This window comes from Pseudomonas sp. SMN5, from assembly GCF_052041925.1.
GTDB lineage: Bacteria > Pseudomonadota > Gammaproteobacteria > Pseudomonadales > Pseudomonadaceae > Aquipseudomonas.
In genome coordinates this window covers 57672-113116 of record NZ_JBKGGX010000017.1, presented here as the reverse complement: position 1 = coordinate 113116, position 55445 = coordinate 57672, and the positions used below count along the sequence as shown (strand labels likewise).

Genomic DNA, 55445 nt, shown 5'->3' with positions numbered 1-55445 from the left:
CATTACCAGATGGTGCAGTGCAGTCCGGGGATCATCTATCAGGCGAAGTGATTTGCCGGTGTGTCAAAAAACGGGAGCCCTCTAAGGCTCCCGTTTTTTTGCCTGTCAACTTCCATCAAATCCCCCCAATCTTCTGTGGGAGCGGGCTTGCTCGCGAAGGCGATCCAATAGAGACATTGATGCCGCCTGATACACCGCTTTCGCGGGCAAGCCCGCTCCCACAATTTCGCCGTTGACGCTGAGAGCGGCAGAAAAGCGGCAGTCAAGCGGAAGCCCATTGCCGCTTTTCTGGCATTGCCGCCTTGCCGCTGCCCGCAAAGCCCCGGTTTATGGGCTTTTGGAAAGTGGCACGACGCTTGCTATAGCCATCGTACGTACATTGGTCACTCAAAGGTTTGTGCCATGAGCATCAGCTTCGATAAAGCGCTCGGTATCCATGAAAAGGCCCTGAGCTTCCGCGCCCAGCGTGCCGAAGTCCTGGCCAACAACATTGCCAACGCCGATACCCCGAACTACAAGGCTCGGGACCTGGACTTCTCCAAAGTGCTCGCCGAGCAGAACGAGAGGACCAAGAACGGTAGCTTTGCCCTGAACATGACCAACAGCCGTCATATCGAGGCCGAGGGCCTGGGCAATGGCGATGAGTCGCTGATGTATCGCACGCCGATGCAACCTTCGATTGACCAGAACACCGTGGACGCTCAGCTGGAACAGTCCAACTATGCGGAAAACTCCGTGAACTTCCAGGCCAGCTTCACCCTGCTCAACAGCAAATTCAAAGGGCTGGTATCGGCCCTGCGCGGAGAGTAATCCATGTCGATCGCGAGCGTATTCAATATCGCCGGCAGTGCCATGAGTGCCCAGACCACTCGCCTGAACACCGTCGCCAGTAACATTGCCAACGCCGAAACCGTTTCGTCGAGCATCGACCAGACTTACCGTGCGCGCCACCCGGTCTTCGCCACTATGTTCCAGGGCGGTCAGTCCGGCGGCAGCGACTCGCTGTTCCAGGAGCAGGACGCAGCCGGGCAGGGTGTGCAGGTGCTGGGCGTGGTCGAGGACCAGAGCAATCTGGAAGCGCGTTATGAGCCAAACCATCCGGCTGCCGACGCCAAGGGTTATGTCTACTACCCGAATGTCAACGTGGTCGAAGAAATGGCCGACATGATTTCTGCCAGTCGTTCGTTCCAGACCAACGCTGAAATGATGAACACCGCCAAAACCATGATGCAGAAGGTCCTGACCCTGGGTCAGTGATAAGGGGCGAGTCACATGAGCGTTACTAACACCACCGGCGGTTTGAGCCTCAACGAAATCCTGGCCAACTCTTCGGTCAAGACCAACAAGCCCTCCGATGCCTTGGGCTCGTTGACGGGTGCGGCGACCGGCAAGAAGGAACTGGGCAAGGATGCGTTCCTGCAATTGCTGGTCACCCAGCTCAAGAACCAGAACCCGCTGGAACCCCAGGACAACGGCGAGTTCGTGGCTCAGCTGGCGCAGTTCAGCAGCCTGGAGGGCATCACCACCCTCAACCAGACCGTGAGCGGCATCGCCGGCAACTACAACTCCTCGCAAGCCTTGCAGGCCTCGTCGCTGGTGGGGCGTTCGGTCATCGCTCCGGGTGACAAGGCGGTGGTCGATACCTCCAAGAGCCTCAACGGCACCGTGGTGGTACCGGCCTCGGGCTCTGTCGCGGTCAAGATCATGGACAAGGACGGCAAGACCATCCGCACCATCGACCTTGGCGCGCAGAAAGCCGGCAACTCGGCCTTCATCTGGGATGGCAAGAACGACGCGGGCACCACCGTCGAATCCGGTACTTACACCTTCGCGGCCTCGACCACCATCGATGGCAAGCCGACGTCGCTGATCACCAACCTGCCGGCCACGGTCAGCAGCGTGACGATCAGCCAGACGGGCGGTGAATTGATGCTCAACCTGGCCGGGCTGGGCAGCATCGCCCTGTCCAAAGTACAAACTATTGGTATGTAGAGCCGACTAACCCGGCAATAGGAGTGGAAAATGTCTTTCAACATCGGCCTTAGCGGTCTCTATGCTGCCAACAAACAGCTGGACGTCACCGGCAACAACATCGCCAACGTGGCGACCACGGGTTTCAAATCGTCCCGCGCGGAATTCGAGGATGTCTACTCGGCCACCAAGCTGGGTTCGGGCAGCAAGACTGTCGGCAACGGCGTGCGCCTGGCCAACGTTTCCCAGCAATTCGGCCAGGGTGACGTCAACAACACCGGCAACGTGCTGGACATGGGGATCCAGGGCCAGGGCTTCTTTGTCCTGAGCAACGACGGTTCCCTGAGCTACACCCGTGCCGGTACCTTCAAGACCGACAAGGAAGGCTACATCACCAACAGCGATGGCACTGCCAAGTTGCAGGGCTATGGCGTGGATGCCAACGGCAAGATCCAGAACGGGATCCTGACCGACCTGCGTATCGACACGTCCAACCTGCCGCCAACCGCCACCAGCCTGGTGTCGTCGACGATCAACCTGAACTCGACCGCGTTGCCGATTACCGCCGCGTTCAATCCTAACGATACGTCCACATTCACCAAGCAGTTCACCACGCCGATCTACGACACTCAGGGCAACCAGCATTCCATGGACCAATACATGGTCAAGACTGCCGGCAATACCTGGAACGTCTATACCTTGATCGATGGTCGTAACCTGAACGGCAGCCTGCCGACCACTACCGGTGCTACCGCGCCTGTTCCGTCGACCATGAGCTTTGACTCCAGTGGCAAACTGGTTCAGGTCAGCACGCCTCCGGCGACTATCAACAACGATCTGGTCTTGACTGGCTGGGTGCCCGGTACCGTAACCAATGGTGTCTGGGCCGCCAATGGCGCTGCGAGCGCACCAACCATTACTATCTCCATGGCCAACACCACCCAGTTCAACGCAGACACCGCCCGGTCGATTCCGACTCAGAACGGCTACGCCACTGGCCAGATCACCAACCTGACCATCGACGGCAGCGGTGTATTGCTGGCCAACTTCAGCAACAACCAGACCAAGCCGATCGGCCAGCTCGCGCTCGCCAGCTTCACCAACGAGCAAGGCTTGCAGCCGGTAGGCGGTACCAGCTGGAAAGAAACCTTCGCGTCGGGTATTCCGGGCTACGACGCCCCGCAAACCGGCACCTTGGGTTCGATCGTGTCCAACTCGCTGGAAGAGTCCAACGTCAACCTGACCAACGAGCTGGTCGAGTTGATCAAGGCACAGAGCAACTACCAGGCGAACGCCAAGACCATCTCCACCCAGAGCACCATCATGCAGACCATCATTCAGATGGCGTGATGTTGATGGTTGCTTGAAGGTTGCACAAAGAGCCCCTCACAAGAGGGGCTTTTTTCTGCTCCGCTTGTTTTGGCCGTATCGCGAATAGACCCGTGTTCATCCAGATCCCTGTAGGAGCGGGCTTGCTCGCCAAAGCGGTGGTTCAGTCAATGACAGTTGTTGGATGGACCGACGCCTTCGCGAGCAAGCCTGCCCCCACATTGGAATGCGTTCCCTTGTGGGAGCGAGCCTGCTCGCGATGAGGTCAGCCCAGGCGCCACTTTCCTCCAGACAAAAGAAAACCCCCGATAAACCAGCGGTCTATCGGGGGCTTCTTTCAGCAGGCGCCTCTCAGCGCCCGCCCGCTCAGCTTATTGGCAAGCTTCGCAATCCGGCTCGTCGATCGCGCAGGCCTTTGGCACTGGCGCAGGTCCTGCCGGGGCGGCCAGGACCGAGTCGTCACCGTGGTTGCCGCCGCTGGAAACAGCGTTCAGCTTGCCGGTGTTGATGGTCGACTTCTCGGTGCTGGTGGCGGCCAGGGCACGGAGGTAGTAGGTGGTTTTCAGGCCACGGTACCAGGCCATGCGGTAGGTCACGTCCAGCTTCTTGCCCGAGGCGCCGGCGATGTACAGGTTCAGCGATTGAGCCTGGTCGATCCACTTCTGGCGACGGCTGGCGGCGTCGACGATCCACTTGGTGTCCACTTCGAACGCCGTGGCGTAGAGCGCCTTGAGTTCCTGCGGGATGCGCTCGATCTGCTGCACCGAACCGTCGTAGTACTTCAGGTCGTTGATCATGACCGAGTCCCACAGGCCGCGGGCCTTGAGGTCGCGGACCAGGTACGGGTTGATCACGGTGAATTCGCCCGACAGGTTCGATTTCACGTACAGGTTCTGGTAGGTCGGTTCGATCGACTGCGACACGCCGGTGATGTTGGCGATGGTGGCGGTCGGTGCGATGGCCATGATGTTGGAGTTACGGATGCCTTTCTGCACACGGGCGCGAACCGGTGCCCAGTCCAGGGATTCGTTCAGGTCAACGTCGATGTACTTCTCGCCGCGCTGGGCGATCAGGATCTGTTGCGAGTCCAGTGGCAGGATGCCCTTGGACCACAGCGAACCCTGGAACGTCTCGTACGAACCGCGCTCGTCGGCCAGGTCGCAGGACGCCTGGATCGCGTAGTAGCTGACCGCTTCCATGGACTTGTCGGCGAACTCGACCGCGGCATCGGAACCGTACGGGATGTGTTGCAGGTACAGCGCATCCTGGAAGCCCATGATGCCCAGGCCGACCGGACGGTGCTTGAAGTTGGAGTTCTTCGCCTGCGGCACCGAGTAGTAGTTGATGTCGATCACGTTGTCGAGCATGCGCACGGCGGTGTTCACGGTGCGTTGCAGCTTGGCGGTGTCCAGCTGGCCATCGATGATGTGGTTCGGCAGGTTGATCGAGCCCAGGTTGCAGACCGCGATCTCGTCCTTGTTGGTGTTCAGGGTGATCTCGGTGCACAGGTTCGAGCTGTGGACCACGCCCACGTGCTGCTGCGGGCTGCGCAGGTTGCACGGGTCCTTGAAGGTCAGCCATGGGTGGCCGGTCTCGAACAGCATCGAGAGCATCTTGCGCCACAGGTCCTTGGCCTGGACGACCTTGAACAGCTTGATCTTGTTGTACTCGGTCAGGGCTTCGTAGTACTCGTAGCGCTCTTCGAAGGCCTTGCCGGTCAGGTCATGCAGGTCCGGTACTTCGGACGGCGAGAACAGGGTCCACTTGCCGTCGTCGAAGACGCGCTTCATGAACAGGTCGGGGATCCAGTTGGCGGTGTTCATGTCGTGGGTACGACGACGATCGTCACCGGTGTTCTTGCGCAGCTCGATGAACTCTTCGATGTCCATGTGCCAGGTTTCCAGGTAGGCACAGACCGCGCCCTTGCGCTTGCCGCCCTGGTTGACCGCCACGGCGGTGTCGTTGACCACCTTGAGGAACGGCACGACGCCCTGGGACTTGCCGTTGGTGCCCTTGATGTACGAGCCCAATGCGCGAACCGGAGTCCAGTCGTTGCCCAGGCCACCGGCGAATTTGGACAGCATGGCGTTGTCGTGGATCGCGCCGTAGATGCCCGACAGATCGTCCGGCACGGTGGTCAGGTAGCAGCTGGACAGCTGCGGACGCAGGGTGCCGGCGTTGAACAGGGTCGGGGTCGACGCCATGTAGTCGAACGACGACAACAGGTTGTAGAACTCGATGGCACGGTCTTCTTTGTGCTTCTCTTCGATCGCCAGGCCCATGGCCACGCGCATGAAGAAGATCTGCGGCAGTTCGAAGCGGATGCCGTCCTTGTGGATGAAGTAACGGTCGTACAGGGTTTGCAGGCCCAGGTAGGTGAACTGCTGGTCACGCTCGTGGTTGATCGCCTTGCCGAGTTTTTCCAGGTCGAAGGAGGCCAGGACCGGGTTCAGCAATTCGTATTCGATACCCTTGGCGACGTAGGCCGGCAGGGCCTTGGCGTACAGGTCGGCCATTTCGTGGTGGGTCGCGCTCTCGGCGACGCCCAGGAAGCCCAGGCCTTCGGCACGCAGGGTGTCCATCAGCAGGCGGGCGGTGACGAAGGAGTAGTTCGGTTCGCGTTCTACCAGGGTCCGCGCAGTCATCACCAGAGCGGTGTTGACGTCCTTGAGGGCGACGCCGTCGTAGAGGTTCTTCAGGGTTTCGCGCTGGATCAGCTCGCCGTCGACTTCTTCCAGGCCTTCGCAGGCTTCGGTGACGATGGTGTTCAGGCGACCCATGTCCAGCGGCGCCAGGCTGCCGTCGGCGCGGGCGATGCGGATCGAAGGGTGGGCCTGGACCGGTGCGTCGGCCGGGGCGCGGGTGGCACGCTCCTTGGCGCGCGAATCACGATAGATCACGTAGTCGCGAGCCACTTTCTGCTCGCCGGCACGCATCAGGGCCAGTTCGACCTGGTCCTGGATTTCTTCGATGTGGATGGTGCCGCCCGATGGCATGCGACGCTTGAAGGTCGCGGTCACTTGTTCGGTCAGGCGGGCCACGGTGTCATGGATGCGCGACGAAGCGGCAGCGGTACCGCCTTCAACTGCAAGAAACGCTTTGGTGATGGCGACGGTGATCTTGTCATCGGTGTAAGGAACGACAGTGCCGTTACGCTTGATCACACGCAGTTGGCCTGGCGCGGTGGCGGACAGATCCGGAGTCGAATCGGCGGCCAGCGGCGCGGTGGCCTGCGGGTTCTCGCGAGTTGTGTCGGTGTGCATGGGTGTCTCCACATTCTCTATGTTTATTTGGGCGCCATTACGGTGCCCACCGTTCCGTCCTGAAGCACTACAACCGACTGGCGTCGGGTATAACAACTTCGGGACAGTAGGAAACAGGCGTCTGGCGCTGCTTCCATCCGAAGTTCTTGGCCGAGGGCCTTGGCCCTGGACCGGATTGCCGGGGTACCGGCAATGGACTGCAACACCCGTACCGTTCCGATCGTTTTCGACTTCGAAACAGTTGCCATCCGCAAGGGCGGTCTGGGCTTGGGGAAATGCGATGTTTCAGGTGGACAGAAGCCAGAAAAGCGCTTGAATTTCCTGTCCGACTTGTGTTTGGTTTTTGGCGCTAAACCCTATATGTAGGGTTTTTTGCGCGGCGGGCTACAAGATAATGCGTTTTGGGGGATGATTGCAACGTACTACCTGTGGATAAGCCTGTGCGTAATTTGTGTGCGAAACGTGGAATGCCTCTGTAGGCCGCGAACTAGCTGGAGTGGACCTTTTTTCAACGTTTTCGATGGCTCGAAAACAGCCCGAGGATTTCTGCGGGCGCGGACGTTATCACATAAAAACCGGCTGACCGAACGCATTTACCGGCTTGTTTTCTCCGGGGGTGGCGTTTATACAATCGGCCGGTGTGCTGGCATGTTTATCCTCCTTTGATATGACAAAAAGAGGGGGCGGTATTCGAACCTCTGGAGCGAGCACTGTGGTGGCGAGGAAGCTTGCTCCCGCTGGGCTGCGAAGCGGCCCCGCTTTTTGCGATTGCTGCGCAATCGAGCGGGAGCAAGCTCCCTCGCCACAGGTAAGTGCTGATCCTTCTTTTTTATTCGCAGCAAGACGAGGCCCCCCAAGTGGAACAAGAAGCCTGGCAGGTATTGATCGTCGAGGATGACCAGCGTCTGGCCGAGCTGACCCGTGAGTATCTCGAAAGCAACGGGTTGCGCGTCGCCATCGAGGGCGATGGGGCCGTGGCGGCGGCGCGGATCATTGCCGAGCAGCCGGACCTGGTGGTCCTGGACCTGATGTTGCCCGGCGAGGACGGGCTGAGCATCTGCCGCAAGGTGCGTGAGCAGTACGACGGGCCGATCCTGATGCTCACCGCCCGCACCGACGACACCGACCAGATCCAGGGCCTGGACCTGGGTGCCGATGATTACGTCTGCAAGCCGGTCCGCCCGCGTTTGCTGCTGGCGCGGATCCAGGCGCTGTTGCGCCGCAGTGAACCGGAGCCGGTGGCGCCGCAGAAACCACGGCGGCTGGAGTTCGGTCCGCTGGTGGTGGACAACGCCTTGCGCGAAGCCTGGCTGCAAGGCAACGACATCGAGCTGACCAGTGCCGAATTCGACCTGCTGTGGCTGCTCGTCGCCAACGCCGGGCGGATCCTGTCCCGGGAAGAAATCTTCACGGCCCTGCGTGGCATCGGTTATGACGGTCAGGACCGTTCCATCGACGTGCGCATCTCGCGCATCCGCCCAAAGATCGGCGACGACCCTGAGCATCCTCGGCTGATCAAGACCATCCGCAGCAAAGGCTACCTGTTCGTGCCCGAAGCTTGCGTAGACCCGGCGTCGTGAACTCGATTTTCCTGCGTATCTATGGCGGCATGTGCGCGGCGCTGGTGCTGGTGGCGGTGCTCGGTGTGCTGGCCTTGCACCTGCTCAACCAGGCCCGCAGCGAGCAGTACCGCGAGCGTCTGGCCCACGGCACGTTTTCGTTGATGGCCGACAACCTGCGCCCGATGAACGACACCGAGCGGCGTCGGGCACTGTTGGTATGGGAGCGCCTGCTGGGCATTCCGCTGGCGTTGCAGACGTTTCCCCAGACGGGCCTGGACCTGGGCCAGCGCACCCGCGTGCTGCGCGGCCAGGCGCTGGTGGAACAGACCGGACCCCACGCGGCGAAGGTCTACCGGCTGGTCAGCGATGGCGAGCAGTTGATGCTGGTGGGGGAGGTCCAGCAGATCAGCGAACAATTGGCCCGGGCGACTATCTACCTGCTGGCCGACGAACTGGTGCGCTATCCGATCAGCGAACAGCCGGCACGACTGGCGCAACTCAAGGAAGAAAAAGGCTTCGGTTTCGATCTGCGCCTCATGACCGCCGAGCAGGCGGACATGGACGAAGACCAGCGCCGCCGGGTGTCCGAGGGCGATACGGTGATGGCCTTGGGCAAGGGCGGCGACTCTATCCGTGTATTTGCCGGCATGGTCGGCACGCCCTGGGTGTTGGAAATCGGCCCGCTGTACCAGATGAATCCTTATCCGCCGCAATGGTTGGTGTTGATTGCGGCGCTGGGGCTGAGCCTGATCGGGTTGATTGTCTATCTGCTGGTACGTCAATTGGAACGGCGCCTGCGCGGCCTGGAGTCGGCCGCCACGCAGATCGCCCAGGGCAGCCTGGAAACCCGGGTGCCGGCCCGCGGCGCCGACTCGGTGGGGCGCCTGGCCGCGGCGTTCAACGGCATGGCCGAGCACTTGCAGCAATTGCTGGCGATCCAGCGTGAATTGGTCCGGGCGGTGTCCCACGAACTGCGCACCCCGGTGGCGCGCCTGCGCTTCGGCCTGGAGATGCTCGGCAGTGCCACGACTTCCCAGGCCCGGGACAAATACCTGGCAGGCATGGACCACGACATCGAAGACCTGGACCGGTTGGTGGACGAGATGCTCACCTATGCGCGGCTGGAGCAGGGCTCACCAGCGCTGAATTTCCAGCGGTTGGACCTGGACGCGTTGGTCAATCAGGTGATCGATGAGCTGGGGCCGCTGCGGGCAGGGATCAGCGTGGAGCGCGGCGTCTGCCTGTCGGCTGCCGACTGCGACGGCGCGTGGGTCGAGGCCGAGCCGCGTTTCCTGCACCGTGCCCTGCAGAACCTGGTGAGCAACGCCATGCGCCACGCCAATTCCCGGGTCACCGTCAGCTACCAGGTCGGCCAACTGCGTTGCCGGGTGGACGTGGAAGACGATGGCCCCGGCGTGCCGGAAGCAGCGTGGGAGCGGATCTTCAAGCCGTTCCTGCGCCTGGACGACAGCCGCGCCCGGGCCTCGGGTGGACATGGGCTGGGGCTGTCGATCGTGCGGCGGATCATTCATTGGCACGACGGCCGAGCGTTGATCGGCAAGAGCAAGAGCCTGGGTGGGGCGTGTTTCAGCTTGAGTTGGCCGAGGCATCAGGATAGGTCGTGAGTTCTGTAGCGCCTATATAGGCCTCATCGCGAGCAGGCTCGCTCCCACATTTGGAATGCGTCCACTGTGGGAGCGAGCTTGCTCGCGATAGCGCCTTGAAGAACACCACCAATCTCAAGCCTTGACCCCCACCAGACTCAACAACTGCCCATCCCGCACCCCGAACTGTGCCTGCAACTCAGTGCCGTGGCGCCACTCGGTGGACAAATCGGTCAGCAACCGCAGCCGCACCTGTCCGTCCGGCGTCCATTCCAGCACCTCGGCATGTTCGAAATAAAAGCGCTGGCCCACGATGGGGTACAGCGCCTTGAACAGGCTTTCCTTCACCGAAAAGGTCAGGGTTACGAGCAATGCGCGGTCGTCTTGCCCGCACGCAGCCATGCGTTGCAACTCCGGCGGGGTGAGAATTTCCCCACTCAGTCGCTCGGCGCGTTCGGGGGCGAGCAGGTTCTCCAGGTCCATGCCCAGTCCGCGCCAGTGATTCTTATCCGCGACGATGGCAGCCGCCCGGCCGGTGCTGTGGGTGATGGAGCCGCTGACGCGCTCCGGCCACACCGGGGCGCGGTCCTCGCCGATGGCCGGCACGCAAGTCTGCCCGTCGAGCCGTTGCAAGGCTGCCCGGGCACAGATCCGCCCGGCGAGGAACTCGGCCTGGCGCTTGGCGACCGAACGCTGGATGCTCGGCGGAGGCTCGATGGCGCTGTTGGCGAAGTCAGCGGTGGTCAGCAGCAATGGGTCGAAACGGGTGCTGAGCAGCACCGTATCGGGCAGGACGTCGGGCAGCAGCCAACGTTCGTCCAAGGGCGAACAGCAGGCGGGCAGGGCGGGGAGTGTCTTCATGGCGGGCATTTTGCCGGGTTGCCCGCATGCTGGGTAGGGGGGCAAAGAGAGACTAAATGGACAACGCTTTTGTGGCGAGGGAGCTTGCTCCCGCTCGGGCGTGCAGCGCCCGCAAGATTTTGGGGCCGCTGCGCAGCCCAGCGGGAGCAAGCTCCCTCGCCACAGGTGTTTATTCAGCTAAGAGAGTTGATATCAACCAAAGATCTTCTTGAAGAACACCTTCATATCCGCCCACGACTTTTCATCGGCCGCCTTGTTGTAGCCGATGTCCGGCCCGCCATGTTCGCCGTGGCTCAAACGGTCGGCGTCCGGGTTGCTGAAGCCGTGCTTGGCGCCTTCCAGGCTGACGAACTTATAGTCGACGCCGGCCTTGTCCATCTCGCTCTTGAACGCGGTCACGTTGTCCTCGGTGACCATGCTGTCCAGCGCACCATGCTCCACCAGCACCTTGGCCTTGACGCTGCCCGGCGTTGCCGGAGTGTTGGTCACCAGGGCCCCGTGGAAACTCACCACGCCCGCCAGCGGAACACCTTGGCGTGCGGCATCGAGCACCACTTTGCCGCCGAAGCAGTAACCGATGGCCGCGAGCTTGTCCGGGTCGGTCTGGGGTTGTTTCTTCAGCAGGTCGAGCCCGGCCTGGAAGCGCGCACTGGCTGCCTTGCCGTCCTTGAGCGCCGCCTGCATGAACGCCATGGCGTCCTTGGGGTGCTCGGTGTTCTTGCCGTCGCCGTACATGTCGATGGCCAGGGCGCTGTAGCCCAGGCCGGCCAGGTCGCGGGCGCGGCGCTTGGCATAATCGTTCAGCCCCCACCATTCATGCACTACCACCACACCCGGGCGCGGGCCCTTAATGGCATCGTCATAGGCGTAATAGCCGATCAGCTTCGTGCCATCGGCACTGGTGTAAGGGATTTCCTGGGTCTGGACGGCGGCGTGGCTCACACCGCTAAGGGCCAGAAGTACAACGGCAAGCAACCTGCGCATGACGGATCTCCTTGAATGAATAGTTCGCACGAAGGTGAGACACGACACTCTAGCCGATTCATTCAGCCCAGGTTCAGAGAACGTTCAAGGGGTGTTCAGGGACCGCTGGTTAATGTGACTGCGACTTCACCACCACCGACGTTTCCTGGAGCTTGATCATGACTCAGATGAAAAAACTGCTGTTGGCTTTCACCGTACTGGGCGTCAGCGCCATGGCCCATGCCGATGACAACTTCGCCAGCCTGACCCTCGGCCAGACCAGTGACAAGGTAAAGAAATCCGATGCCCTGAACGATAGCCTGAACCACCCGAATGCCGACGGCATCATCGGCAAGGACACCACCTACGGTGTCCGGCTGGGCAAGCAAAACGACCAGGGCCGCTACTACGCGACCTACGACAACGTCTCCGGAACCCATAACGGCATCAAGCTGCGTCAGGAGAACCTGCTGGGCAGCTACGACCTGTTCTACCCGGTCACCGGCAGCACTAAACTGTTCGGCGGCGCCACGGCGGGCCTGACCAAGCTGACCCAGGACTCTCCCGGCTACAGCCGCGACAGCGACATCGGCTATGCGGTGGGCTTGCAGGGCGGTGTCCTGCAACAAATTTCGCAGAACACCTCGGTGGAACTGGGTTACCGTTACCTGCGCAGCAACGCCAGCACCGAGATGAGCCCGCACGGTGGCGACAAGGTCGGCTCGCTGGACCTGACCAGCAGCGCCCAGACCTACCTGTCGGCCAACTACACGTTCTAAACGGTGCCTTGTGGGATGAGGGTATCCCGCCGGATCGGTCCTGGGCCGATCCGGCGCCAGTCGTTGCGGTGCGCCGCGCCGGATCGATGTCTGTTTTGCCTGGGGAGGCTTCATGAAGTTATTGGTCGTTGAAGACGAAGCGTTGTTGCGTCATCACTTGCATACCCGTCTGACCGACAGCGGACATGTGGTGCAGGCTGTGGGCAATGCCGAAGAGGCCTTGTACCAGGTCCGCGAGTTCAACCATGACCTGGCGGTGATCGACCTGGGGTTGCCGGGCATCAGCGGGCTGGAATTGATCCGCCGCCTGCGTTCACAGGGCAAGACCTTCCCGATCCTGATCCTGACCGCGCGCGGCAACTGGCAGGACAAGGTCGAAGGGCTGGCCGCCGGCGCCGACGACTATGTAGTCAAGCCGTTTCAGTTCGAAGAGCTGGAGGCCCGGTTGAACGCGCTATTGCGTCGCTCCAGCGGTTTCACCCAGTCGACCATCGTCGCCGGCCCGTTGCTGCTGGACCTCAACCGCAAACAAGCATCGCTCAATGAAGAGCCGCTGGCGCTCACGGCCTACGAATACCGCATCCTCGAATACCTGATGCGTCATCACCAGCAGGTGGTCGCCAAGGACCGCTTGATGGAGCAGCTTTATCCCGATGACGACGAACGCGATCCAAATGTCATCGAGGTACTGGTCGGACGCCTGCGGCGCAAACTGGAAGCCCCGGCGGGCTTCAAGCCGATCGACACTGTGCGGGGCCTGGGCTACCTGTTCAACGAGCGCTGCCAGTGATTCGTTCTCTACGCCTGCGCCTGATGCTGGCCGCCATGACCCTGGCGGCGTTGTTCATGCTGGCGTTGTTGCCGGCCATGCAGGGCGCGTTCAGCCTGGCGTTGCAGGAATCCATCGAGCAACGCCTGGCATCGGACGTGACCACGTTGATTTCCGCCGCCCGGGTGGAAAACAACAAGCTGAAGATGCCCGCGCAATTGCCCGACGAGCGCTTCAACCTCGCCGATGCCCGTCTGCTGGGCTATATCTATGATCGCGACGGGCATTTGGTCTGGCGATCGAAGGCGACCAGGGAAGAAAACATCAACTACACGCCGCGCTATGACGGTCTGGGCAACCAGTTCGCTCGCATCCGCGAGAACGACGGCCAGGAGTTTTTCGTCTATGACGTGGAGGTCAAGCTGCTCGGCGGCCAGAGCGCGGCGTTCAGCATCGTCACCCTGCAGCCGGTGCGCGACTACGAAGTGACACTCCAGGGCCTGCGGGACAATCTTTACCTGGGCTTCGGTGCGGCGCTGGCGGTGTTGCTGGCCCTGCTGTGGATCGGCCTGACCTGGGGCCTTCGGGCATTGCGGCGCCTGAGTCAGGAGCTGGACGAAATCGAAAGCGGCGCCCGGGAAAGTCTCAGCACTGAGCATCCGCGGGAGCTGTTACGCCTGACCGGTTCGCTCAACCGCCTGCTGCACAGTGAACGTGAGCAGCGCAGTCGTTATCGCGATTCCCTCGATGACCTGGCTCACAGCCTGAAGACTCCGCTGGCGGTGTTGCAAGGCGTCAGCGAAGACATGGCCCGGCGTCCCGAGGAGCGTGGACAGGCCTGGGTGCTGCAAAGCCAGATCGAGCGCATGAGCCAGCAGATTGGTTACCAGCTACAACGGGCCAGCCTGCGCAAGAGCGGGCTGGTGCGCCATCAGGTGCGCCTGCGTCCGGTGCTGCAAAGCCTGTGCGACACCCTGGACAAGGTCTATCGCGACAAACGGGTCAACGTCGGTTTCGACCTGCCGGAGCACTGCCAGGTGCCGATCGAGCAGGGCGCCTTGCTGGAGATGCTCGGCAACCTGTTGGAAAACGCCTACCGGCTATGCCTGGGCGAAGTGCGGGTCAGCGTGCACCAGACCCTTGGTGGCATGGAGCTGTGTGTCGAGGACGACGGGCCAGGCGTGCCGCCGGACCAACGGGCGCGGATCCTCCAGCGTGGCGAACGGCTGGACCGCCAGCACCCGGGGCAGGGGATCGGGCTCGCGGTGGTCAAGGACATCATCGAGAGCTACGGCGCCACGTTGACCCTGGGGGATTCGGAGCTGGGCGGGGCGGCGTTCCGGATTCATTTTCCGGTGGTCTGACTGACATTTTTGCTGTGTCGGCGGGGCCTGTGGCGAGGGAGCTTGCTCCCGCTCGAGTGCGCAGCGCTCGCAAGTTTTTAGGACCGCTTCGCAGCCCAGCGGGAGCAAGCTCCCTCGCCACAGGGGCCGGCAGCACGCCACAGAGGTTGGATGTCACCCCCTAGTTCTCCTGCTCTCGATAAGCCCCCGGTGTCAGCCCGGTCCACTTCTTGAACGCCCGGTGAAATGCCGACGGCTCGGAGAACCCCAGCTGCTCGGCAATCTGCTGCAACGACAGGTCCGCGTGTCCCAGGTGGTAGATGGCGATATCCCGCCGCAACTGGTCCTTGAGCTCCTGGAAGCTGGTGCCTTCCTCGCGCAAATGCCGGCGCAAGGTCTGGGGACTGATGTGCAGATGGGCGGCCACGGTGTCCAGGTCGGGCCAGCGGGCCGTGTCACGGCTGAGCAGGCGGCGCAGTTGGCTGCTCAGGCTGTGGCCGTCGTCCGGGCGTGACAGCAGGTCGGCGGGGGAACGTTCGAGAAAGTGCTTGAGGGTCCGCTCGTCCTGCAACAGCGGCATGTCCAGGTAACGGCTGTGGAACAGCAAGCTGCTGCTCTTGGCGTCGAACACCAGCGGGCAGGGAAACAGCAAATCGTATTCGGCACCGTGGGCTGGCCGTGCGTAGCCGAAGGTTGCCTGTTCCAGGCCAATCCGCTGGCCGATCAGCCAACTGCCGAGGCGATGCCAGATCACCAGCAGGCTTTCGCTCAGGAAATGGTCCGGGTCCCACAAGGTCGACTCGTCGAGGACCAGGCGTACTCGTTCGCCCTCGGCTTCCAGCGTCAGGCTCGGGGCGTCGGGGAACAGGCTGTAGAACAACAGGCCGCGTTGCAGGGCCTTGCCCAGGGTCCGGCAATGAATGATCGCGTGACACATCATGGCGAAGGTCCCCGGTTTACTCCGGGCCCGGCCAAAGCCCAGATATTCGTCGCCCAGGGCCAGCCACAGCGTTTGCAATAAACGGGCGAATTGCTCCGGGGCGATCCGCGCCCGCGGTTCATCCAGCAGCTCGGGGCTGATGCCCAGCTGTTGCAGCAGAGGAAAATAGTCGAACCCTTGCCGCCGAGCGCCACCCAGGGCAGCGCGGGCGAAGTGGCTGGCGATCGTGCGTTGGCGCATGGCGTAAATCCGTCCGTTGAGCAGGCGATGGTAGCAGCGGGTCGGGGCCGGGCAAGGCGGATATCCGCCAAATCCCGGAACGCAGAGAGCCCTGTGGGCGGAAAACCGCCACCTCTCGCCGGCCGCTTACGCCGCCGTGGAATCAACAAACCCTTCTGCTATACAGGATGTAGGGCATTTCGAAAAAGTGGCGCGTGGTTTGCAATACGTTGAGTAGGTCTGCCCGCGTGCAGCCGCCAAAACAAATCCCTCCAGTGCAGGAGGGTTCGCAATTGAGGTTTCGTCGACGACAGGTGGATGTTGTCGCACGGGACGCTTGAGGAAGGTTTGCCATGACGACTCGTCAGCCACTGTACAAATCCCTGTATTTCCAGGTGATCGTAGCCATTGCCATCGGTATTTTGCTCGGTCACTTCTACCCGCAGACCGGTGTGGCCCTCAAGCCGTTCGGTGACGGGTTCATCAAACTGATCAAGATGGTCATCGCCCCGATCATCTTCTGTACGGTCGTCAGTGGTATCGGTGGCATGCAGAACATGAAGTCGGTCGGCAAGACCGGCGGCTATGCACTGTTGTACTTCGAGATCGTCTCCACCATCGCCCTGTTGATCGGCCTGGTCGTGGTCAATGTCGTGCAACCGGGCAACGGCATGCACATCGACGTGTCGACCCTGGACACCAGCAAGATCGCCGGCTTCATTTCCGCCGGTAAAGACCAGAGCATCGTTGCCTTTATCCTCAACGTGATCCCGAACACCATCGTCGGCGCGTTCGCCAACGGCGACATCCTGCAAGTGCTGATGTTCTCGGTGCTCTTCGGTTTCGCCCTGCATCGCCTGGGTGCCTACGGCAAGCCGGTGCTGGACTTCATCGATCGCTTCGCCCATGTAATGTTCATCATCATCAACATGATCATGAAGCTGGCGCCTATCGGTGCCTTCGGTGCCATGGCGTTCACCATCGGCGCCTACGGTGTCGGTTCGCTGGTGCAACTGGGCCAGCTGATGATCTGCTTCTATATCACCTGCGTGGTCTTCGTGCTGGTGGTGCTGGGCGCCATCTGCCGCGCCCACGGTTTCAGCGTCATCAAACTGGTGCGCTATATCCGTGAAGAACTGTTGATCGTACTGGGTACTTCCTCTTCGGAATCGGCCCTGCCCCGCATGCTGATCAAGATGGAGCGCCTGGGTGCCAAGAAGTCGGTCGTGGGCCTGGTGATTCCAACCGGCTACTCGTTCAACCTCGACGGTACTTCGATCTACCTGACCATGGCGGCAGTGTTCATCGCTCAGGCCACTGACACCCACATGGACATCACCCACCAGATCACCCTGCTGCTGGTGCTGCTGCTGTCGTCCAAGGGTGCCGCCGGCGTGACCGGTAGCGGCTTCATCGTACTGGCGGCCACCCTGTCGGCCGTAGGTCACCTGCCGGTGGCCGGCCTGGCGCTGATCCTGGGTATCGACCGCTTCATGTCCGAGGCCCGTGCCCTGACCAACCTGGTGGGCAACGCAGTCGCCACCATCGTGGTTGCCAAATGGGTCAAGGAGCTGGACGAAGACCAACTGCACGCCGAGCTGGCTTCCGGCGGTCGCGGTATCTCCGACGTGCGTGAAGATGACGAGCAGATCGCGGCGGCACAGATCGCGGCAGCCGAATCCTCGGCTCCAGGCGTTGTGAAGTAAGCTTCAGACCTGCAATGAAAAACCCGCTTCGGCGGGTTTTTTCATGCCTCGGATTTCTGAAGGCGAGCGTGCTCCTGTGGCGAGGGAGCTTGCTCCCGCTGGGTTGCGAAGCAGCCCCAATATCTCTCAGTCGCCATGACACTTCAGGCAAAAAGCAGGGCCTGCTGCGCAGTCCAGCGGGAGCAAGCTCCCTCGCCACGCGGGTCTGAGCACAATCGTCAGTCACACTGACACCTACGGTAATTGCCCCATCGCCAGCCACTGCCTAGTCTTGGGCTATCGCCCCACTTGCGGAGATTCGCCCATGCAAGGCCCACTGGCATCGCTCAAGGTGCTCGACTTCTCGACCCTGTTGCCAGGCCCGTTCGCCTCGTTGCTGCTGGCCGACATGGGCGCCGAGGTGTTGCGCATCGAGTCGCCGACGCGGCCGGATCTGTTGCGGATCTTGCCGCCCCATGACCACGGGGTATCTGCCGGCCACGCGTACCTCAACCGCAACAAGCGCAGCCTCGCCCTGGACCTCAAGCAGCCACAGGCACTGGCGGTGATCGAGGCATTGCTCGCTGACCACGACATTTTGCTGGAACAGTTCCGGCCCGGTGTCATGGAGCGACTGGGCCTGGGATACGAAGCACTGAAGGCCATCAACCCTCGGCTGATCTACGTATCGATCACCGGCTATGGCCAGACTGGGCCCTACAGGGACCGCGCCGGCCACGACATCAACTACCTGGCCCTGGCGGGTCTCGCCAGCCACACCGGCCGGGCCGACAGCGGCCCATTGCCGCTGGGGTTCCAGGCGGCGGACATCGCCGGTGGTTCGCTGCACGGGGTGATCGGGTTGTTGGCCGCGGTGATCGCCCGGCAGCAGACCGGGCAGGGCCAGCACCTGGACGTGAGCATGACCGACTGTGTGTTCAGTCTGAACGCCCTGGCGGGTGCCGGTTACCTGGCCTGCGGTGTGGCGCCGGGGTTTGAGGAGCAGATGCTCAACGGCGGCAGCTTTTATGACTATTACCGCACGCGGGATGGCCGCTGGATGTCGGTGGGCAGCCTGGAACCGGCCTTCATGCAGGCGCTGTGCGAGGCGTTGGGCCGGACGGAGCTGGCGGCCCATGGATTGTCGCCCGACCTCGGGCAGCAGCAAACACTCAAGCAGGCGCTGCGAGCCGAGTTCGAGAAACATGACTTCGCCGATCTGCAGCGCTTGTTTGCCGCGATCGATGCCTGTGTCGAGCCGGTGCTGAGCCTTGAGGAAGCGTTGCAGCACCCGCAGTTGCAGGCAAGGGAGGTAGTGGCCCAAGTGCCTCGCGGCGATGGTACACACCAGGCGCAGATGGCCTGTCCGTTGAAGTTTTCGGATGGATTGCCCGCGCCTCGGCACGTTGGTGCGCAGGTTGGGGAGCATACGGATCAGGTGTTGGGGGAGTTGGGTTTCAGTGTCGAGCGGATTGCAGAGTTGCGTCGCAGCGGGGTGGTTTTGTAGCGGCTGTCAGGCCCCATCGCGAGCAGGCTCGCTCCCACACTGGACCTATGGTGCTCACAAATCTCCTGTGGGAGCGAGCCTGCTCGCGATGAGGCCAGTCCAGACACCGCAAAATTCGGTTACTCCACCCGCGTCTCCCCACTGAACACCAACGTCCCCCGGCAACTGCGGCACAAGTACCGCCGCCCTTGGCGGACCAGGCTATGGCGCTGGGCCGAGAACGGGAAGTCGTTGGCCTCGCATGGGCATTTGTAGATATAGCGGGTCACGCTGCGGCGTTTGATTTCGTAGGTATGGCAACGGTTGGGCGGCAGTTCGTAGACCCCGCGCATGATCAGTTGCCATTCTTCGCCATGGGGCTGGATGCGCTCTCCAAACAATTGGTGGGCGATCAGGTGGGCGACTTCGTGTGCCACGGTCTGCTTGAGAAAGTCCTCGGCGTTTTCCCGGTACAACTGTGGGTTGAAGCGCAGCAGATTCTCATGCAGGTGCGCCACGCCGGCCTTCTGGCCGCGCAATTTGAAGCTGACCACCGGGCGTTTGAAAGGACGTTTGAAAAAGGATTCGGCTTGTTGGTAACACTCTTCGACGCGGGTATTGAGTTGCTCGAGCATGCTTTACGGGTCTCCAGAAGCCCGAGTATGCCGCAAGCGCCGGTCGTTGCGAATCGCCCAGGCGCCCAGTGGTCGTTTCGGCAGGCGTGGACACAGGAAGGCCGCCTGACGGCGGCCTGTGTCGGCAGATCCTGTTTTTATAGGGGAGCCTTGATTCAGTTGGTATACACCGGGCCGACCCCCAGGCCCCAGACAATCACCGTGAACGCCATGATCGCCACCAGCACCACCAGGCCGACGGCCAGCACCGAACTGGAGAACAGGAAGCCTTCATCCTGGGGAATGTTCATGAAGGTTGGCAGGCCCACGTACAGCAAGTACACCGTGTAGCAGATGGCCGCCGTGCCGACGATCATACCCAGCCACATGTGCGGGTAGAGCGCCGCCAGGCCGCCGATGAACAACGGTGTCGCGGTGTAGGTGGCGAAGGCGACGCAACGGGCCAGGCTCGGGTTGGCATCGTAGGTACGGGCCATCCAGTGGATGAAGGCGCCCATCACCGCTACACCGCCGAGCATGGCCAGGTAGGACATGATGGTCATCCACAGTGCGCTTTCCTGTGTGAGCATCACCGGTGGACGATTGCCAATGACCCATCCCACCTGGGTGGTACCGATAAACGCCGACACGGCGGGAATGGCCGCCAGGATCAGCGTGTGGGTGAGGTACATGTGGCTGATGCTTTCCTCCTGATCGCCACGGATTTCTTTCCATTCTTGATCAGGGTGGGTAAAGAGCCCCACGACGTGATGGATCATAGTCAGTCACTCCTTTGTTATTGCCATCGCCCCCCAACGGAGCGCCTACGGGCCAAGCGGCCAAGTAAGTAAAGGTCTGTATGTGTGTGCGACCTTATGACGCAGTATAGAAAGGAGTTACTCCGAGGGGGATGGGCGGCTTAGAGCAAATCGCGCTGTGGGGCGGGGCGTTAATCGCCGATGGGTCTGTACCGTGAAACCTGGTAAACGATACCACCTGTGGCGAGGGGATTTATCCCCGCTGGGTTGCGAAGCAACCCCCGACGCACAATCTGCTAGAGCGCGGTGGCATTGAAATATTGGGGCCGCTTCGCGCCCCAGCGGGGATAAATCCCCTCGCCACAACAGCGGTACATCAGCCCCTTCGCTGCAACGCGGTTTTTTGCGTAAAATGCCCGCCTTTCGTCACACCTCACGGATTTCGCGTCATGGGCACTCTTACGGTCAATCAGAACAAACTGCAAAAGCGCCTGCGCCGTCTGGCCGGTGAGGCGGTCGCCGATTTCAACATGATCGAAGACGGTGACAAGGTCATGGTCTGCCTGTCCGGTGGCAAGGACAGCTACACCATGCTCGACGTGCTGATGCATTTGCAGAAGGTTGCGCCGATCAAGTTCGACATCGTCGCGGTGAACATGGACCAGAAGCAGCCGGGGTTCCCCGAGCACGTGTTGCCGGCCTACCTCGAGTCGCTGGGCGTGGAATATCACATCGTCGAGAAAGACACCTACTCGGTGGTCAAGGAACTGATTCCCGAAGGCAAGACCACGTGCTCACTGTGCTCGCGCCTGCGTCGCGGCACGCTCTACACCTTCGCCGACGAGATCGGCGCGACCAAGATGGCCCTGGGGCACCACCGCGACGACATCGTCGAGACGTTCTTCCTGAACATGTTCTACAACGGCTCGCTCAAGGCCATGCCGCCCAAGTTGTTGGCCGATGACGGACGCAACGTGGTGATCCGCCCGCTGGCCTACTGCAATGAGAAAGACATCCAGGCCTATTCGGATTTCAAGCAATTCCCGATCATCCCGTGCAACCTCTGCGGCTCCCAGGAGAACCTGCAACGCCAGGTGGTCAAGGAAATGCTCCAGGAGTGGGAGCGCAAGACCCCGGGCCGCACCGAAAGCATCTTCCGCGGCTTGCAGAACGTCATTCCATCGCAACTGGCGGACCGCAACCTGTTCGACTTCACCAACCTTCGCATCGACGAAAACGCCACCCCGCGGTTCGTCAACGTGGTGAACCTCTGACGAGGGCACACACTCGTATTCACGGCGCTCGCGGGCGCCGTTTTCATTTCAGACCCCAGGAGAGGGCATGCGCGATTACAAGTGGCTGCACGAGTATTGTCTGAACCGCTTCGGTTCGGCGGCTGAACTGGAAGCCCACCTGCCGGTGCCCAAGACGCCGGCGCAACTGCGCAAGATCAGCGACGACCGTTACCTCTCGACCATGGCGTTGCGAGTATTTCGCGCCGGGCTCAAGCACAGCCTGGTGGACGCCAAATGGCCGGCATTCGAGGAAGTGTTCTTCAAGTTCGACCCGGAAAAAGTCGTGTTGATGAGCGCCGAACACCTGGAGCGGCTGATGCAGGACGCGCGGATCATCCGGCACCTGGGCAAGCTCAAGAGCGTGCCGCGCAATGCGCAACTGATCCTGGACGTGGCCCACGAAAAGGGCAGCTTCGGCGAGCTGATTGCCGACTGGCCGGTGACCGACATCGTTGGCCTGTGGACCTACCTGAAAAAACACGGCCACCAACTGGGCGGTCTGTCAGCGCCGCGCTTCCTGCGGATGATGGGCAAGGACACCTTCGTGCCCAGCTACGACGTGGTGGCAGCGCTCAACGCCCAGGAGATCATCGACAAAGTGCCCACCAGCCTGCGTGACCTGGCTGCGGTGCAGAATGCCTTTAACCGTTGGCATGAGGAGAGCGGCGGGCGGCCGATGAGCCAGATTTCGATGATGCTGGCTTATACAGTGAATCATTGAAACCGCATCGCGCCTATCGCGAGCAGGCTCGCTCCCACATTGGATCTGTGGCGTTCACAAATCCCCTTGTGGGAGCGAGCTTGCTCGCGATAGCGGTTCATCAGGCGACGGAAATCTCACCTTCCCCGGCAAGCCTGCGGTTCAACTGAAACCGCCACCGCACATACAACAAGGCCGAGCAGAACACTGCCACGCTCGCGGCCATTTCCAGCACGCCGAACCACTGCCGGCTCGGGTCGTAGACCGCCAGCGCGCCCTTGATGAAGTACAGGTTCACCACAAAGCACATCCACGAATGCCCGCGGGCGCTGCCGCTGAGCATGCCTGGCGCCAGGATCAGCAGCGGCACCAGTTCGATCAGCAGGATCACCCAGGGCCGGGCACCGTGCAGGTCGGCGATCAACAGGTAATAAGCGCTGAGCAATCCCACCAGGCCGAAATAGCACAACAGGCTCAGGATGCGGGCGATGCGCACGCGCGGTTCCAGCCACGGGATGGGCGGCAGAATCTTCGGCTTCTTAGCCACGGCCCTTCTCCAGCAATTGCGCGGTTTTTGCCAGCCGCGAGCCCAGTGCCCGGCACAGCGTGATTTCATGCTCGTTCAAGCCGCTCTTGCCATCGGCCCCGGCGTGATGGCTCGGGCCATAAGGCGTGCCGCCGCCCTGGGTGTCGATCAGCGCCGATTCGCTGTAGGGCAGGCCGGTAATCAGCATGCCGTGGTGCAGCAGTGGCAGCATCATCGACAACAGGGTAGTTTCCTGGCCGCCGTGCAGGCTCGCGGTGGAGGTGAAGACCCCGGCCGGCTTGCCCACCAGGGCGCCGGTCAGCCAGAGGTTACTGGTGCCGTCGAGGAAATACTTCAGTGGCGCGGCCATGTTGCCGAAACGGGTCGGGCTGCCCAGGGCCAAGCCAGCGCAGTTCTTCAAGTCATCGAGGCTGGCGTAGAGCGGGCCTTGCTCGGGGATGTCCGGGGAAACGGCTTCGCATTCGGTAGAAACCGCCGGCACTGTCCGCAGCCTGGCTTCCAGCCCGGCCTGCTCGACCCCGCGGGCGATCTGCCGGGCCATCTCGTTGGTGGCGCCACCGCGGCTGTAATACAACACCAGGATGTACGGTGTGCTCACGGCAGGATCTCCAGGATTTTCTCAGGTGGCCGACCGATCACCGCCTTGTCAGCGGTTTCCAGGATTGGCCGCTCCATGAGTTTCGGGTGGGCGGCGATGGCAGCGATCAACTGGGCCTGGCTCAGGTCCTGGTCGGCCAGGTTCAGGGTCGTGTATTCGTCTTCGCCAGTGCGCAGCAGTTGCCGGGCGCTGATACCAAGCTTGCCCAGCAGGCGTTCGAGTTCAGTGGCGTCGAGCGGGGTTTCCAGGTAACGGACCACGGTGGGCGTCAGGCCCCGGGCCTCCAACAGTTCCAGCGCACCGCGGGATTTGGAGCAGCGCGGGTTGTGATAAAGCGTCAGATCAGTCATGAGCGGGTCGCATCTTGCGTAAGGTGGCGGCTATTCTACTGTGCCGCGAGGCACCCGGCACGTTGAGATCGGCCGATGGGTGGCGGCAGTTTTTACATTCAGACAAGGACTGGCACATGGCAAGGCGATTGACCACGGCACTGACATTGATCGGCATTCTGTTACTGGCCGGCTGCGGAAACGACTACGGGGTGGACCAGAACGGCCAGCCCATTGCCTCCCAGCGGCTGGACAAACAATGGCTGGTGCTCAACTACTGGGCGGAGTGGTGCGCGCCGTGCCGGACCGAGATCCCGGAATTCAATGCCTTGGCCGAGCAGCTCAAGGGACGCAATGTCGGGGTGTTCGGGGTCAACTTCGATCAGGTGCAGGGTGAAGAGCTCAAGAGTGTCAGCGAGAAAATGGGCATTCGGTTTACCGTGCTGGCCCGCGATCCCGCCGAGTTTTTCGACCTGCCGCGCAGCGAGGGGCTGCCGGTGACCTACATCATCGATAACCAGGGCAAGCTGCGCGAGCAGTTGCTGGGGGAGCAGACGGCGGCGGGGGTGATGGCGAAGCTGGAGGCGTTGCAGGCAATTAAGTGATTGCTATGTGAGATGGAGGCTTTTTGTGAGGATGAGCGCCTTTGTGGCGAGGGAGCTTGCTCCCGCTGGACTGCGCAGCAGACCCCTGCATTCTGTCTGATGTATCAACGTGACAGATGCCCCCGGGGGCCGCTTCGCAACCCAGCGGGAGCAAGCTCCCTCGCCACAGGGCTGAACCTGTCCCCCTGGTCCACACAGGTGTGTCTGGAGGGCCCAGGCCTCAGCCCTCTTCCAACCACCAACGCAACGGCTTGCCCTGGGCGGGCCAGAAGCGAATCTGCTCGGTGGGCGAGACGTCCCAGCGCTCGACCTTTTCCAGCGCCTGCAAGAAGCGGCCTTCCTGTTCCATCACGGCCGGACCGCAGAGTTTACGGGTGCTGCCGATCTTGCCGAAGCTCAGGTTGTGGCCTTCCAGGGTGTAGGGCGCGAACCAGTGATTGCAGCCGGCGTTGCCATAGGCCCGGCCGTCATCGCCAAGCGTGATGGTCAGGTGGCTGTAATCCATCAGCGGTCGTTCGCCGATCCACTCCAGGATGTAGCTGCGATTCTGCTGTAACTGCACCGGTTGCGCAGCACAGCCCAGCAGGCTCATGCCGATCAACGCGCACAGGGCCAGACGTTTCATCAGGCGGCTTCCTGGCATTTAGGACACAGGTGTTTTTCACCTAGGGTGCTCCAGCCCAGCTCGGCGATGCGTGCGTTGGCGGCGGGTTTCTGTGCCTTGACGCCGAGCTTGGCATCAACGGCGAATTCGAAGTTCAAGGTCTTGGCACAGCCGTCGCAATTGACCTGCCAGGTATGAATCGCCAGTTCGCCGAACACCGGGCCGGTGGTCATGGCGGTCCATTGGCCAATGGGCTTGAGCAGGTGCCGCACCGTGTCCACGGTCAGGCGCATGGACAGGTCCTTGCTGCCCTTCAAGGTGACGAGCAGTACGTCGTTGGTCTGGATCGAGCCGCCATTGCCGGTGACCTGATAGCGGCCCGGCGCCAGGGCGCGGACTTCGGTCAGGGTGTGCTGCGGGTTCATCAGGGTGTAGCGAAAATCGTGTTCGGCCATGGGTCCTCCAAATAGGCGGGACATGCTAGCACGGGGGATGGGTTGGGGCAGGCCGGATGATGGTCAGGCGACGAAAGCCCCTGTGGGAGCGAGCCTGCTCGCGATAGCGGTGAATCAGTCACATTTATGTCAACTGATGGATCGCTATCGCGAGCAGGCTCGCTCCCACAGTTGTTCCAAGTGTTTGCGCGGATTTGATGTCGGTACAAATCCCACAGGGGGTGTGTTGGCTGAATAGCAGCTCAGCTTTCCACCAGGTTTAACGGCATACCAGCCCTCCAGGCCGCGATGTTATCCAGGGTGGTCCTGGCAATTGCAGCCAACGCTTCATGCGTCAGGAACGCCTGGTGGGCAGTGATCACCACGTTGGGAAAGGTCAGTAGCCGCGCCAATACGTCATCCTGCAACGGCTGGTCGGAGCGGTCCTGGAAAAACAGCTGGGCCTCTTCCTCGTACACGTCCAGGCCGAGATAGCCCAAGCGGCCGCTTTTCAGGGCCTCGATCAGGGCGGGAGTGTCCACCAGACCGCCGCGCCCGGTGTTGATCAGCATGGCGCCGCGTTGCATGGCCGCCAGTGAGCGTGCGTTGATCAGGTGGCGGCTCTGTTCGTTGAGCGGGCAGTGCAGGCTGATGATCTGCGCTTGCTCCAGCAGCTCGGCCAAGGGCAAGTAGCGGGCGCCCAGGGCTTCGACCTGCGGACTGGGGTAGGGGTCGTAGGCGAGCAAGCGGCAGCCGAAGCCGGCCATGATCCGTGCAAACGTCGCGCCGATCTGCCCGGTGCCGACCACGCCGACTGTCTTGCCCACCAGGTCGAAACCGGTCAGCCCATGGAGGCTGAAGTTGCCGTCCCGGGTGCGGTTGTAGGCGCGATGCAGGCAGCGGTTGAGGGCCATGATCAACGCCACCGCATGTTCGGCCACCGCGTGGGGCGAGTAGGCCGGCACCCGGACGATGCTCAATCCCAGGCGCTTGGCCGCGCCCAGGTCGACATGGTTGTAGCCGGCCGAGCGCAGGGCGATCAACCGCGTCCCGCCGTGCGCCAGACGCTCCAGCACCGGGGCGCTGAGGTCGTCGTTGATGAACGCACAGACCACCTCATGCCGTTCGGCCAGGGTCACGGTGTCCAGGTCCAGCCGTGCGGGCTGGAATTGAAGCTCCAGGCCGACGGGGTTCGGTGCCTGGGTGAAACTGTCGCGGTCGTAGGTCTGGCTGCTGAAAAGAATCACGCGCATGGCGGCCTCCTGAAGCTGGGATGCCATCAGCTTAGCCGCGATTGTGCCGACGATTATTGCCCTGGGTCAGGCGCTGATACGAGCCTCGCTGGCGAGCCGGTTGATGGCACGCTCCAGCTCTTCCAGGGCGGCGGCGGCTTTCGGGTCCTGTTGCTTGAGCAACGTTTCGCTGCGTTGGCAGGCGGCCCGCAACTGCGGTACGCCGCAGTAGCGGGTGGCGCCGTGCAGGCGGTGGACCCGTTCGATCAGGGCGTTGTGATCATTAGCCTCGCTGGCCTGGCGGATCGCTTCGCGGTCGGCTTCCAGGGACGCCAGCAACATCGCCAGCATGTCCGCCGCCAGGTCGGCCTTGCCGGCGGCCAGGCGCAGGCCTTCTTCGTGGTCAAGCACCAGCAGTTCGCCGCTGCCCTGGTTCTCGTTGCTGCGCTCCGGCGACTGGTTGCGCAACGCCAGTCCGGTCCATTTGAGTACCACCTGGGCCAATTGCCGTTCGCTGATGGGCTTGGTCAGGTAGTCGTCCATGCCGCTTTGCAGCAGGGCGCGCTTTTCGTTGGCCATGGCATGGGCGGTGAGGGCGACAATCGGCAGCGGCGTGCAGTGCCGCTCGCTTTCCCACTGGCGGATCGCCTCGGTGCTCTGGCGTCCGTCCATGCCGGGCATCTGCACGTCCATCAACACCAGGTCGAAGGTTTCCTTCTGCACGGCCTTGACCGCTGCATAGCCGCTTTCTACCGCCAGGACCTTGGCGCCCATGTCTTCGAGCAAGGTTTGCACCAGCAGCAGGTTGGCCGGGTTGTCGTCCACGCACAGCACTTTGGGCGCACGGCTGGCCACCGGTTCGCTGGGTTCGCTGCGGGTAGGGCGCGGGTTGACCAGATCCGACAGCGAGCGGCGCAATTTGCGTGTACAGGCCGGCTTGGCCTGCAACTGGCTGTGGGGATTGGGGACCGAGAGGTGGTAGAGCGTCTGTTCGGTGGTGGGGCACAGCACCAGTACCTTGCAGCCCAGGTGTTCGAGGTCCCAGATGTGCTGGTTGAGACGCTCCGGTGGCATGTCGTTGCTGGTGATGCCGAGCACGGCCAAGTCAATCGCCTGATCGGTCTGGTGGGCGATAGTCACGCCGTTGGTCAGGTTCTCCAGGGAGTTGAACGGGGTCACTTGCAAGCCGCAGTCTTCCAGTTGGTGCTGCAAGGCCTGGCGCGCCAGTTCATGGTTTTCCAGTACCGCGACACGGCGGCCCAGCAACGGCGGCCCGGGCAGGTCCTCGGCGTCGTCGCGGGTCTTGGGCAGGCGCAGGCTGATCCAGAACTCCGAGCCTTCGCCCGGTGTGCTGTCGACGCCAATCTCACCGCCCATCTGTTCCACCAGGCGCTTGGAAATCACCAGGCCCAGGCCGGTGCCGCCCGGTTGCCGGGACAGCGAATTGTCAGCCTGGCTGAACGCCTGGAACAACGCCCGCACATCCTGGTTGGACAGGCCGATGCCGGTGTCCTGGACGCTGATGCGCAGTTGCACGCTGTCCTCGTGTTCGTCTTCCAGCATGGCCCGGGCGACGATGGTGCCCTCGCGGGTGAACTTGATGGCGTTGCTCACCAGGTTGGTGAGGATCTGCTTGAGCCGCAGCGGATCGCCCACCAGCGACAGCGGCGTGTCGCGGTAGACAAGGCTGACCAGCTCCAGCTGTTTGGCGTGAGCGGCGGGGGCGAGGATGGTCAGGGTGTCCTGTAACAGGTCCCGCAGGTTGAACGGAATGCTGTCGAGCACCAGCTTGCCGGCCTCGATCTTCGAGAAGTCGAGGATTTCGTTGATGATGCCCAACAGACTGTCGGCAGATTTTTCGATGGTGCCCAGGTAGTCAAGCTGGCGCGGGGTCAGCTCGCTTTTCTGCAATAAATGGGTAAAGCCGAGAATGCCGTTGAGCGGGGTGCGGATCTCATGGCTCATGTTGGCCAGGAACTCGGATTTGATCCGGCTCGCTTCCAGGGCTTCCTTGCGTGCCAGGTCCAGCTCGATGTTCTGGATCTCGATGGTTTCCAGGTTCTGGCGCACGTCTTCGGTGGCCTGGTCGATGCTGTGTTGCAGTTCTTCCTGGGCGTTCTGCAGGGTGCCGGCCATGCGGTTGATGCCCGAGGCCAGTTCGTCCAGCTCCTGGCTGCCCAACGGCGGTACGCGGGTTTCCAGGTGGCCGTCCTTGAGTTGCGCCACGGTTTGCTTGATCTGGCTCAGCGGCCGGTTGATCGTGCGGCCCATGCGCAGAGCCAGCAGCGCCGTCAGGCCCAGGCCTGCGGCAATCAATAGCAGGCTGGCGAAGAGGCTGCGGTAACCACGCAACAACATGCTGCTATGGGACAACTCCAGCTCGACCCAGCCCAACAGGCGGTCGGCTTCTTCGGGAATCAGCTCGCCGGCCAGGTTGCGATGCTTGCCGAATACCGGCAGCAAATAGCGCGTGGCGTCGTTACCGGTGCGTTGCAGCAACTGGGCGCTGTTGCCCTCCGGTGCCCGGTTGAGCATGGTCGGCCCGGCGTGGGCCAGCGGGGTGCGATCGGGCGCGAGGAAGGTGACGGCGCGCACGTCGGTCTGCTCCAGCGACTGGGTGGCGATGCGCTCCAGCAGTTCGGTGTCCTGGCGGCTCAGGGCCGGGGCGACCAATGGGGCCAGTTGTTCGGCGATCATTTCGCCACGTTGCAGCAACTGGGCATGCAGGTCCGCTTGCTGCATCCAGGTGAAATAGCCGCCCAGGACCAGCGCCATCAGGCTGGTCGGCAACAGGGTCAGCAACAGCACGCGGCCTTTGATTCCCAGTTTCTTGAGCACGCTTTGTCTCCTGCATCCAGCTGTCTGATTGAGCTTTGCGCGCGTCCGGCACGCAATACCTGCGCAGTGTAGCGATTTGCAAGCGGGCAATCTTCGTAAAATTCAAGTCGCAGTGCATCCATCTCGCCATGCTTCTTTGCAAAGCGCCAAGCGGCGGTTGCCTCTGGGAAGTCGATCTTGAATAATCGCTCAACTGAGAATTGTTTGCAGATAGTCATGAATCCCACTTCCGCCGGCCACCCCCGCATCCTGTCCATCGAAGACGATCCCGTGCTGGGCGCCTATGTGCATGAACACCTGGGCCGCAGCGGCTTTGACGTGACCTGGTGCCAGAACGGCCAGGAAGGCCTGGACATTGCCTGTCGCCAGGTTTTCGACGTGGTGTTGATGGACATCCTGCTGCCGGGCCTGGACGGCCTCGCGGTACTCACCCGTCTGCGTCAGCGGCAGTCGACGCCGGTGTTGCTGATGTCGGCCCTGGGCGCCGAAGCGGATCGCATCAGTGGTTTTCGTCTCGGTGCCGACGATTATTTACCCAAGCCCTTCAGCATGGTCGAGCTGCATGTGCGCATCGAGGCCATTCTGCGCCGTGTCGCCCTGGACCGGCGCCCGGCATCGACGCCGATCCCACGCCAGGCGGTGGATCTGGATTTTGATGAACAGCGCTGTGATGTGCAGGTTGCCGGCCAATGCGCCGGGCTGACCCGCAGTGAATACCGCTTGTTGGAGGTCCTGCATCGCAGCGGCGATGAAGTGTTGAGCAAGGCCTTCCTTTATCAGCATGTCCTGCAACGCGGTTACGCCCCCCACGACCGCAGCCTGGACATGCACGTCAGCCAGATCCGTCGCAAGCTGAAGGCCGTCGGCTACAGTGCGCGCCAGGTGCGCACGGTGTGGGGCAAAGGTTACGTACTGAGTGCTGACGATGAAATGGTCTGACCTGCCGGGCCGGCATTCGCTGTTCTGGAAACTGGCATGCCTGTTAGTGGCGTTCTGCTTGCTGATGATCTGGTTGAGCTGGTCCTGGGGCCGCTACATGGAAGTGCGCAACCAGTTCCTCTCGGACGAAGCCCGCGGCACGCTGACCCGTTACGCCGCCGAGGCCGAGCAGGCCTGGTATGCCGGCCAGCAGGCGGGCGTCGAGCACTGGTTGCAAGGCATGCAACAGCGCGAAGCGAGTTGGGTTGGCGTGATCGGCAGTGACTTGCAATCCCTTGGCGACCGCCCGCTGACCGACAGTGAAATGCAGCGCCTGACGTTCCTGCGCGGCCTCGACTGGCCCATCCACAAGAGAGGCCGTCCGTGGCTTCGAGTGCCGTTTCCCAGCGACCCTTCCGTCGGCAGCCTGGTGATCGAGCTGCCGGAGCGCTTCCTGCCTGGGCAGTACCGGTTGTTCTGGCGCGTGATCACCAATGGCGTGATTCCTGGTTTGTTTACCTTGCTGCTGTGTGTGGGCCTGTATCGCCTGTTGGTGGTGCCGCTCAATCAACTGCGCGAACAGGCCAATGCCTGGCGGGCCGATCAATTGAACGTACGCCTGTCCAGCCGCACGACCAACCGGACCGATGAGTTGGGTGAATTGGGGCGTGCGTTCGATCACATGGCCGAACGGCTACAATCGACCGTCATCCTGCAACAGCAACTGCTGCGCGACCTGTCCCACGAACTGCGCACACCCTTGAGTCGCTTGCAGGTCGCCAGCGAAAGCGAGCAAGGGCTAGAACCCTTGCGTGAACGGGTCGCCCGGGAAGTCGAGGGCATGCAACGGTTGGTGGAGGACACCTTGCAACTGGCTTGGCTCGACACCGACCGTGCGCCGCTGCCCCGGGAAGCCATCCAGATCCAGGCGTTGTGGGAAATGCTCACGGAAAATGCCTGCTACGAAAGTGCCTGGCCCGCCAGCCAACTGCATTGCGCCGTAGCGGCCGACTGTTGGGTGCAGGGCAACCTCAATACCCTGGCCCAGGCCCTGGAAAATATCCTGCGCAACGCCATCCGCCATTCCCCGTCCGATGGCATCGTGCGCCTGGATGGCCGACGCGAAGGCGCGTTCTGGCATCTTTGGCTGCAGGACGAAGGCGGCGGGGTGGCGGAGCAGGATCTGCAGCGTATTTTCGATCCCTTCACCCGCCTCGATGGCTCCCGTCCCGGCGATGGCGGTTTCGGCCTGGGCCTGAGCATCGCGCGCAATGCGGTGCAGCGCCAGGGCGGGCGGATGTGGGCGGAAAATGGTGAGCGAGGGTTGCGGTTGAATCTTTGGCTGATGGCCAACGATACCGCCGGCAAAGGCCAATCGAACGAGGCTCTTGTGGCGAGGGAGCTTGCTCCCGCTGGGCTGCGCAGCAGCCCTCAAACCTGAGTCCGCGGTGTCGGGCACTTATTGGGGGCTGCTTCGCACCCCAGCGGGAGCAAGCTCCCTCGCCACGGGTTGGGCGGCGCCTGCCGTGCTTATTCCCATAAACCATAACCACCACACTTTGCGTGATATGGCCTGGCAAGGTTTGCCGGTATGATAGGCGCCCCCGCAGCCCGGATTGCGAATACGCCATGACTTTGCAGTACCCCACCATCGCCGATTGCGTCGGCAACACTCCGCTGGTTCGTTTGCAGCGCTTGCCCGGCAAGACCAGCAACACGCTTTTGCTCAAGCTCGAAGGAAACAACCCGGCGGGTTCGGTCAAGGACCGACCGGCGTTGTCGATGATCACCCGTGCCGAACTGCGTGGGCAGATCCAGCCGGGCGATACGCTGATCGAGGCGACCTCCGGTAACACCGGTATTGCCCTGGCCATGGCGGCGGCGATCAAGGGCTACAAGATGATCCTGATCATGCCCGACAACTCCAGCGCCGAACGCAAGGCCGCCATGACCGCCTACGGTGCCGAGTTGATCCTGGTGACCCAGGAGCAAGGCATGGAAGGCGCCCGGGATCTGGCCGAGCGCATGCAGGCCGAAGGCCGTGGCAAGGTGCTGGACCAGTTCGCCAACGGCGACAATCCAGAAGCCCACTACACCACCACGGGCCCCGAGATCTGGCGCCAGACGGGCGGCACCATCACTCATTTCGTCAGCTCGATGGGCACCACCGGCACCATCATGGGCACTTCGCGCTATCTGAAAGAACAGAGCCCGGACGTGCAGATCATCGGCCTGCAGCCGATGGAAGGCGCGGCCATCCCCGGCATCCGTCGCTGGCCCGAAGAGTATCTGCCGAAGATCTACCAGGCCGATCGCGTGGACCGCATCATCGACATGGCCCAGCACGAGGCCGAGGACGTGACTCGTCGGTTGGCCCGCGAAGAAGGCATCTTCTGTGGTGTGTCTTCGGGCGGCGCCGTGGCGGGAATGCTGCGCCTGTCGAAGGAAATTGAGAACGCGGTGATCGTCGCGATCATCTGCGACCGCGGCGACCGTTACCTGTCGACCGGCATTTTCGACGCGCCCAACTGATGGCCAGGCAAGACAGAGGCCTGCGTTTCCAGCCCAGTGGCGGAAGCCGGGCCCCACAAGTGCCCACCGGTAAGAAGCAACGTTTGACCATCGAGCGCCTGGCGAACGACGGGCGCGGCATCGGCTTTGTCGACGGACGCACCTGGTTTGTCATCGGTGCCCTGGCGGGCGAAGAAGTTGAAGCGCGGGTGCTGGGTGCCCATGGCAAAGTGGTCGAAGCCCGTACCGAGCGAGTGTTCCTGCCCAGTGCGTTGCGTCGTCCGGCGCCGTGCGTCCACGCCGGTCGTTGCGGTGGTTGCAGCGTCCAGCATTTGCCCCACGCCGAACAACTTGCCCTGAAACAGCGCATGCTCGCCGAGCAGTTGTCGCGGGTCGCCGGGGTGGAACCGCAGGAGTGGGCCGCGCCGTTGAGCGGACCGGAGCTGGGTTATCGGCGTCGTGCCCGCGTGGCGGTGCGCTGGGACCAGAAGGCGAAACAACTCGACGTCGGATTCCGCGCCGTCGGCAGCCAGGACATCGTGGCTATTGGTGATTGCCCGGTGCTGGTACAGCCTTTACAGCCGATCATGAGTGGCCTGCCGGACATGCTCCGGCGCCTGAGCAAACCCCAGGCGCTGGGGCATGTGGAATTGTTCGCGGGTTCCTCCCTGGCGTTGTTGCTGCGGCATATGGCGCCGCTGTCGGAAGCCGACCTTACGATCCTCAAGGACTTTTGCGCGCTGCATCAGGCCCAGCTGTGGCTGCATGGCGAGGGCGAGCCGCAACCGGTCGATCCAGAGCAGATCCTGGGCTATCGCCTGGACACCTGGCATCTGGAGCTGGCTTACCGGCCGGGGGATTTCGTCCAGGTGAACGCCGGCGTCAACGAGGCGATGATTGCCCAGGCGCTGCAATGGCTCGCCCCGAAACCCGAGGAGCGGGTGCTGGATCTGTTCTGCGGCCTGGGCAACTTCGCTCTGCCGTTGGCCAGGCAGGTGCGCCAGGTGGTGGCCGTCGAGGGCGTGCAGACCATGGTCGACCGTGCGGCGGCCAACGCGCTCAGCAACAATTTGCATAACACTGCCTTTTTTCAGGCCGATTTATCCCAGCCTCTGGCAGGGGCCGAATGGATCGGCGAAGGCTTTTCTGCGGTACTCTTGGACCCACCCCGTGACGGTGCTTTCGAGGTGGTGCGCAAGCTGGCGTCCCTGGGCGCCGGACGGTTGGTTTATGTATCGTGCAACCCGGCAACTTTGGCCCGGGATACGGTCGAATTGATCAAGCAGGGCTACCGGTTAAAACGTGCCGGGATTCTCGATATGTTTCCTCAGACGGCGCATGTCGAGGCCATGGCGTTATTTGAAGCGAGCCAGGATGGCTTGTCCGACTGATCCGTTCGTGCAAACCCGCTTCAGTCCTGCGCGGGAGCACGGGCAGCGAAGGTCAGCGATGTTGACGCATTGAATCTGCGTCGTAGGGAAGGTAAGTAAAGATGGTACAGGTGAGAGCACACCAGCCGATCAACACCGACGGCAGTATCAATCTCGAGGCTTGGCTCGATCACGCGGTCAGTATCGACATGGCACTGGATCGCGAAGCCTTGAAGGCCGCCTGCGAGTTCGCTCGCGAGGCGGAGCAGCAGCACAACGCGGCGAAGAACCTGTGGTCCGAAGGCACCTCGAGTTTCCAGACGGGCCTGGAAATTGCCGAGATCCTTGCCGACCTCAAGCTCGACCAGGATTCGCTGGTGGCCGCCGTGCTTTATCGTGGCGTGCGCGAAGGCCAGATCCAGCTCCCGGTGGTCAGCCAGCGTTTTGGCGCGGTGGTCGCCAAGCTGATCGACGGCGTGCTGCGCATGGCCGCCATCAGCGCCAGTCTCAGCCCGCGCCATTCCATGGTGCTGGGCACCCAGGGCCAGGTGGAAAACCTGCGCAAGATGCTGGTGGCGATGGTCGACGACGTGCGCGTCGCGTTGATCAAGCTCGCCGAACGTACCTGCGCGATCCGTGCCGTCAAAGCCGCCGATGACGAAAAGCGCAATCGTGTCGCCCGGGAAGTGTTCGACATCTATGCGCCCCTGGCCCACCGCCTCGGCATCGGACATATCAAGTGGGAGCTGGAAGACCTGTCCTTCCGCTACCTGGAGCCGGAGCAGTACAAGCAGATCGCCAAGCTGCTGCACGAGCGGCGACTGGACCGCGAGCGCTTCATCACCGACGTGATGACCCAACTGCGCGAAGAGCTGCAAGCCACCGGTGTGGAAGCCGACATCAGCGGCCGGGCCAAGCACATCTACTCGATCTGGCGCAAAATGCAGCGCAAGGGCCTGGAGTTCAGCCAGATCTACGACGTTCGCGCGGTTCGCGTGCTGGTTCCGGAAATGCGCGACTGCTACACCGCGCTCGGGATCGTCCATACCTTGTGGCGGCACATTCCCAAGGAATTCGACGACTACATCGCCAACCCTAAGGAAAACGGCTATCGCTCGCTGCATACCGCGGTGATCGGCCCCGAGGGTAAGGTGCTGGAAGTGCAGATCCGCACCCACGCCATGCACGAGGAAGCCGAGCTGGGCGTATGCGCCCACTGGAAATACAAGGGCACCGACGTCAAGTCCAGCTCCAATCATTACGAAGAGAAAATCTCCTGGTTGCGCCAGGTGCTCGAATGGCATGAGGAGCTGGGCGACATCGGTGGCCTGGCGGAGCAGTTGCGGGTCGATATCGAGCCGGACCGGGTCTACATTTTCACCCCCGACGGTCACGCCATCGACCTGCCCAAGGGCGCGACGCCGCTGGACTTCGCCTACCGGGTCCACACCGAGATCGGCCACAACTGCCGTGGCGCCAAGATCAACGGGCGGATCGTGCCGCTCAACTACAGCCTGCAGACCGGTGAACAGGTCGAGATCATCACCAGCAAGCACGGCACGCCGAGCCGCGACTGGCTGAACCCGAACCTGGGCTACATCACCACCTCGCGGGCGCGGGCGAAAATCGTCCACTGGTTCAAGTTGCAGGCCCGCGACCAGAACGTCGCAGCCGGCAAGACCCTGATCGAGCGCGAACTCAGTCGCCTGGGCCTGCCGCAAGTGGATTTCGACAAGCTGGCCGAAAAGGCCAACATGAAAACCGCCGAAGACATGTTCGCCGCCCTCGGGGCCGGCGACCTGCGCCTGGCACAACTGGTCAACCTGGCCCAGCAACTGGTGGAGCCGGAACGCGGCAACGAGCAACTGGAGCTGATCCCACGCAAGGCCACCGGCTACAAGCCCGGCAAGCGCGGCGATATCCAGATCCAGGGCGTGGGCAACCTGATGACCCAGATGGCGGGCTGCTGCCAGCCACTGCCGGGGGATGCGATCGTTGGCTACATCACCCAGGGGCGTGGCGTGAGTATCCACCGCCAGGACTGCGCCTCGGTGTTGCAACTGGCCGGTCGTGAACCAGAGCGGATCATCCAGGTCAGTTGGGGCCCGGTGCCGGTGCTCACCTACCCGGTGGACATCGTCATCCGCGCCTACGACCGTTCCGGCCTGCTGCGGGACGTGTCCCAGGTGCTGCTCAACGAGCGGATCAACGTGCTGGCGGTCAACACCCGCTCGAACAAGGAAGACAACACTGCGCTGATGTCCCTCACCATCGAAATTCCGGGGCTGGATGCACTGGGACGGTTGCTGGGGCGGATTTCCCAGTTGCCGAACATCATCGAGACCCGGCGTAATCGGACGCCGGGGTGAGCGGGCACTGTTAAACACAGTCCGGTGTGGGAGCGAGCCTGCTCGCGATGGCGTCGGCTCAGTCGCACCACTGTCGACTGACCCACCGCTATCGCGAGCAGGCTCGCTCCCACAGGGATTCATGTCATGAGATGGATTGATGTACAGCCTCGAAGACCTGCTCCACCTGATGAACCGCCTGCGCGACCCGCAGTACGGCTGCCCGTGGGACATCAAGCAAACCTACGCAACCATCGTCCCCCATACCCTGGAAGAGGCCTACGAAGTGGCCGACGCCATCGAGCGCGGTGATTTCGATCACTTGCAGGGCGAGTTGGGCGATCTATTGTTCCAGGTGGTGTATTACAGCCAGCTGGCCCGGGAAGAAAACCGCTTCGAATTTGCCGGCGTGGTCGACAGCATCACTCGCAAGCTGATCCGCCGGCATCCCCATGTGTTTCCTACCGGTGATCTGTATGCGCCCATGGACCTGCCGCGCTTGAGCGAAGAACAGGTCAAGCAGCGTTGGGAAGAGATCAAGGCAGAAGAGCGTGCCGAGAAAGCCTCGGTGCCTGAGCAATTGTCGTTGCTCGACGATGTGCCGGCTGCGTTGCCGGCGCTGTCGCGCTCGGCGAAATTGCAGAAGCGTGCCGCCCAGGTCGGTTTCGATTGGCCCGGTCCGTTGCCGGTGCTCGACAAGGTCCGGGAAGAGCTGGACGAAGTGCTTGAAGCCATGGCCGATAATGATTCTGCGGCCATCAGCGACGAGATCGGTGACCTGCTGTTCAGCGTGGTTAATCTGGCTCGCCACCTCAAAGTGGACCCGGAAACGGCCTTGCGCGGCGCCAACGGCAAGTTCGAGCGACGATTCCGATTTATCGAACAGGCATTGCGCGACACCCACCGTCCCATGGAAGATTGCACCCTCGAAGAATTGGACGCCTTGTGGGGCGAAGCCAAACGTCAGGAAAAGAATTTGCCCAGCTGTGGCTGAGGCCGTTGCCTAAGTGAGTAAGCACCATGAGCCTTTCCCTTCGCGACCAGTTGCTCAAAGCAGGGCTGGTCAACCAAAAGCAGGCCAAGCAGGTCGGCAAAGAGAAACAGAAGCAGCAGCGCCTGGCCCACAAAGGCCAGATCGAACTCGATGACTCCCAGCAGCGTGCCGCCCAGGAAGCCATGGCCGAGAAGGTCAAGCGCGACCAGGAACTCAACCGGCAGCAGCAGGAAAAGGCCGAGCAGAAGGCCCGTGCCGCACAGATCAAGCAACTGATCGAAGTCTCGCGCCTGCCGAAGCTGACCACCGAGGACTACTACAACTTCGTCGACGACAAGAAGGTCAAACGCCTCTCGGTCAATGCCCTGATGCGCAACAAGCTGAGCAGCGGCTCGTTGGCGATCGTCCACCATGCCGGCGGCTATGAAGTGATCCCGCGCGAGGCGGCCCTGAAGATCCAGGAACGCGACCCCAAGCGCATCGTCCAGCTCAATACCCAGACCGAAGAAGTGGATGCCGACGATCCGTACGCGGCGTATCAGATTCCGGATGATTTGATGTGGTAAATCCGGCAGCTTGAAACAAACTGTGGCGAGGGAGCTTGCTCCCGCTTGAGTGCGAAGCACTCACCCAAAAAGGGCTGCTACGCAGCCCAGCGGGAGCAAGCTCCCTCGCCACGGGTTTGCGCATCGTTCAGGATTCTACTGCCTCACCCGAGCGCTGCCGTTCCTGGCACTCCAGCTCGTCTCTATAGCGGTTCGCCTCCGTCTCGGAGTGAAACATCCCCACCAGCAGATCCTGCTGACGCACATCCCAGATCCGGATCCCGGCGGCAATGGCTTCGTGGGACATGTGGGCGTCGTCGCGTTCATTTACTTTCACTGTCATCTTGCTAACTCCAATCTCGGTCATCTGCAGCAAGGCGTGTGCAGGACTTTGTTATAGATTTGAATAGCTGGCTAAGTAAATGCTCCGGTTTGTTAAGAAGCTTTCATGAAAACCGCCACAATCCCGCAGGCCAGGCAGGGCGCGGCGTTTGGTCGCAGGTGGGAATTTATGAAAAAGGTTTCATGTCGCTGACGCCAAGTCGCGGCCCGGTACTGCCTTGTGGGAGCGAGCCCGTTCGGGAAAAGGTCACGGCCGCCGACAAATGTTCGGCGAGACAAGGCAGATTCACGCTGTTGCGAACCGACAGGCGCGATGAACTGCGCACCTCCGAAAAAACACGTAGACCTGTCAACTCTGACAGTTACCTCATTCTACAAAACCATGTTTACTTCTATCAGTGCAGAACGACCAGACGCGTTTGGGTGATGGCTGACAGCGTTTGTTAAGTTTCCAGCTAAACAGACATGGTTGGGTGGCGATCAGAGGGTCATATGATGAACTTTTCAAGGATACTGTTTATTGCATTTATGGTTGTAGCCGGCTGTGCAGATACATCTTCACCGATGCAGGCAGATATGCCAAAGGGGTATATAAGATTTTCCGAGAAGCCAGATGGCGGAGGCGATGGTTGTACTCTCCCTACTAATGTAACTACTTACTACAATATGCAATACCATGGGTGTAAAAATGATCAGATGACCTACATTCAACTTGATAACGTACCTTCTGCCACACAGATACGTTTCGACTCTGAAAAATGCGATACAGATACGGATCGTTGGTACTTTAAGATAAAAACTATTGTTCATCCAACTACAACTCGTTGGATTGATTTACATGAGTTTGCTAGTGCCGCAGAGGGTTCAATTGTAGTGAAGGGGGTTGTACTGCTTGAGAAAAAAACTAATACCAGTGAACCAATCAAAGGGAAGTTAAGTTGTGTTCGTACGTGGCCTTCTGCGTTGCCGTAATTATATGTTGCGGAATTATGCTCGTTCCCAGCCGGGTATGAGGAGCTTGAAAGCCGTGTATTAAAAAGCCCCGAATTGACGGGGCTTCATGTTATCGGTGTATATCAGCTGCCTTTCACAGCCTTCCCGTTGACCGTACCGTCCTGGAGCATGATGTTGTACTCCTTGCCGTCGGTCTCGACCTGTTGCAGGCGCACCAGCAGGTAGTCCCAGTCCTTGGCGAACCAGAGCACGGTGATGCGTTTGCTTTGTGTCGGATCGCGCACGCGCTCGACCTTGATCGCGTCGATCTGGCCGGCCTTGGTCTCGACTTTTTCCGAACCCAGCACGCGGAAGTCGTAGGTGTCGACTTCACCATCGTCGACCACCTGATAACTCATGCTTTTCTTGCCGGCCGCTACGTCGTGCTGCAGGGCCAGTTGATAGGTGGACTTGTCGACCATGCCACGGTTGAGCGGCAGCTTGACCGCGTCGCCGCGATCGGTGCCGGTGACCATCTTGGCGTTCCAGTCGAAGTCCAGGTCGGCCTTCTTGGCCTTGCCCAGGCCGCCGCGCTCGAAGTGGTAGGACTGGGGCAGCAAGGTGTCCTTGTCCAGGGTCAGGGTGCTTTCTTCGGTCAGGCTGGCGATCATCATCGACGCCTTGAAGCTGAGCTTCCAGGTGCCGTTGGCCTCCTTGGTCAGGCTGCGCTCGGCGGTGCCGCTCATCGGCAGCTGTTTCCAGTCGGCGGTGTAGCTGGCGGAGAACGGTTGAAGTTCCGAAGCCTGTGCCAGGGGCAGGGCAAGCAGAGCGCAAGCGAAGAGCAGGGCGCGACGCATAATATCTCCTAGTGTCGAATCAAGTGGCCGCTGGCCGGCAATAACTGGCCGTCCAGTGAGGCTCCGCGGTCGTCGAGGGTCAGCCGTCCTTCGGCAAACCAACGCACGGCCATCGGGTAGATCTGGTGCTCGCGGGCGTGAACCCGTTGCGCCAGGCTTTGCGGCGTGTCGTGCAACTCTACCGGTATTACCGCCTGTACGACCAGTGGCCCGCCATCGAGTTCCTCGGTGACAAAGTGTACGGAGCAGCCGTGCTCCGTGTCGCCGGCTTCCAACGCCCGCTGATGAGTGTGTAACCCTTTGTATTTGGGCAGCAGCGAGGGATGGATATTGAACAGGCGGCCCTGATAATGACGCACGAAGCCGGCGCTGAGGATGCGCATGAAGCCAGCCAGCACGACCAGCTGTGGATTGAAGGTATCGATCTGTTCGATCAACGCGGCGTCGAAGGCTTCGCGGCCCTCGAACGCCTTGTGATCCAGGACGCGGGTGTCGATCCCCGCCTCCTGGGCGCGTTGCAGGCCGTAGGCGTCGGCGCGGTTGGAGATCACCGCGCGGATGCGGACCGGGCTGTCGCCGGTCCGCGTGCTGTCGATCAGGGCCTGCAAGTTACTGCCGGTGCCGGACAGCAGCACCACGACATCACAGGTTGCGGACATCAGTGTGCCTTAAGGTTTTTCAGCTCGACCTGGGCAGCGCCTTCAGCGGCGGTGGCGATCTGGCCGATGACCCATGGCTGCTCGCCGGCTTCACGCAACACGTTCAGGGCGGTCTCGACGTGCTCCTGGGCCACGCAGATCACCATGCCCACGCCGCAGTTCAACACGCGGTGCATTTCTGTCTCGTCGACGTTGCCTTTCTCTTGCAGCCAGTCGAACACCGCCGGGCGGGTCCAGCTCGCCACGTCGACCACCGCCTGGGCGCCTTTTGGCAGCACGCGCGGGATGTTGTCCAGCAGGCCGCCACCGGTGATATGAGCCATGGCCTTGACGGCGCCAGTGTCCTTGATCAGCTTGAGCAGTGGCTTGACGTAGATGCGGGTCGGAGCCATCAGCAGGTCGGTCAGCGGCTTGCCGTCGAGCTGGGTGTTCTCGATGTCGGCGCCGGAGACTTCGATGATCTTGCGGATCAACGAGTAGCCGTTGGAGTGCGGGCCGGAAGACGGCAGGGCGAGCAGGGCATCGCCGGCGGCGACTTTCGAGCCGTCGATGATCTCGGCTTTTTCCACCACGCCGACGCAGAAACCGGCCAGGTCGTAGTCTTCGCCTTCGTACATGCCGGGCATTTCAGCGGTTTCGCCGCCCACCAGGGAGCAACCCGAAAGTTCACAGCCGGCACCGATGCCGGTCACGACCTGGGCGGCGGTGTCGACGTTCAATTTGCCGGTGGCGTAGTAATCGAGGAAAAACAGGGGCTCGGCGCCGCAGACCACCAGGTCGTTCACGCACATCGCAACCAGGTCGATGCCGATGCTGTCGTGCTTGTTCAGGTTCAATGCCAGGCGCAGCTTGGTGCCGACGCCGTCGGTGCCCGAGACCAGCACCGGTTGCTTGTAGCCGGCCGGGATCTCGCAGAGGGCGCCGAAACCGCCCAGGCCGCCCATGACTTCCGGACGCGCAGTGCGCTTGGCGACGCTCTTGATGCGTTCGACCAATGCTTCACCGGCGTCGATGTCTACACCGGCGTCCTTGTAGCTCAGGGAGGGTTGCTTGCTCATGATCCAGGCCTTTAGGGGGGAATTTCTGGGTAACGACCGACCGCCCGGACCATTGAATAACCGTTGTACGAGTCATTCCGATTGCCCAGCGATTGCCGGTCTGCGAAGGCGCGCGATTTTATCAGGCTTGAGGGGCAGCGGCCATCCTCGCGCCGACGGGCAGGGACATATCCACGGAAAAAAAACCGATATTTCTTATATTGGTACTGCGCGGCGCGTCTGTATAAGGTGTAGCGGTAAGCGGCGGGGGTGATGACCGTGGGAAACTTGCATCGGGTGGGTGAATGTTTTGCCGGGTGCCGTGGTCACAGCCATGCTCAATCTTCTTCACACGGCCTGTTCCAGCCGTTACGTCCGGGAATCTTCCATGCGTTTGTTCAAATTCTTGTCTGTGGGTTGTCTGTCGCTGATCAGCCTGGCGAGCCAGGCCGAAACCGTCAATGGCCTTTATCAAGTGCTCGAACCGGTCAGCAACCAGACGCCGGAAGAGCGTAACCAGGCGACATTGCGCGCCCTCGATACGCTGGTGCTGCGCCTGACCGGCGACGCCAAGGCTGCCCAGAACCCAGGCCTGGCGGCGATCCGCAAGGACCCGCAACAGATCATTCTGCAATACGGCTACGATGCCGGTCCGCCCGAGAGCCTCAAGGTGGACTTCGACCCGGCGAGCACCGACCGGGCCTTGCGCTCCGCCGGGCTGTCGCTGTGGAGTGCGAACCGACCGTCGATCCTCGGTTGGTGGCTGAACGATTCGGCCGAGGGTTCAAGCCTGGTGGGTGACGGTCAGGCCAGCGCCGCGCCGCTGCGCCGTGCCGCGCAACATCGGGGCTTGGCGTTGCACCTGCCGCTGGCGGATTTGAGCGAGCAGATAGTCGCCACGGCGCCGAACCTGGAAGGCAGCGACCCGGCGCCGCTGCGCGATGCGTCGGAGCGATACGCGGCGGATGCCTTGCTGGCGGTCCATGCCAAGGAAGAAGGCGGTCAGTGGCGCGGGACCTGGCGCCTGTGGCTGGGCGATCAGCGTGAGCAAGGCACGGCCCAGGGCGCCGACGCCGCCGCGCTGGCCGATGCTGTCATGCTGGCGGTGAACCAGCGCCTCGCACCGCGTTTCGTGGCCAAGCCGGGCGTGGCGACTGAACAGTTGCTGCAAGTGCAGGGCATGAACCTTGAGCGCTACGCCGCGCTTGGACGCTTGCTCGAGCCGTTCGGTGGGCAATTGCAATGGGTCGATGGCGACCAGATCGTCTATCGGGTCAATGGCAGCGCCGAACAGCTGAAGGCGCAACTGGCCCTGGCGAAGCTCCAGGAAGTCCCGGCCGGTGAGCCTGTCGCATCCGCGCCGGCGGCCCAGCCTGCCGCCGATGGCTCGACCCCGGTGACGACGCCTGCGCCGGCCCCGGCGGCCAGCTTGCGGTTCCGTTGGTAGTTTTCTTTCTCTCTATAGCTAGGAGTGGTTCATGGGCGATACGCGGCGTTGGTTCTGGTTGGGTGGGGTGGCCCTGCTGATCGCGTTTATCTATCTGCTGCATCCGATCCTTACACCGTTCCTGGTTTCGCTGCTGTTGGCCTATCTGTTCGATCCGGTGGTGGATCGCCTGGAGAAACTCGGCCTGTCACGGACCTGGGGCGTCGTGGCGGTATTTGCGCTGTTCACCTTGATCGTCAGCGCGCTGTTGCTGGTGTTGATACCGATGCTCGCCAAGCAACTGGTGCGCCTGTATGAGCTGGCGCCACAGATGCTCGATTGGTTGCAGCACGTTGCCGTGCCGTGGGTGCAGGCGAAGCTGGGGCTGGCGGACGGTTTCTGGAAATTCGACAAGGTCAAGGCCGCCATCAGCGAGCACATGGGCCAGACCACCGATATCGTCGGCGTGGTCTTGAGCCAGGCCACGGCCTCGAGCCTGGCGCTGATTGGCTGGCTGGCGAACCTGGTATTGATTCCGGTGGTGGCGTTCTATCTGTTGCGGGACTGGGACCTGATGATGGCCAAGATCCGCAGCCTGCTGCCGCGTCATCGTGAAGCACACATCATGAGTCTGACCGGTGAGTGCCACGAGGTGTTGGGGGCATTCGTGCGCGGGCAATTGCTGGTGATGGTGGCGCTGGGCTTCATTTATGCCGCCGGGCTGATGCTGGTGGGGCTGGAGCTGGGGCTGCTGATCGGCATGATCGCCGGGCTGGCGGCCATCGTGCCGTACATGGGCTTTGTAATCGGGATTGGCGCGGCGTTGATTGCCGGGTTGTTCCAGTTCGGTGGCGACCTGTACCCCATGATTGGCATCGTTGCGGTGTTCATGGTGGGCCAGGCGCTGGAAGGCATGGTGCTGACGCCGTTGCTGGTGGGCGACCGGATCGGCCTGCATCCTGTGGCGGTGATCTTCGCGATCCTCGCGGGCGGCGAGTTGTTCGGCTTCACCGGGATCCTGCTGGCGCTGCCGGTGGCGGCGGTGATCATGGTGCTGGTGCGGCACATGCACGATCTGTACAAGGATTCGGACATCTACAGCGGCACCGAAGACCCCGAGCTGTAGCGGGAACGCCAGGAAAACCGTCGCTCGCCCGGGTTGTCGCTGCAAACCTTTGATTTTGCTTGGGGTCCGGTGCATTGTGCGGTCCGCGTCACGGGTATAGACTTTGCCAACTTCACACAGAGGTCACTCACGGCTCCCCACAGCCGTTCAGCCAGCATGAAACCGATTCAGCTGCCCCTAGGTGTGCGTCTGCGTGATGACGCCACCTTTATCAACTACTACCCAGGCGCCAATGCCGCAGCACTCGGCTATGTCGAGCGGCTCTGCGAAGCCGACGCCGGTTGGACCGAAAGTCTGATCTACCTGTGGGGCAAGCACGGGGTAGGGCGCACGCATCTGTTGCAGGCCGCTTGCCTGCGGTTCGAGCAGATGGGCGAACCGGCGGTATACCTGCCGCTGGCCGAGTTGCTGGATCGCGGGGTGGAAATCCTCGACAACCTGGAGCAGTACGAACTGGTCTGCCTGGACGATCTCCAGGCTGTTGCCGGCAAGGCTGACTGGGAAGAGGCGCTGTTCCATCTGTTCAATCGCTTGCGCGACAGCGGTCGGCGCCTGCTGATCGCCGCCTCGACGTCGCCACGGGAGCTGCCGATCAAACTGGCGGATCTCAAGTCTCGCCTCACCCTGGCGCTGATTTTCCAGATGCGCCCGCTGTCCGATGAAGACAAACTCCGGGCATTGCAGTTGCGCGCGTCTCGGCGTGGACTGCACCTGACCGATGAGGTCGGGCATTTCATTCTGACCCGAGGCACCCGCAGCATGAGCGCGCTGTTCGAATTGCTCGAACGTCTCGACCAGGCTTCCCTCCAGGCTCAGCGCAAGCTGACTATTCCCTTTTTGAAAGAAACCCTGGGCTGGTGAAAGCTTGTTGGGGCCCGCTTTTTGTGGCGAGGGAGCTTGCTCCCGCTTGAGTGCGAAGCGCTCACAGAAAAGGGTCTGCTGCGCAGCCCAGCGGGAGCAAGCTCCCTCGCCACAGTGGGTTGCAGGCCACGTGGCATTCAAAATGAGCTTAAGCGCTTAGATGAAAACGCAAATCCGGAAAGTCACATTTTCATCGATTGAATTTGCAAATGAGGTTGATAGAGGGCATAGTCTCGCCATCTTTACTACTCAGCCACGGTCGTGCCCATGCTAAATCGCTTCGCACCCCTCGTGCCTCTCGCACTCGTTACCCTGTTGTTCGGTTGCGCTGCCCACTCTCCAGTGTCCCAGCAAGTACAACAACCACAGGTTCAGAACACCGTTACCGCCCAGTCTTCCTCCGTGTCCTTCCAGGAAGAAATGGCCGACGACAAAGAGCTGGCAGCGTTCGCCGGCAACAAGCCTTACCAGCTTCCGGTGCTGGCCGACAGCATCCTGGAACGTGGCATGTCTTTGATCGGCACCCGTTACCGCTTTGGCGGCACCTCTGAAGCCGGCTTCGATTGCAGCGGTTTCATCGGCTACCTGTTCCGCGAAGAGGCCGGCATGAGCCTGCCTCGGTCGACGCGGGAAATGATCAACGTGAACGCCCCATTGGTAGCACGCAATCAACTGGAACCCGGTGACCTGCTGTTCTTCAGCACCAGCGGCCGTCGCGGGCGCGTCAGTCACGCCGGCATCTACCTGGGCGACAACCAGTTCATCCATTCCAGCAGCCGCCGCAGCGGTGGCGTGCGAATCGATAGCCTGGGTGACAGCTACTGGAGCAAGACCTTCATCGAAGCCAAGCGCGCCCTCGCCATGGCACCGACCGTGGTCACCGCTCGTAAGTAAGCGCACAGTTTGTAAGGCAAACTTAAAGTCTTACTTGAAGTTTGCCTTATAGCCGCTAGAATCCTTGATCATTGATTGATGGCAATCCGCCTGCGTATTTCGCGGGCGGATCTGTTTTCATGCCCACGGCAGAAAAAGCCGCATCCAGATCAGGATTGTTCTGCATATGTCGACGTCGGCCCGCTTCGCCCTCATGTGTCTCGCAGCGCTGCTCAGCGCTTGCGCCAGTCGCACACCACCGCCCGCACCGGTACGGGCCCCCGTGGTCTTTGCACCCTCGCAGCCCTTTTCCCCAGCGGCTGAAGATGTGCTTTTTCGAGCGCTTGGCCTGGTCGGGACGCCTTATCGCTGGGGCGGTAACACGCCGGATTCAGGTTTTGATTGCAGTGGCCTGATCGGCTACGTCTACCGCGATGCCGCCGGTATTTCCCTGCCGCGCTCCACGCGCGAGATGATCAGTATGCGTGCGCCAGATGTTGGCCAGGACGCCTTGCAGACTGGTGATCTGATTTTCTTCGCTACCAATGGCGGCTCCCAGGTCAGTCATGCCGGGATTTATGTGGGGGAGGGGCGCTTTGTCCATGCACCGGCTACCGGCGGCACGGTCAAGCTCGACAGCCTGTCCAAGGCCTATTGGCAGAAGGCCTATCTGAGCGCCAAGCGGGTGCTGCAGCCGGAGCATCTGGCGCGTAATCCCTGACGACTGACCTCGTCACGGCCGGATGGATTTTGTGGCGAGGGAGCTTGCTCCCGTTCGGTTGCATAGCAACCGTCAAGAACCGGGGCCGCTGCGCAGCCCAGCGGGAGCAAGCTCCCTCGCCACGGGATTATTTCAAAGACCGATTACTTACCCGATACCCGCCAAATCTTGTTCCCCACATCATCTGCCACCAACAGCCCACCCTGCTTATCGATCACTACACCCACCGGCCGGCCCTGGGCTTTTTCGTCTGCGTTGAGGAACCCGGTCAGCACATCCACTGGTTGGCCAGCCGGCTTGCCGCCGTTGAACGGTACGAAAATCACTTTATAACCACTGTGAGGCTTACGGTTCCAGGAGCCATGCTGCCCGATGAAGGCGCCTTCAGTGAACGGCGCGGGTAGGCTGCTGCCTTCGGCAAAGGTCAGGCCCAGCGAGGCGGTGTGAGGGCCAACGGCATAATCCGGGGCGATGGCCTTGGCGACCATTGCCGGGTTCTGCGGCTCGACTCGGACATCGACATTCTGCCCGTAATAGCTGTAGGGCCAGCCATAGAAGGCGCCGTCCTTGACCGATGTAATGTAGTCGGGCACCAGGTCGCTGCCGATCTCATCCCGCTCGTTCACGGCGGTCCACAGCGCGCCGCTGCGCGGTTCCCAGGCCAGGCCGTTGGGGTTGCGCAGCCCCGAGGCGAAAATACGGTGCTGGCCGCTGGCGCGATCGACCTCCCAGATCGCCGCACGCCCTTCTTCGGCCTCCATGCCATTTTCCGCGACGTTGCTGTTCGAACCGGTGGTGACGTACAGCTTGCTGCCGTCCCGGCTGGCGATCACGTTCTTGGTCCAGTGATGGTTGAGGGTGCCGCCAGGCAGATCGACAACCTTGGTCGGCTCTGCCTTGATCTGCGTGTCGCCTTCCTTGTAGGGAAAGCGGATCAGTCGGTCGGTGTCGGCAACGTACAGATCGTTGCCTACCAGGGTCATGCCGAACGGCGAGTTCAGGTTCTCAAGGAACACCGTGCGGGTTTCAGCAATGCCGTCGTGATCGCTGTCGCGCAGCAGTGTAATGCGGTTGGGGCTGGGTACGCCGGCGCCGGCGCGGCCCATGACTTTCTTCATCACCCAGCCGCGGATGCCCTTGGCGTCGTCCGGCTTGGGTGGTGCGTTGGTCTCGGCCACCAGCACATCGCCGTTGGGCAGCACGTAGAGCCAGCGCGGATGGTCCAGGCCTTCGGCGAAAGCGGCTACTTGCAGGCCCTGGGCCGGAGTTGGCTTGGCGCCTTGGGGCCAGCCGACGGCTTCGGCGATGTTGACGGTAGGAATCAGGGTCTTGTTCGGCTCCGGCAGTTTCGGCGTCGGGCCGGTGCCGTCGGAAACCTGCAGGGTCGACGACTCGCCACAGGCGACGAGCCCGGCGGCGAGGGCGACGATCAGGAGATGAGGTGGCTTGAACATGCTGGCTTCCCTATGAATGCACGTGGTTATTCATAGAGAAGCGTAGACCCGGGATGGTTCAACCTGTGGCCATCCCGGAACCTTGTGGGTGGCGTCAGCCGTGGGCCTGCTTGAACAGCACGGCGATGCCTGGGTGATAGTGGCCGCTCTCGTTGCGCAACTTGCGGTAGGCATAGGGGAAATACCAGGCCACGGCGCAGGTGTTTTCCTTCTGCAAGTCGTCGAGCATGTCTTGCAACTCTTCTGGCGTGGCGCTCTGTTGGGCTTTTTGCGGCGCGACGAACAGGCAGCCCAGCTTCAGATCGCTGGCATAGCTGATGCGCTTGGCGTCACTGGCGGCTTCCGACAGCGGCTGGGTCAGGTTCAGGTTGCTGACCTTGGGCCAGCGCTGGGTGGCCTGGATGAAGGCGCGCTCTTCGGTGCTGGCGATGAACAGATCGGCGCTGACGTTGCGTTCGCCTTCTTCGTTCTGCTTGCGGGTCGGGGCGTTTTGCAGGGTGACCATCTCGGCCATCCACGCCGCAGCGGAAAGCAGGCCGAGGTTGGCGCGCTCATCGAACCAGTAAGGGGTGTCATTATCGCCACGCACTGCGTTGTAGCGGTCGATACAGTCGAACCAACGCTCCAGCATCGGACGCAGGAACTCCAGTTTCGGATTGCTGATGATCATGCCTTGCATGCCAGTTGCCCTCTTATTCTTGTGATATCGGGTCGTAATGTCTCTTTGATATCACTTGCCGTAGCCTGACACAAGATTGGCGCCACTTTATTGATCCGGGCCAATGTCCGGCGGCGGCTTTAATTGACGCTCCACCCCCAACCCTCTAACCTTCGCGGCTTGTTTCAGGTGCTTTGTGATCCCGATCGACAAAGTGAAACAGGGAAGCCGGTGAGTGCAGACAAACCCGGCGCTGCCCCCGCAACGGTAAATGAGTCAAGGTTGCCCACAAGCCACTGTGTCCAAGGACATGGGAAGGCGCGTAACCCGGCATACGCCGCTCATGAGCCCGGAGACCGGCCTGATCCATCCAACGGCATCACGGTGGGCGATGCCAGGCGCCTTGCCGTCGTTTTTTTGCCTGCCCGCCGTTTCAATCCCAACGGAGAGCTCCCCATGACCGATACGCCTGATCGCGACGAACGCCACCTGGCGCGCATGCTGCGCAAGAAAGCCGTGATCGACGAGCGCATCGCCAACGCCCCGAATGAATGCGGCCTGTTGCTGGTGCTGACCGGCAACGGCAAGGGCAAGAGCAGCTCGGCATTTGGCATGTTGGCGCGGGCCATGGGCCACGGTATGCAATGCGGTGTTGTGCAGTTCATCAAGGGCCGCAACAGTACCGGTGAAGAATTGTTTTTCCGCCGCTTCCCGGAGCAGGTGCGTTTTCATGTGATGGGCGAAGGCTTCACCTGGGAAACCCAGGACCGCCAGCGTGACATCGCCGCCGCCGAAGCGGCCTGGGCCGTCTCGCGGCAATTGCTCAGTGATCCGGCCACCGGCCTGGTGGTGCTTGATGAGCTGAACATCGCCCTCAAGCACGGGTACCTCGATCTTGATCAAGTCCTCAGCGATCTGCAGGCGCGTCCGCCGATGCAGCATGTGGTCGTGACCGGGCGCGGCGCCAAGCCTGAGATGATCGAGCTGGCCGACACCGTGACCGAAATGGGCATGATCAAGCACGCCTTCCAGGCCGGTATCAAGGCGCAGAAAGGCGTCGAACTGTGAGCGATGCCGTCATGACCCGCCGCCTTTGTCCGGCGGTGTTGATCGCCGCCCCTGCCTCGGGGCAGGGCAAGACCACTGTCACCGCCGCGTTGGCCCGATTGCATCGCAACCAGGGGCGCAAGGTACGTGTGTTCAAATGCGGCCCGGATTTTCTCGACCCGATGATCCTGGAGCGTGCCAGCGGCGCGCCGGTCTATCAGTTGGACATGTGGATGGTCGGCGAACAGGAAAGTCGCCGGCTGCTGTGGGAAGCCGCCGCCGATGCCGACCTGATCCTGATCGAAGGGGTGATGGGGTTGTTCGACGGCACGCCGTCCAGCGCCGATCTGGCGCGGCACTTCGGCGTGCCGGTGCTGGCGGTGATCGACGGCACGGCCATGGCCCAGACCTTCGGCGCCCTGGCCTTGGGCCTGGCGCGATATCAACCGGACCTGCCGTTCGCCGGAGTCCTGGCCAATCGGGTCGGCACCCTGCGCCACGCGCAATTGCTCGAAGGCAGCCTGACCGAAGGCCTGCGCTGGTACGGTGCGCTGTCGCGGGAAACCGGCATAGAATTGCCCAGCCGCCACCTCGGCCTGGTCCAGGCCAGCGAATTGAACGACCTGGACCTGCGCCTCGATGCTGCCGCCGATGCCTTGGCCGCCAGTTGTGAGGTCGCGTTGCCGCCCGCCGTCGAATTCGCGGCCCCTGAGGTGATCCAACCCGAGCCGTTGCTCGACGGTGTACGCATCGCCGTTGCCCGCGACGAGGCGTTTGCCTTCACCTACGGCGCCAGTCTCGATCTGCTGCGGGCCATGGGCGCGCAATTGCACTTCTTTTCGCCGATCCATGACACCGAACTGCCCGAGGCCGATAGTCTTTACCTGCCTGGCGGTTACCCCGAGCTGCATCACGTTGCGTTGGCCGAAAATGCGCCGATGCTGGCGGCGATCCGGGCTCACCATGCAGCCGGCAAGCCGTTGCTCGCCGAGTGTGGCGGCATGCTGTACCTGCTGGACTCATTGACCGACGTCGAAGGGACCCGTGCTGAACTGCTGGGTTTGCTGGCCGGTGAGGCGCAGATGCAAAAACGCCTGGCGGCCTTGGCGCTGCAATCGGTGGAACTGCCGGAAGGCACCCTGCGCGGGCACACTTATCATCATTCGTTGACCAGCACGGAGCTTGAGCCGATTGCCCGTGGGCACAGTCCCAACGGGGGACGCGGCGCAGAGGCGGTGTTTCGGGAGGGGCGGATGACGGCCTCCTATGTGCATTTTTACTTTCCTTCGAATCCGCGGGCGATTGCCGCGCTGTTTGCGCCAGACCTTGAGACCGCTATCGCGAGCAGGCTCGTTCCCACAGGGAACGGTGCACCTCAGACCAATGGAGAACCGCAAACTCAGGGTGAACAGCAGCCCAATGTGGGAGCGAGCCTGCTCGCGATGCGGCCATGACAGACACCGCCTTCTCCCAGGCCGAACGCGACGCCATCTACCGCGCCATCGCCGAGCGCCGCGACATGCGGCATTTCAGCGGCGGCACGGTCGAGCCGGCCCTGCTGCGCCGTCTGCTGGAAGCCGCGCACCAGGCGCCGAGCGTGGGCCTGATGCAACCGTGGCGCTTCATCCGCATCAGCGACCGCGCCCTGCGTGGCCAGATCCGCCAACTGGTGGAGCAAGAACGCATTCGTACCGCCGATGCCCTGGGCGAGCGCAGTGATGAATTCATGAAACTCAAGGTCGAAGGCATCAACGATTGCGCCGAAGTGCTGGTGGCGGCGTTGATGGACGACCGCGAGCGGCACATCTTCGGCCGGCGGACCCTGCCGGAAATGGACCTCGCCTCACTGTCCTGCGCGATCCAGAACCTATGGCTGGCCTCCCGTGCCGAAGGGCTGGGGATGGGCTGGGTGTCGCTGTTCGAGCCCCAGGCCCTGGCCGATCTGCTGGGCTTGCCCGCCGGCGCCAAGCCCCTGGCAATCCTGTGCCTGGGCCCGGTCGAAGGCTTCTACCCGGCGCCGATGCTCGCCTTGGAAGGCTGGGCGCAACCGCGTCCATTGCATGAACTGCTGTATGAAAACCGTTGGGGAGTCAGCCCATGAGTGTCGCCTTGCTCAGTGCCGCCGCAGTGGCGCTGGATGCGCTGCTGGGCGAGCCCCGGCGCTGGCATCCGCTGGTGGCATTCGGTGGCTTTGCCGATCGCATCGAACAACGTTTCAATGCCTGCGGACGCGGCTGGCGCAGCCATGGGGTGACTGCGTGGTTCATCGCCGTGGTGCCGTTGACCTTGCTGGCGACTGCCTTGTCCTGGGCGCCGATGGTGGGCTGGCTGGTGGAAATCCTTGCGCTGTATTGCGCTCTCGGCCTGCGCAGCCTGGGTGAGCATGTCGAACCCGTCGCCAGGGCGCTGCGCAGCGGCGATCTGAACGAGGCGCGCAAGCGGGTGGGCTATCTGGTCAGCCGCGAGACTGCCGAGCTGGACGAAACGGCGGTGGCCCGGGCCGCCACCGAGTCGGTGCTGGAAAATGGCAGCGATGCGGTGTTCGCCGCGCTGTTCTGGTTCGCCGTGGCGGGCGCGCCCGGCGTGGTGCTGTACCGCCTGAGCAACACCCTCGACGCGATGTGGGGCTATCGCAACGAACGCTTCGAGCGCTTCGGTTGGGCGGCGGCGAAGATCGATGACCTGCTTAACTATATTCCGGCGCGCCTCGTGGCATTGACCTACGCACTGCTGGGAAAAACCCGACTGGCCTTGAAGTGCTGGCGTAGCCAAGGCCCGACTTGGGACAGCCCGAACGCCGGGCCGGTCATGGCTGCCGGTGCCGGTGCGCTGGCTGTCGAGTTGGGCGGGGCGGCGGTTTATCACGGCGAACTGCACCAGCGTCCGCCGTTGGGCGAAGGCGTACCGGCAAGTGCCGATTCCATCGATCGTGGCTGGCAACTGGTGCAGCGCGGGGTATGGTTGTGGCTGCTGATCCTTTGCCTGGGAGCTGAGTTTTATGCTTGAGCACGGTGGCCGCTTGCGCAACGCAGCCTTGCAATACGCAATCGCTGAAGCCGACTGGCTCGACTTGTCCAGCGGCCTGGCGCCGTGGCCGTTCGACGTCCCGACGATTCCCCAGCGGGCCTGGGCGCGCCTGCCGGAAACCGATGACGGCCTGGAACAGGCCGCCTGCGATTACTACGGTGCATCCCAGGTGCTGCCGGTGGCCGGTTCGCAGATGGCGATCCAACTGTTGCCGCGTCTGCGGCGGGCCGGCAAGGTCGGCGTGCTGTCGCCGTGCTACGCCGAACACGCCGAAGCCTGGCGGCGCAGTGGTTACATCGTGCGCGAAGTGCTGGAAGCCGAAGTGGATTTCTTTCTCGACAACCTCGACGTGCTGGTGGTGGTCAACCCGAACAACCCCACGGGGCTGAGCCTGGACCCCGAGCGTCTGCTCGATTGGCATGCGCGCCTGGCCCAGCGCGGTGGTTGGTTGGTGGTGGATGAAGCCTTCATGGATGTCACGCCGCACCTGAGCCTGGCCGCCCAGGCCCATCAGGTCGGGCTGATTGTGTTGCGCTCGTTCGGCAAGTTTTTTGGCCTGGCCGGGGTGCGCCTGGGGTTTGTCCTGGCCGAGCGGCATTTGCTGCGGTTGCTTGCCGAACAGGTCGGGCCATGGGCCGTCAGCGGGCCGACCCGGGTGCTCGGCCAGGCTTGCCTGCTGGACACTGCCGCCCATGCCCGCCAGCGTCAACGGTGCGAAGAAACCAGCCAGCGTCTTTCGCGGCTATTGGAGCGCCACGGCTTCAAGCCCCACGGCGGTTGCGCACTGTTCCAATGGTTGGTCACCGAACGTGCTCACGAGCTTCACGATTTCATGGCCCGTCGCGGCATCCTGCTGCGGCTGTTTGCGAACAACAGCAGTCTGCGTTTCGGGCTGCCGGCCGATGACGCCCAATTCCAGCGTCTGGACCAAGCATTCGACGCCTACGCCAAGGACCACCCATGACCACTGTGATGGTGCAAGGCACCACCTCCGATGCCGGCAAAAGTACCCTGGTGACGGCGCTGTGCCGCTGGGTCCGGCGCCAGGGCGTCGGCGTAGTGCCGTTCAAACCGCAGAACATGGCCCTCAACAGTGCGGTAACGGCCGACGGTGGCGAGATCGGCCGTGCCCAGGCGGTGCAGGCCCAGGCCGCCGGGCTCGAACCTCACACTGACATGAACCCGGTGTTGCTCAAGCCCAACAGTGACACCGGCGCCCAGGTGATCATCCATGGCCGCGCCGTCACCACCATGAACGCCGTGGCCTATCACGATTACAAAGCCATCGCCATGCAAGCGGTGCTGGCCTCCCACGCCCGTTTGAGCGCCGCCTATCCGGTGGTGATGGTGGAAGGCGCGGGCTCGCCGGCCGAGATCAACCTGCGCGCTGGCGACATTGCCAACATGGGCTTTGCCGAGGCGGTGGACTGCCCGGTGCTGCTGATCGCCGACATCAATCGCGGCGGGGTGTTCGCCCATCTGGTCGGCACGCTGGAACTGCTGTCGCCCAGCGAGCAGGCGCGAGTCAAGGGCTTCATCATCAACCGCTTTCGCGGTGACATCGCCTTGCTGCAACCAGGCCTCGACTGGCTGGAGTCGCGCACCGGCAAACCGGTGATCGGCGTGTTGCCCTACGTCATGGATCTGCACCTGGAAGCCGAAGATGGCCTCGACCAGCGCCAGACCGACAAGGCCGAACAGGTGCTCAAGGTGGTGGTGCCGGTTTTGCCACGCATCAGCAATCACACCGACTTCGACCCGCTGCGCCTGCACCCCCAGGTCGATCTGCAATTCATCGGCCCCGGCCAGGCCATTCCGCCCGCCGACCTGATCATCCTGCCCGGTTCGAAAAGCGTGCGCAGCGACTTGGCCTATCTGCGCGCCAACGGCTGGGAAAACGCAATCCAACGTCATTTGCGCTATGGCGGAAAATTATTGGGCGTCTGCGGCGGTCTGCAGATGCTCGGCCAGCACGTCCACGACCCGTTGGGCCTTGAAGGTTCGGCGGGCTCCAGTGCCGGCCTGGGTTTGCTGGGCTTTGAAACGACGCTGGAGTGCGAGAAGCAACTGCGCAATGTGCGAGGACGGCTGACTCTGGAAGACGCCGAGGTCAGCGGCTATGAGATCCACGCGGGCGTGACCACAGGCCCAGCCTTGGAAAACCCAGCGGTGCGGTTGGACGATGGCCGTTGTGATGGCGCCCAGAGCCTAGACGGGCAGATTTTCGGCACCTACCTGCATGGATTGTTCGAATCGCCCGCGGCCTGCAGCGCGTTGTTGCGCTGGGCGGGGTTGCAGGAGGTGCAAACGGTGGATTACCACGGATTGCGCGAGCGGGACATCGAGCGGTTGGCGGATCTGGTGGAGCAGCATTTGGATGTTGGGGTCTTGCGTGAGCTTTGTGATATCT

General features: G+C 62.1%; 55 protein-coding genes and 1 riboswitch (2 of these 56 cut by a window edge). Of the genes, 35 read left to right on the top strand and 20 right to left on the bottom strand.

Features of this window, described 5'->3' with window-relative positions; all coding sequences use genetic code 11:
* From cheR to flgE, 5 genes are all read left to right on the top strand, one after another.
* Window positions 1-51, top strand: the end of a protein-coding gene (gene cheR / locus ACLEJR_RS18290; protein WP_440794933.1) for a protein-glutamate O-methyltransferase CheR. The gene continues 777 nt to the left of window position 1, outside the view; only the last 51 of its 828 coding nucleotides appear in the window; its start codon lies beyond the left edge, outside the window; its stop codon occupies window positions 49-51.
* 351 nt (window positions 52-402) lie between these two features.
* Complete coding sequence (gene flgB, locus ACLEJR_RS18285; protein ID WP_440794931.1) at window positions 403-810, top strand: flagellar basal body rod protein FlgB; 408 nt, start codon at window positions 403-405, stop codon at window positions 808-810.
* A gap of 3 nt (window positions 811-813) precedes the next feature.
* On the top strand, window positions 814-1257 hold the full coding sequence (gene flgC, locus ACLEJR_RS18280; RefSeq protein ID WP_003204730.1) for a flagellar basal body rod protein FlgC: 444 nt from the start codon (window positions 814-816) through the stop codon (window positions 1255-1257).
* Between the two features lie 15 nt (window positions 1258-1272).
* Window positions 1273-1992: a flagellar hook assembly protein FlgD gene (gene flgD, locus ACLEJR_RS18275; protein WP_440794929.1), complete on the top strand. Its 720-nt coding sequence runs from the start codon at window positions 1273-1275 to the stop codon at window positions 1990-1992.
* 30 nt (window positions 1993-2022) lie between these two features.
* A complete protein-coding gene (flgE, locus tag ACLEJR_RS18270) occupies window positions 2023-3321 on the top strand; it encodes a flagellar hook protein FlgE (RefSeq protein WP_440794927.1) in 1299 nt (432 codons plus the stop codon).
* A gap of 350 nt (window positions 3322-3671) precedes the next feature.
* On the opposite strand, the gene ACLEJR_RS18265 is transcribed toward flgE, so the two are convergent.
* Complete coding sequence (locus ACLEJR_RS18265; protein ID WP_440794925.1) at window positions 3672-6563, bottom strand: ribonucleoside-diphosphate reductase subunit alpha; 2892 nt, start codon at window positions 6561-6563, stop codon at window positions 3672-3674.
* A 192-nt stretch (window positions 6564-6755) separates the two neighbouring features.
* Here ACLEJR_RS18265 and ACLEJR_RS18260 point away from each other — a divergent pair, with 192 nt between their 5' ends.
* From ACLEJR_RS18260 to ACLEJR_RS18250, 3 genes are all read left to right on the top strand, one after another.
* On the top strand, window positions 6756-6929 hold the full coding sequence (locus tag ACLEJR_RS18260) for a hypothetical protein (RefSeq protein WP_440815577.1): 174 nt from the start codon (window positions 6756-6758) through the stop codon (window positions 6927-6929).
* A gap of 491 nt (window positions 6930-7420) precedes the next feature.
* Window positions 7421-8143, top strand: coding sequence for a response regulator (locus ACLEJR_RS18255; protein ID WP_440794921.1), 723 nt, complete (start codon window positions 7421-7423; stop codon window positions 8141-8143).
* Window positions 8140-9750 (top strand): ATP-binding protein, encoded by a 1611-nt coding sequence (locus ACLEJR_RS18250; protein WP_440794919.1) that lies wholly within the window; start codon window positions 8140-8142, stop codon window positions 9748-9750. Before ACLEJR_RS18255 ends, ACLEJR_RS18250 begins: the two co-directional genes overlap by 4 nt.
* Before the next feature lie 114 nt (window positions 9751-9864).
* Here the strand turns inward: ACLEJR_RS18250 and ACLEJR_RS18245 are convergent, their stop codons facing one another.
* Together ACLEJR_RS18245 and ACLEJR_RS18240 are read right to left on the bottom strand one after the other, a co-directional pair.
* Window positions 9865-10590 carry a 4'-phosphopantetheinyl transferase family protein gene (locus ACLEJR_RS18245; RefSeq protein WP_440794917.1) on the bottom strand — a complete coding sequence of 242 codons (726 nt, stop codon included), beginning with the start codon at window positions 10588-10590 and terminating at the stop codon, window positions 9865-9867.
* Between the two features lie 192 nt (window positions 10591-10782).
* Window positions 10783-11574 (bottom strand): dienelactone hydrolase family protein, encoded by a 792-nt coding sequence (locus tag ACLEJR_RS18240; RefSeq protein WP_440794915.1) that lies wholly within the window; start codon window positions 11572-11574, stop codon window positions 10783-10785.
* A 158-nt stretch (window positions 11575-11732) separates the two neighbouring features.
* Between ACLEJR_RS18240 and ACLEJR_RS18235 the strand changes: the two genes are divergently transcribed.
* The 3 genes from ACLEJR_RS18235 to ACLEJR_RS18225 all read left to right on the top strand — a co-directional run bounded on the left by ACLEJR_RS18235 (window position 11733) and on the right by ACLEJR_RS18225 (window position 14465).
* Window positions 11733-12332 (top strand): hypothetical protein, encoded by a 600-nt coding sequence (locus ACLEJR_RS18235; protein ID WP_440794913.1) that lies wholly within the window; start codon window positions 11733-11735, stop codon window positions 12330-12332.
* Window positions 12333-12444: 112 nt separating this feature from the next.
* Window positions 12445-13122 (top strand): response regulator, encoded by a 678-nt coding sequence (locus ACLEJR_RS18230; RefSeq protein ID WP_440794911.1) that lies wholly within the window; start codon window positions 12445-12447, stop codon window positions 13120-13122.
* The gene (locus ACLEJR_RS18225) at window positions 13119-14465 is read left to right on the top strand and encodes an ATP-binding protein (protein ID WP_440815574.1); all 1347 of its coding nucleotides are present in this window, start codon (window positions 13119-13121) and stop codon (window positions 14463-14465) included. The genes ACLEJR_RS18230 and ACLEJR_RS18225 overlap by 4 nt, the downstream gene beginning before the upstream one ends.
* Window positions 14466-14625: 160 nt before the next feature.
* Here the strand turns inward: ACLEJR_RS18225 and ACLEJR_RS18220 are convergent, their stop codons facing one another.
* Window positions 14626-15624: an AraC family transcriptional regulator gene (locus ACLEJR_RS18220; RefSeq protein ID WP_440815571.1), complete on the bottom strand. Its 999-nt coding sequence runs from the start codon at window positions 15622-15624 to the stop codon at window positions 14626-14628.
* A 332-nt stretch (window positions 15625-15956) separates the two neighbouring features.
* On the opposite strand from ACLEJR_RS18220, the gene ACLEJR_RS18215 reads away from it, so the two are divergent.
* Together ACLEJR_RS18215 and ACLEJR_RS18210 are read left to right on the top strand one after the other, a co-directional pair.
* Window positions 15957-17309 carry a dicarboxylate/amino acid:cation symporter gene (locus tag ACLEJR_RS18215; protein ID WP_440794905.1) on the top strand — a complete coding sequence of 451 codons (1353 nt, stop codon included), beginning with the start codon at window positions 15957-15959 and terminating at the stop codon, window positions 17307-17309.
* Between the two features lie 304 nt (window positions 17310-17613).
* A complete protein-coding gene (locus tag ACLEJR_RS18210; RefSeq protein WP_440815569.1) occupies window positions 17614-18795 on the top strand; it encodes a CaiB/BaiF CoA transferase family protein in 1182 nt (393 codons plus the stop codon).
* Between the two features lie 119 nt (window positions 18796-18914).
* Here the strand turns inward: ACLEJR_RS18210 and ACLEJR_RS18205 are convergent, their stop codons facing one another.
* Complete coding sequence (locus tag ACLEJR_RS18205; RefSeq protein ID WP_440794901.1) at window positions 18915-19409, bottom strand: SprT family zinc-dependent metalloprotease; 495 nt, start codon at window positions 19407-19409, stop codon at window positions 18915-18917.
* Window positions 19410-19564: 155 nt separating this feature from the next.
* Window positions 19565-20167, bottom strand: coding sequence for a Yip1 family protein (locus tag ACLEJR_RS18200; RefSeq protein WP_039591896.1), 603 nt, complete (start codon window positions 20165-20167; stop codon window positions 19565-19567).
* 428 nt (window positions 20168-20595) lie between these two features.
* On the opposite strand from ACLEJR_RS18200, the gene ttcA reads away from it, so the two are divergent.
* Window positions 20596-21420 carry a tRNA 2-thiocytidine(32) synthetase TtcA gene (ttcA, locus tag ACLEJR_RS18195; protein WP_440794899.1) on the top strand — a complete coding sequence of 275 codons (825 nt, stop codon included), beginning with the start codon at window positions 20596-20598 and terminating at the stop codon, window positions 21418-21420.
* A 67-nt stretch (window positions 21421-21487) separates the two neighbouring features.
* Entirely contained in the window at window positions 21488-22162 is a 675-nt protein-coding gene (locus ACLEJR_RS18190; RefSeq protein ID WP_440815567.1) for a DNA-3-methyladenine glycosylase I, read from the top strand.
* Window positions 22163-22262: 100 nt separating this feature from the next.
* On the opposite strand, the gene ACLEJR_RS18185 is transcribed toward ACLEJR_RS18190, so the two are convergent.
* Genes ACLEJR_RS18185 through arsC form a run of 3 tightly spaced genes read right to left on the bottom strand, consistent with a single transcriptional unit; the run spans window position 22263 to window position 23636 of the window.
* Entirely contained in the window at window positions 22263-22688 is a 426-nt protein-coding gene (locus ACLEJR_RS18185) for a DUF2069 domain-containing protein (RefSeq protein WP_440815565.1), read from the bottom strand.
* The gene (gene wrbA / locus ACLEJR_RS18180) at window positions 22681-23286 is read right to left on the bottom strand and encodes an NAD(P)H:quinone oxidoreductase (protein ID WP_440794894.1); all 606 of its coding nucleotides are present in this window, start codon (window positions 23284-23286) and stop codon (window positions 22681-22683) included. The genes ACLEJR_RS18185 and wrbA overlap by 8 nt, the downstream gene beginning before the upstream one ends.
* Window positions 23283-23636, bottom strand: coding sequence for an arsenate reductase (glutaredoxin) (gene arsC, locus ACLEJR_RS18175; RefSeq protein WP_440794892.1), 354 nt, complete (start codon window positions 23634-23636; stop codon window positions 23283-23285). Before arsC ends, wrbA begins: the two co-directional genes overlap by 4 nt.
* Window positions 23637-23752: 116 nt before the next feature.
* On the opposite strand from arsC, the gene ACLEJR_RS18170 reads away from it, so the two are divergent.
* Complete coding sequence (locus ACLEJR_RS18170) at window positions 23753-24220, top strand: TlpA disulfide reductase family protein (protein ID WP_440815564.1); 468 nt, start codon at window positions 23753-23755, stop codon at window positions 24218-24220.
* Window positions 24221-24440: 220 nt separating this feature from the next.
* Here ACLEJR_RS18170 and ACLEJR_RS18165 read toward each other — a convergent pair whose 3' ends face one another.
* From ACLEJR_RS18165 to ACLEJR_RS18145, 5 genes are all read right to left on the bottom strand, one after another.
* Window positions 24441-24845: an META domain-containing protein gene (locus tag ACLEJR_RS18165; RefSeq protein WP_440815561.1), complete on the bottom strand. Its 405-nt coding sequence runs from the start codon at window positions 24843-24845 to the stop codon at window positions 24441-24443.
* Window positions 24845-25279 (bottom strand): hypothetical protein, encoded by a 435-nt coding sequence (locus ACLEJR_RS18160; protein WP_440815559.1) that lies wholly within the window; start codon window positions 25277-25279, stop codon window positions 24845-24847. Before ACLEJR_RS18160 ends, ACLEJR_RS18165 begins: the two co-directional genes overlap by 1 nt.
* 242 nt (window positions 25280-25521) lie before the next feature.
* Window positions 25522-26511: a 2-hydroxyacid dehydrogenase gene (locus tag ACLEJR_RS18155; RefSeq protein ID WP_440815556.1), complete on the bottom strand. Its 990-nt coding sequence runs from the start codon at window positions 26509-26511 to the stop codon at window positions 25522-25524.
* Window positions 26512-26577: 66 nt separating this feature from the next.
* Complete coding sequence (locus ACLEJR_RS18150) at window positions 26578-29328, bottom strand: response regulator (RefSeq protein ID WP_440794883.1); 2751 nt, start codon at window positions 29326-29328, stop codon at window positions 26578-26580.
* Window positions 29286-29546, bottom strand: coding sequence for a hypothetical protein (locus ACLEJR_RS18145; protein ID WP_440815554.1), 261 nt, complete (start codon window positions 29544-29546; stop codon window positions 29286-29288). The genes ACLEJR_RS18150 and ACLEJR_RS18145 overlap by 43 nt, the downstream gene beginning before the upstream one ends.
* On the opposite strand from ACLEJR_RS18145, the gene ACLEJR_RS18140 reads away from it, so the two are divergent.
* From ACLEJR_RS18140 to ACLEJR_RS18110, 7 genes are all read left to right on the top strand, one after another.
* Window positions 29545-30267 carry a response regulator transcription factor gene (locus ACLEJR_RS18140; RefSeq protein WP_440815551.1) on the top strand — a complete coding sequence of 241 codons (723 nt, stop codon included), beginning with the start codon at window positions 29545-29547 and terminating at the stop codon, window positions 30265-30267. The two genes, ACLEJR_RS18145 and ACLEJR_RS18140, sit on opposite strands and share 2 nt — an antisense overlap.
* Window positions 30254-31687 carry a histidine kinase sensor domain-containing protein gene (locus ACLEJR_RS18135; RefSeq protein WP_440815549.1) on the top strand — a complete coding sequence of 478 codons (1434 nt, stop codon included), beginning with the start codon at window positions 30254-30256 and terminating at the stop codon, window positions 31685-31687. Before ACLEJR_RS18140 ends, ACLEJR_RS18135 begins: the two co-directional genes overlap by 14 nt.
* Before the next feature lie 188 nt (window positions 31688-31875).
* Window positions 31876-32778 carry a cysteine synthase CysM gene (cysM, locus tag ACLEJR_RS18130; RefSeq protein ID WP_440815547.1) on the top strand — a complete coding sequence of 301 codons (903 nt, stop codon included), beginning with the start codon at window positions 31876-31878 and terminating at the stop codon, window positions 32776-32778.
* On the top strand, window positions 32778-34148 hold the full coding sequence (gene rlmD, locus ACLEJR_RS18125) for a 23S rRNA (uracil(1939)-C(5))-methyltransferase RlmD (RefSeq protein WP_440815544.1): 1371 nt from the start codon (window positions 32778-32780) through the stop codon (window positions 34146-34148). The genes cysM and rlmD overlap by 1 nt, the downstream gene beginning before the upstream one ends.
* A gap of 101 nt (window positions 34149-34249) precedes the next feature.
* Window positions 34250-36496: a GTP diphosphokinase gene (relA, locus tag ACLEJR_RS18120; protein ID WP_440794871.1), complete on the top strand. Its 2247-nt coding sequence runs from the start codon at window positions 34250-34252 to the stop codon at window positions 36494-36496.
* A 139-nt stretch (window positions 36497-36635) separates the two neighbouring features.
* Window positions 36636-37469, top strand: coding sequence for a nucleoside triphosphate pyrophosphohydrolase (mazG, locus tag ACLEJR_RS18115; protein ID WP_440815542.1), 834 nt, complete (start codon window positions 36636-36638; stop codon window positions 37467-37469).
* Between the two features lie 26 nt (window positions 37470-37495).
* Window positions 37496-38035: a DUF2058 domain-containing protein gene (locus ACLEJR_RS18110; RefSeq protein WP_440794867.1), complete on the top strand. Its 540-nt coding sequence runs from the start codon at window positions 37496-37498 to the stop codon at window positions 38033-38035.
* Between the two features lie 127 nt (window positions 38036-38162).
* On the opposite strand, the gene ACLEJR_RS18105 is transcribed toward ACLEJR_RS18110, so the two are convergent.
* Window positions 38163-38357: a hypothetical protein gene (locus ACLEJR_RS18105; protein ID WP_440815539.1), complete on the bottom strand. Its 195-nt coding sequence runs from the start codon at window positions 38355-38357 to the stop codon at window positions 38163-38165.
* A gap of 491 nt (window positions 38358-38848) precedes the next feature.
* Here ACLEJR_RS18105 and ACLEJR_RS18100 point away from each other — a divergent pair, with 491 nt between their 5' ends.
* Window positions 38849-39328 carry a hypothetical protein gene (locus ACLEJR_RS18100; protein ID WP_440815538.1) on the top strand — a complete coding sequence of 160 codons (480 nt, stop codon included), beginning with the start codon at window positions 38849-38851 and terminating at the stop codon, window positions 39326-39328.
* Between the two features lie 104 nt (window positions 39329-39432).
* Here the strand turns inward: ACLEJR_RS18100 and ACLEJR_RS18095 are convergent, their stop codons facing one another.
* From ACLEJR_RS18095 to purM, 3 genes are read right to left on the bottom strand one after another with little or no spacing between them, the layout of a single operon-like run.
* The gene (locus tag ACLEJR_RS18095) at window positions 39433-40146 is read right to left on the bottom strand and encodes a DUF3108 domain-containing protein (protein ID WP_440794862.1); all 714 of its coding nucleotides are present in this window, start codon (window positions 40144-40146) and stop codon (window positions 39433-39435) included.
* A gap of 8 nt (window positions 40147-40154) precedes the next feature.
* A complete protein-coding gene (gene purN / locus ACLEJR_RS18090) occupies window positions 40155-40805 on the bottom strand; it encodes a phosphoribosylglycinamide formyltransferase (RefSeq protein WP_440815536.1) in 651 nt (216 codons plus the stop codon).
* Complete coding sequence (gene purM / locus ACLEJR_RS18085; RefSeq protein ID WP_440794858.1) at window positions 40805-41863, bottom strand: phosphoribosylformylglycinamidine cyclo-ligase; 1059 nt, start codon at window positions 41861-41863, stop codon at window positions 40805-40807. Before purM ends, purN begins: the two co-directional genes overlap by 1 nt.
* 367 nt (window positions 41864-42230) lie before the next feature.
* Here purM and ACLEJR_RS18080 point away from each other — a divergent pair, with 367 nt between their 5' ends.
* From ACLEJR_RS18080 to ACLEJR_RS18060, 5 genes are all read left to right on the top strand, one after another.
* Window positions 42231-43289, top strand: a complete 1059-nt coding sequence (locus ACLEJR_RS18080) for a DUF2066 domain-containing protein (protein WP_440815534.1) — start codon at window positions 42231-42233, stop codon at window positions 43287-43289.
* A gap of 31 nt (window positions 43290-43320) precedes the next feature.
* Window positions 43321-44394, top strand: coding sequence for an AI-2E family transporter (locus ACLEJR_RS18075; RefSeq protein ID WP_440815531.1), 1074 nt, complete (start codon window positions 43321-43323; stop codon window positions 44392-44394).
* 156 nt (window positions 44395-44550) lie between these two features.
* Window positions 44551-45255 (top strand): DnaA regulatory inactivator Hda, encoded by a 705-nt coding sequence (hda, locus tag ACLEJR_RS18070; RefSeq protein WP_440815529.1) that lies wholly within the window; start codon window positions 44551-44553, stop codon window positions 45253-45255.
* 267 nt (window positions 45256-45522) lie between these two features.
* Window positions 45523-46149 carry a C40 family peptidase gene (locus tag ACLEJR_RS18065; protein ID WP_440794850.1) on the top strand — a complete coding sequence of 209 codons (627 nt, stop codon included), beginning with the start codon at window positions 45523-45525 and terminating at the stop codon, window positions 46147-46149.
* Window positions 46150-46315: 166 nt separating this feature from the next.
* Entirely contained in the window at window positions 46316-46849 is a 534-nt protein-coding gene (locus ACLEJR_RS18060; RefSeq protein WP_440794848.1) for a C40 family peptidase, read from the top strand.
* Window positions 46850-46992: 143 nt separating this feature from the next.
* On the opposite strand, the gene ACLEJR_RS18055 is transcribed toward ACLEJR_RS18060, so the two are convergent.
* A complete protein-coding gene (locus tag ACLEJR_RS18055; RefSeq protein ID WP_440794846.1) occupies window positions 46993-48303 on the bottom strand; it encodes a PQQ-dependent sugar dehydrogenase in 1311 nt (436 codons plus the stop codon).
* Between the two features lie 94 nt (window positions 48304-48397).
* Complete coding sequence (locus ACLEJR_RS18050) at window positions 48398-48982, bottom strand: hypothetical protein (protein ID WP_440794844.1); 585 nt, start codon at window positions 48980-48982, stop codon at window positions 48398-48400.
* 149 nt (window positions 48983-49131) lie between these two features.
* A riboswitch (cobalamin riboswitch) is annotated at window positions 49132-49340 on the top strand.
* A 77-nt stretch (window positions 49341-49417) separates the two neighbouring features.
* On the opposite strand from ACLEJR_RS18050, the gene cobO reads away from it, so the two are divergent.
* The 6 genes in view from cobO to ACLEJR_RS18020 are tightly spaced (at most 11 nt apart) and all read left to right on the top strand, a layout consistent with a single transcriptional unit that may run on beyond the window.
* A complete protein-coding gene (gene cobO / locus ACLEJR_RS18045; protein WP_440815527.1) occupies window positions 49418-50029 on the top strand; it encodes a cob(I)yrinic acid a,c-diamide adenosyltransferase in 612 nt (203 codons plus the stop codon).
* Window positions 50030-50040: 11 nt separating this feature from the next.
* On the top strand, window positions 50041-51462 hold the full coding sequence (locus ACLEJR_RS18040; RefSeq protein ID WP_440815587.1) for a cobyrinate a,c-diamide synthase: 1422 nt from the start codon (window positions 50041-50043) through the stop codon (window positions 51460-51462).
* Window positions 51459-52109 (top strand): 5,6-dimethylbenzimidazole synthase, encoded by a 651-nt coding sequence (bluB, locus tag ACLEJR_RS18035; RefSeq protein WP_440815524.1) that lies wholly within the window; start codon window positions 51459-51461, stop codon window positions 52107-52109. Before ACLEJR_RS18040 ends, bluB begins: the two co-directional genes overlap by 4 nt.
* The gene (cbiB, locus tag ACLEJR_RS18030) at window positions 52106-53014 is read left to right on the top strand and encodes an adenosylcobinamide-phosphate synthase CbiB (RefSeq protein ID WP_440815521.1); all 909 of its coding nucleotides are present in this window, start codon (window positions 52106-52108) and stop codon (window positions 53012-53014) included. The genes bluB and cbiB overlap by 4 nt, the downstream gene beginning before the upstream one ends.
* Window positions 53007-53999 carry a threonine-phosphate decarboxylase CobD gene (cobD, locus tag ACLEJR_RS18025; protein ID WP_440815520.1) on the top strand — a complete coding sequence of 331 codons (993 nt, stop codon included), beginning with the start codon at window positions 53007-53009 and terminating at the stop codon, window positions 53997-53999. Before cbiB ends, cobD begins: the two co-directional genes overlap by 8 nt.
* On the top strand, window positions 53996-55445 hold the 5' portion of the coding sequence (locus ACLEJR_RS18020) for a cobyric acid synthase (protein WP_440815518.1). 2 nt of this gene lie beyond the right edge of the window; only the first 1450 of its 1452 coding nucleotides appear in the window; it begins with the start codon at window positions 53996-53998; its stop codon straddles the right edge of the window (only 1 of its three bases is visible, at window position 55445). Before cobD ends, ACLEJR_RS18020 begins: the two co-directional genes overlap by 4 nt.

Coding starts and splice junctions, on each gene's coding strand:
- flgB (WP_440794931.1), top strand. CDS start 403: ATGAGCATCAGCTTCGATAAAGCGCTCGGTATCCATGAAAAGGCCCTG.
- flgC (WP_003204730.1), top strand. CDS start 814: ATGTCGATCGCGAGCGTATTCAATATCGCCGGCAGTGCCATGAGTGCC.
- flgD (WP_440794929.1), top strand. CDS start 1,273: ATGAGCGTTACTAACACCACCGGCGGTTTGAGCCTCAACGAAATCCTG.
- flgE (WP_440794927.1), top strand. CDS start 2,023: ATGTCTTTCAACATCGGCCTTAGCGGTCTCTATGCTGCCAACAAACAG.
- ACLEJR_RS18265 (WP_440794925.1), bottom strand. CDS start 6,563: ATGCACACCGACACAACTCGCGAGAACCCGCAGGCCACCGCGCCGCTG.
- ACLEJR_RS18260 (WP_440815577.1), top strand. CDS start 6,756: ATGGACTGCAACACCCGTACCGTTCCGATCGTTTTCGACTTCGAAACA.
- ACLEJR_RS18245 (WP_440794917.1), bottom strand. CDS start 10,590: ATGAAGACACTCCCCGCCCTGCCCGCCTGCTGTTCGCCCTTGGACGAA.
- ACLEJR_RS18240 (WP_440794915.1), bottom strand. CDS start 11,574: ATGCGCAGGTTGCTTGCCGTTGTACTTCTGGCCCTTAGCGGTGTGAGC.
- ACLEJR_RS18235 (WP_440794913.1), top strand. CDS start 11,733: ATGACTCAGATGAAAAAACTGCTGTTGGCTTTCACCGTACTGGGCGTC.
- ACLEJR_RS18230 (WP_440794911.1), top strand. CDS start 12,445: ATGAAGTTATTGGTCGTTGAAGACGAAGCGTTGTTGCGTCATCACTTG.
- ACLEJR_RS18220 (WP_440815571.1), bottom strand. CDS start 15,624: ATGCGCCAACGCACGATCGCCAGCCACTTCGCCCGCGCTGCCCTGGGT.
- ACLEJR_RS18215 (WP_440794905.1), top strand. CDS start 15,957: ATGACGACTCGTCAGCCACTGTACAAATCCCTGTATTTCCAGGTGATC.
- ACLEJR_RS18210 (WP_440815569.1), top strand. CDS start 17,614: ATGCAAGGCCCACTGGCATCGCTCAAGGTGCTCGACTTCTCGACCCTG.
- ACLEJR_RS18205 (WP_440794901.1), bottom strand. CDS start 19,409: ATGCTCGAGCAACTCAATACCCGCGTCGAAGAGTGTTACCAACAAGCC.
- ACLEJR_RS18200 (WP_039591896.1), bottom strand. CDS start 20,167: ATGATCCATCACGTCGTGGGGCTCTTTACCCACCCTGATCAAGAATGG.
- ttcA (WP_440794899.1), top strand. CDS start 20,596: ATGGGCACTCTTACGGTCAATCAGAACAAACTGCAAAAGCGCCTGCGC.
- ACLEJR_RS18190 (WP_440815567.1), top strand. CDS start 21,488: ATGCGCGATTACAAGTGGCTGCACGAGTATTGTCTGAACCGCTTCGGT.
- arsC (WP_440794892.1), bottom strand. CDS start 23,636: ATGACTGATCTGACGCTTTATCACAACCCGCGCTGCTCCAAATCCCGC.
- ACLEJR_RS18170 (WP_440815564.1), top strand. CDS start 23,753: ATGGCAAGGCGATTGACCACGGCACTGACATTGATCGGCATTCTGTTA.
- ACLEJR_RS18165 (WP_440815561.1), bottom strand. CDS start 24,845: ATGAAACGTCTGGCCCTGTGCGCGTTGATCGGCATGAGCCTGCTGGGC.
- ACLEJR_RS18160 (WP_440815559.1), bottom strand. CDS start 25,279: ATGGCCGAACACGATTTTCGCTACACCCTGATGAACCCGCAGCACACC.
- ACLEJR_RS18155 (WP_440815556.1), bottom strand. CDS start 26,511: ATGCGCGTGATTCTTTTCAGCAGCCAGACCTACGACCGCGACAGTTTC.
- ACLEJR_RS18140 (WP_440815551.1), top strand. CDS start 29,545: ATGAATCCCACTTCCGCCGGCCACCCCCGCATCCTGTCCATCGAAGAC.
- ACLEJR_RS18145 (WP_440815554.1), bottom strand. CDS start 29,546: ATGACTATCTGCAAACAATTCTCAGTTGAGCGATTATTCAAGATCGAC.
- ACLEJR_RS18135 (WP_440815549.1), top strand. CDS start 30,254: ATGAAATGGTCTGACCTGCCGGGCCGGCATTCGCTGTTCTGGAAACTG.
- cysM (WP_440815547.1), top strand. CDS start 31,876: ATGACTTTGCAGTACCCCACCATCGCCGATTGCGTCGGCAACACTCCG.
- rlmD (WP_440815544.1), top strand. CDS start 32,778: ATGGCCAGGCAAGACAGAGGCCTGCGTTTCCAGCCCAGTGGCGGAAGC.
- relA (WP_440794871.1), top strand. CDS start 34,250: ATGGTACAGGTGAGAGCACACCAGCCGATCAACACCGACGGCAGTATC.
- mazG (WP_440815542.1), top strand. CDS start 36,636: ATGTACAGCCTCGAAGACCTGCTCCACCTGATGAACCGCCTGCGCGAC.
- ACLEJR_RS18110 (WP_440794867.1), top strand. CDS start 37,496: ATGAGCCTTTCCCTTCGCGACCAGTTGCTCAAAGCAGGGCTGGTCAAC.
- ACLEJR_RS18105 (WP_440815539.1), bottom strand. CDS start 38,357: ATGACAGTGAAAGTAAATGAACGCGACGACGCCCACATGTCCCACGAA.
- ACLEJR_RS18100 (WP_440815538.1), top strand. CDS start 38,849: ATGATGAACTTTTCAAGGATACTGTTTATTGCATTTATGGTTGTAGCC.
- ACLEJR_RS18095 (WP_440794862.1), bottom strand. CDS start 40,146: ATGCGTCGCGCCCTGCTCTTCGCTTGCGCTCTGCTTGCCCTGCCCCTG.
- purN (WP_440815536.1), bottom strand. CDS start 40,805: ATGTCCGCAACCTGTGATGTCGTGGTGCTGCTGTCCGGCACCGGCAGT.
- purM (WP_440794858.1), bottom strand. CDS start 41,863: ATGAGCAAGCAACCCTCCCTGAGCTACAAGGACGCCGGTGTAGACATC.
- ACLEJR_RS18080 (WP_440815534.1), top strand. CDS start 42,231: ATGCGTTTGTTCAAATTCTTGTCTGTGGGTTGTCTGTCGCTGATCAGC.
- ACLEJR_RS18075 (WP_440815531.1), top strand. CDS start 43,321: ATGGGCGATACGCGGCGTTGGTTCTGGTTGGGTGGGGTGGCCCTGCTG.
- hda (WP_440815529.1), top strand. CDS start 44,551: ATGAAACCGATTCAGCTGCCCCTAGGTGTGCGTCTGCGTGATGACGCC.
- ACLEJR_RS18065 (WP_440794850.1), top strand. CDS start 45,523: ATGCTAAATCGCTTCGCACCCCTCGTGCCTCTCGCACTCGTTACCCTG.
- ACLEJR_RS18060 (WP_440794848.1), top strand. CDS start 46,316: ATGTCGACGTCGGCCCGCTTCGCCCTCATGTGTCTCGCAGCGCTGCTC.
- ACLEJR_RS18055 (WP_440794846.1), bottom strand. CDS start 48,303: ATGTTCAAGCCACCTCATCTCCTGATCGTCGCCCTCGCCGCCGGGCTC.
- ACLEJR_RS18050 (WP_440794844.1), bottom strand. CDS start 48,982: ATGCAAGGCATGATCATCAGCAATCCGAAACTGGAGTTCCTGCGTCCG.
- cobO (WP_440815527.1), top strand. CDS start 49,418: ATGACCGATACGCCTGATCGCGACGAACGCCACCTGGCGCGCATGCTG.
- ACLEJR_RS18040 (WP_440815587.1), top strand. CDS start 50,041: ATGACCCGCCGCCTTTGTCCGGCGGTGTTGATCGCCGCCCCTGCCTCG.
- bluB (WP_440815524.1), top strand. CDS start 51,459: ATGACAGACACCGCCTTCTCCCAGGCCGAACGCGACGCCATCTACCGC.
- cbiB (WP_440815521.1), top strand. CDS start 52,106: ATGAGTGTCGCCTTGCTCAGTGCCGCCGCAGTGGCGCTGGATGCGCTG.
- cobD (WP_440815520.1), top strand. CDS start 53,007: ATGCTTGAGCACGGTGGCCGCTTGCGCAACGCAGCCTTGCAATACGCA.